Origin of the sequence: Acinetobacter sp. COS3 (assembly GCF_000475335.1) — a bacterium.
Classification (GTDB): domain Bacteria; phylum Pseudomonadota; class Gammaproteobacteria; order Pseudomonadales; family Moraxellaceae; genus Acinetobacter; species Acinetobacter venetianus.
This window is the reverse complement of record NZ_AXCD01000078.1, coordinates 173,015-229,866: the sequence shown is the minus strand read 5'-3', so window position 1 is coordinate 229,866 and position 56,852 is coordinate 173,015. Positions and strand designations below refer to the sequence as shown.

Annotated in this window: 53 protein-coding genes and 1 pseudogene (1 of these 54 cut by a window edge); 32 read left to right on the top strand and 22 right to left on the bottom strand. The window is 38.2% G+C overall.

The genetic code is table 11. The annotated features are described in order from the left end of the window. The 3 genes and pseudogenes from IO68_RS33765 to IO68_RS33085 form a co-directional block, all read right to left on the bottom strand. Window positions 1–514, bottom strand: a pseudogene (locus IO68_RS33765) (contractile injection system protein, VgrG/Pvc8 family); the annotation flags it as partial. A 136-nt stretch (window positions 515–650) separates the two neighbouring features. Continuing rightward, a complete protein-coding gene (locus IO68_RS33090) occupies window positions 651–1,013 on the bottom strand; it encodes a 5-carboxymethyl-2-hydroxymuconate Delta-isomerase (protein ID WP_023014355.1) in 363 nt (120 codons plus the stop codon). Between the two features lie 9 nt (window positions 1,014–1,022). Next, window positions 1,023–2,735: an AAA family ATPase gene (locus IO68_RS33085; RefSeq protein ID WP_023014354.1), complete on the bottom strand. Its 1,713-nt coding sequence runs from the start codon at window positions 2,733–2,735 to the stop codon at window positions 1,023–1,025. Window positions 2,736–2,895: 160 nt separating this feature from the next. Between IO68_RS33085 and IO68_RS33080 the strand changes: the two genes are divergently transcribed. The 7 genes from IO68_RS33080 (at window position 2,896) to IO68_RS34385 (ending at window position 9,484) form a co-directional block, all read left to right on the top strand. Beyond that, entirely contained in the window at window positions 2,896–3,861 is a 966-nt protein-coding gene (locus IO68_RS33080; RefSeq protein ID WP_023014353.1) for an alpha/beta hydrolase, read from the top strand. Between the two features lie 297 nt (window positions 3,862–4,158). Beyond that, window positions 4,159–5,601: an ethanolamine permease gene (gene eat / locus IO68_RS33075; RefSeq protein WP_023014352.1), complete on the top strand. Its 1,443-nt coding sequence runs from the start codon at window positions 4,159–4,161 to the stop codon at window positions 5,599–5,601. 15 nt (window positions 5,602–5,616) lie between these two features. Continuing rightward, window positions 5,617–7,002 (top strand): ethanolamine ammonia-lyase subunit EutB, encoded by a 1,386-nt coding sequence (locus tag IO68_RS33070; RefSeq protein ID WP_023014351.1) that lies wholly within the window; start codon window positions 5,617–5,619, stop codon window positions 7,000–7,002. Window positions 7,003–7,012: 10 nt separating this feature from the next. Next, on the top strand, window positions 7,013–7,825 hold the full coding sequence (eutC, locus tag IO68_RS33065; RefSeq protein WP_023014350.1) for an ethanolamine ammonia-lyase subunit EutC: 813 nt from the start codon (window positions 7,013–7,015) through the stop codon (window positions 7,823–7,825). 26 nt (window positions 7,826–7,851) lie between these two features. Then, a complete protein-coding gene (locus IO68_RS33060; RefSeq protein WP_023014349.1) occupies window positions 7,852–8,409 on the top strand; it encodes a GNAT family N-acetyltransferase in 558 nt (185 codons plus the stop codon). 48 nt (window positions 8,410–8,457) lie between these two features. Beyond that, window positions 8,458–9,168: a glutamine amidotransferase gene (locus IO68_RS33055; protein WP_023014348.1), complete on the top strand. Its 711-nt coding sequence runs from the start codon at window positions 8,458–8,460 to the stop codon at window positions 9,166–9,168. Window positions 9,169–9,370: 202 nt separating this feature from the next. Then, entirely contained in the window at window positions 9,371–9,484 is a 114-nt protein-coding gene (locus IO68_RS34385) for a hypothetical protein (protein WP_023014347.1), read from the top strand. A gap of 69 nt (window positions 9,485–9,553) precedes the next feature. Here IO68_RS34385 and IO68_RS33050 read toward each other — a convergent pair whose 3' ends face one another. After that, window positions 9,554–11,281: a glutamine--tRNA ligase/YqeY domain fusion protein gene (locus IO68_RS33050; RefSeq protein ID WP_023014346.1), complete on the bottom strand. Its 1,728-nt coding sequence runs from the start codon at window positions 11,279–11,281 to the stop codon at window positions 9,554–9,556. Between the two features lie 166 nt (window positions 11,282–11,447). Between IO68_RS33050 and IO68_RS33045 the strand changes: the two genes are divergently transcribed. From IO68_RS33045 to nfsB, 3 genes are all read left to right on the top strand, one after another. Next, on the top strand, window positions 11,448–11,957 hold the full coding sequence (locus tag IO68_RS33045; RefSeq protein ID WP_004878677.1) for a peptidylprolyl isomerase: 510 nt from the start codon (window positions 11,448–11,450) through the stop codon (window positions 11,955–11,957). An 86-nt stretch (window positions 11,958–12,043) separates the two neighbouring features. Continuing rightward, window positions 12,044–12,760 (top strand): UDP-2,3-diacylglucosamine diphosphatase, encoded by a 717-nt coding sequence (locus tag IO68_RS33040; RefSeq protein WP_023014345.1) that lies wholly within the window; start codon window positions 12,044–12,046, stop codon window positions 12,758–12,760. Window positions 12,761–12,917: 157 nt separating this feature from the next. Then, complete coding sequence (gene nfsB, locus IO68_RS33035) at window positions 12,918–13,571, top strand: oxygen-insensitive NAD(P)H nitroreductase (RefSeq protein WP_023014344.1); 654 nt, start codon at window positions 12,918–12,920, stop codon at window positions 13,569–13,571. 44 nt (window positions 13,572–13,615) lie between these two features. On the opposite strand, the gene IO68_RS33030 is transcribed toward nfsB, so the two are convergent. The 5 genes from IO68_RS33030 to tsaE form a co-directional block, all read right to left on the bottom strand. Continuing rightward, on the bottom strand, window positions 13,616–14,473 hold the full coding sequence (locus IO68_RS33030; protein ID WP_023014343.1) for a DMT family transporter: 858 nt from the start codon (window positions 14,471–14,473) through the stop codon (window positions 13,616–13,618). Window positions 14,474–14,551: 78 nt separating this feature from the next. Further along, the gene (gene hfq, locus IO68_RS33025; protein ID WP_023014342.1) at window positions 14,552–15,067 is read right to left on the bottom strand and encodes an RNA chaperone Hfq; all 516 of its coding nucleotides are present in this window, start codon (window positions 15,065–15,067) and stop codon (window positions 14,552–14,554) included. 91 nt (window positions 15,068–15,158) lie between these two features. Then, complete coding sequence (gene miaA / locus IO68_RS33020) at window positions 15,159–16,103, bottom strand: tRNA (adenosine(37)-N6)-dimethylallyltransferase MiaA (protein ID WP_004878671.1); 945 nt, start codon at window positions 16,101–16,103, stop codon at window positions 15,159–15,161. 6 nt (window positions 16,104–16,109) lie between these two features. Beyond that, a complete protein-coding gene (gene mutL, locus IO68_RS33015) occupies window positions 16,110–18,089 on the bottom strand; it encodes a DNA mismatch repair endonuclease MutL (protein ID WP_023014341.1) in 1,980 nt (659 codons plus the stop codon). Further along, window positions 18,079–18,555 carry a tRNA (adenosine(37)-N6)-threonylcarbamoyltransferase complex ATPase subunit type 1 TsaE gene (tsaE, locus tag IO68_RS33010; RefSeq protein ID WP_023014340.1) on the bottom strand — a complete coding sequence of 159 codons (477 nt, stop codon included), beginning with the start codon at window positions 18,553–18,555 and terminating at the stop codon, window positions 18,079–18,081. Before tsaE ends, mutL begins: the two co-directional genes overlap by 11 nt. Window positions 18,556–18,672: 117 nt before the next feature. Here tsaE and IO68_RS33005 point away from each other — a divergent pair, with 117 nt between their 5' ends. The 3 genes from IO68_RS33005 (at window position 18,673) to IO68_RS32995 (ending at window position 20,540) form a co-directional block, all read left to right on the top strand. Continuing rightward, window positions 18,673–19,629, top strand: coding sequence for a pseudouridine synthase (locus tag IO68_RS33005; RefSeq protein WP_023014339.1), 957 nt, complete (start codon window positions 18,673–18,675; stop codon window positions 19,627–19,629). Window positions 19,630–19,690: 61 nt separating this feature from the next. After that, window positions 19,691–19,999, top strand: a complete 309-nt coding sequence (locus IO68_RS33000; protein WP_004878666.1) for a type II toxin-antitoxin system RelB/DinJ family antitoxin — start codon at window positions 19,691–19,693, stop codon at window positions 19,997–19,999. A 97-nt stretch (window positions 20,000–20,096) separates the two neighbouring features. Continuing rightward, on the top strand, window positions 20,097–20,540 hold the full coding sequence (locus IO68_RS32995; RefSeq protein WP_004878665.1) for a GNAT family N-acetyltransferase: 444 nt from the start codon (window positions 20,097–20,099) through the stop codon (window positions 20,538–20,540). On the opposite strand, the gene IO68_RS32990 is transcribed toward IO68_RS32995, so the two are convergent. Beyond that, a complete protein-coding gene (locus tag IO68_RS32990; RefSeq protein ID WP_023014338.1) occupies window positions 20,532–21,254 on the bottom strand; it encodes a pseudouridine synthase in 723 nt (240 codons plus the stop codon). The genes IO68_RS32995 and IO68_RS32990 overlap by 9 nt on opposite strands. 244 nt (window positions 21,255–21,498) lie before the next feature. Here IO68_RS32990 and IO68_RS32985 point away from each other — a divergent pair, with 244 nt between their 5' ends. After that, a complete protein-coding gene (locus tag IO68_RS32985; RefSeq protein WP_023014337.1) occupies window positions 21,499–22,014 on the top strand; it encodes a glycine zipper 2TM domain-containing protein in 516 nt (171 codons plus the stop codon). A 125-nt stretch (window positions 22,015–22,139) separates the two neighbouring features. Beyond that, the gene (locus IO68_RS32980; RefSeq protein ID WP_023014336.1) at window positions 22,140–23,141 is read left to right on the top strand and encodes an LLM class flavin-dependent oxidoreductase; all 1,002 of its coding nucleotides are present in this window, start codon (window positions 22,140–22,142) and stop codon (window positions 23,139–23,141) included. A gap of 69 nt (window positions 23,142–23,210) precedes the next feature. On the opposite strand, the gene IO68_RS32975 is transcribed toward IO68_RS32980, so the two are convergent. Both IO68_RS32975 and IO68_RS32970 read right to left on the bottom strand, forming a co-directional pair. Continuing rightward, entirely contained in the window at window positions 23,211–25,289 is a 2,079-nt protein-coding gene (locus IO68_RS32975; RefSeq protein WP_023014335.1) for an EAL domain-containing protein, read from the bottom strand. A gap of 331 nt (window positions 25,290–25,620) precedes the next feature. Continuing rightward, complete coding sequence (locus IO68_RS32970; protein ID WP_004878655.1) at window positions 25,621–26,457, bottom strand: pyruvate, water dikinase regulatory protein; 837 nt, start codon at window positions 26,455–26,457, stop codon at window positions 25,621–25,623. Between the two features lie 158 nt (window positions 26,458–26,615). Here IO68_RS32970 and ppsA point away from each other — a divergent pair, with 158 nt between their 5' ends. The 14 genes from ppsA (at window position 26,616) to alr (ending at window position 41,906) form a co-directional block, all read left to right on the top strand. After that, complete coding sequence (gene ppsA, locus IO68_RS32965; protein ID WP_004878653.1) at window positions 26,616–28,994, top strand: phosphoenolpyruvate synthase; 2,379 nt, start codon at window positions 26,616–26,618, stop codon at window positions 28,992–28,994. Between the two features lie 66 nt (window positions 28,995–29,060). Continuing rightward, the gene (locus tag IO68_RS32960; RefSeq protein WP_023014334.1) at window positions 29,061–29,825 is read left to right on the top strand and encodes an RDD family protein; all 765 of its coding nucleotides are present in this window, start codon (window positions 29,061–29,063) and stop codon (window positions 29,823–29,825) included. 297 nt (window positions 29,826–30,122) lie between these two features. Next, window positions 30,123–31,175, top strand: coding sequence for a ubiquinol oxidase subunit II (gene cyoA, locus IO68_RS32955; protein WP_007478838.1), 1,053 nt, complete (start codon window positions 30,123–30,125; stop codon window positions 31,173–31,175). 3 nt (window positions 31,176–31,178) lie between these two features. Next, entirely contained in the window at window positions 31,179–33,170 is a 1,992-nt protein-coding gene (gene cyoB, locus IO68_RS32950) for a cytochrome o ubiquinol oxidase subunit I (RefSeq protein ID WP_004878648.1), read from the top strand. A gap of 4 nt (window positions 33,171–33,174) precedes the next feature. Then, the gene (gene cyoC, locus IO68_RS32945; protein WP_004878646.1) at window positions 33,175–33,795 is read left to right on the top strand and encodes a cytochrome o ubiquinol oxidase subunit III; all 621 of its coding nucleotides are present in this window, start codon (window positions 33,175–33,177) and stop codon (window positions 33,793–33,795) included. Beyond that, the gene (locus tag IO68_RS32940; RefSeq protein ID WP_004878644.1) at window positions 33,795–34,124 is read left to right on the top strand and encodes a cytochrome o ubiquinol oxidase subunit IV; all 330 of its coding nucleotides are present in this window, start codon (window positions 33,795–33,797) and stop codon (window positions 34,122–34,124) included. The genes cyoC and IO68_RS32940 overlap by 1 nt, the downstream gene beginning before the upstream one ends. A 10-nt stretch (window positions 34,125–34,134) precedes the next feature. Then, window positions 34,135–35,013: a heme o synthase gene (gene cyoE / locus IO68_RS32935; RefSeq protein ID WP_023014333.1), complete on the top strand. Its 879-nt coding sequence runs from the start codon at window positions 34,135–34,137 to the stop codon at window positions 35,011–35,013. An 86-nt stretch (window positions 35,014–35,099) separates the two neighbouring features. Then, window positions 35,100–37,211, top strand: a complete 2,112-nt coding sequence (locus IO68_RS32930) for a hypothetical protein (RefSeq protein WP_023014332.1) — start codon at window positions 35,100–35,102, stop codon at window positions 37,209–37,211. Between the two features lie 45 nt (window positions 37,212–37,256). Next, on the top strand, window positions 37,257–37,955 hold the full coding sequence (locus IO68_RS32925; RefSeq protein WP_023014331.1) for a DUF3142 domain-containing protein: 699 nt from the start codon (window positions 37,257–37,259) through the stop codon (window positions 37,953–37,955). A 129-nt stretch (window positions 37,956–38,084) separates the two neighbouring features. Beyond that, window positions 38,085–38,468 (top strand): 30S ribosomal protein S6, encoded by a 384-nt coding sequence (rpsF, locus tag IO68_RS32920; protein ID WP_004878637.1) that lies wholly within the window; start codon window positions 38,085–38,087, stop codon window positions 38,466–38,468. A gap of 11 nt (window positions 38,469–38,479) precedes the next feature. Further along, window positions 38,480–38,707, top strand: a complete 228-nt coding sequence (gene rpsR, locus IO68_RS32915) for a 30S ribosomal protein S18 (protein ID WP_000090661.1) — start codon at window positions 38,480–38,482, stop codon at window positions 38,705–38,707. Between the two features lie 9 nt (window positions 38,708–38,716). Next, window positions 38,717–39,163 (top strand): 50S ribosomal protein L9, encoded by a 447-nt coding sequence (rplI, locus tag IO68_RS32910; protein ID WP_004878635.1) that lies wholly within the window; start codon window positions 38,717–38,719, stop codon window positions 39,161–39,163. A 170-nt stretch (window positions 39,164–39,333) separates the two neighbouring features. Next, complete coding sequence (gene dnaB, locus IO68_RS32905) at window positions 39,334–40,779, top strand: replicative DNA helicase (protein WP_004878633.1); 1,446 nt, start codon at window positions 39,334–39,336, stop codon at window positions 40,777–40,779. 56 nt (window positions 40,780–40,835) lie between these two features. After that, on the top strand, window positions 40,836–41,906 hold the full coding sequence (gene alr, locus IO68_RS32900) for an alanine racemase (RefSeq protein WP_023014330.1): 1,071 nt from the start codon (window positions 40,836–40,838) through the stop codon (window positions 41,904–41,906). A gap of 41 nt (window positions 41,907–41,947) precedes the next feature. Here the strand turns inward: alr and IO68_RS32895 are convergent, their stop codons facing one another. The 4 genes from IO68_RS32895 to IO68_RS32880 all read right to left on the bottom strand — a co-directional run bounded on the left by IO68_RS32895 (window position 41,948) and on the right by IO68_RS32880 (window position 45,718). Then, a complete protein-coding gene (locus IO68_RS32895) occupies window positions 41,948–42,682 on the bottom strand; it encodes a proteasome-type protease (RefSeq protein WP_004878630.1) in 735 nt (244 codons plus the stop codon). Window positions 42,683–42,698: 16 nt separating this feature from the next. After that, window positions 42,699–43,478 carry a transglutaminase family protein gene (locus IO68_RS32890; protein ID WP_023014329.1) on the bottom strand — a complete coding sequence of 260 codons (780 nt, stop codon included), beginning with the start codon at window positions 43,476–43,478 and terminating at the stop codon, window positions 42,699–42,701. After that, window positions 43,475–44,077 carry an alpha-E domain-containing protein gene (locus IO68_RS32885; RefSeq protein ID WP_004878627.1) on the bottom strand — a complete coding sequence of 201 codons (603 nt, stop codon included), beginning with the start codon at window positions 44,075–44,077 and terminating at the stop codon, window positions 43,475–43,477. Before IO68_RS32885 ends, IO68_RS32890 begins: the two co-directional genes overlap by 4 nt. Window positions 44,078–44,164: 87 nt before the next feature. Then, window positions 44,165–45,718, bottom strand: coding sequence for a circularly permuted type 2 ATP-grasp protein (locus IO68_RS32880; RefSeq protein WP_023014328.1), 1,554 nt, complete (start codon window positions 45,716–45,718; stop codon window positions 44,165–44,167). A gap of 213 nt (window positions 45,719–45,931) precedes the next feature. On the opposite strand from IO68_RS32880, the gene IO68_RS34075 reads away from it, so the two are divergent. Further along, window positions 45,932–46,939 carry a helix-turn-helix transcriptional regulator gene (locus IO68_RS34075; RefSeq protein ID WP_007478670.1) on the top strand — a complete coding sequence of 336 codons (1,008 nt, stop codon included), beginning with the start codon at window positions 45,932–45,934 and terminating at the stop codon, window positions 46,937–46,939. A gap of 364 nt (window positions 46,940–47,303) precedes the next feature. On the opposite strand, the gene IO68_RS32870 is transcribed toward IO68_RS34075, so the two are convergent. From IO68_RS32870 to IO68_RS32845, 6 genes are all read right to left on the bottom strand, one after another. Continuing rightward, window positions 47,304–48,623 carry an adenylosuccinate synthase gene (locus IO68_RS32870; protein WP_004878619.1) on the bottom strand — a complete coding sequence of 440 codons (1,320 nt, stop codon included), beginning with the start codon at window positions 48,621–48,623 and terminating at the stop codon, window positions 47,304–47,306. A 61-nt stretch (window positions 48,624–48,684) separates the two neighbouring features. Beyond that, window positions 48,685–49,851 carry an ATP phosphoribosyltransferase regulatory subunit gene (locus IO68_RS32865; protein ID WP_023014327.1) on the bottom strand — a complete coding sequence of 389 codons (1,167 nt, stop codon included), beginning with the start codon at window positions 49,849–49,851 and terminating at the stop codon, window positions 48,685–48,687. A 205-nt stretch (window positions 49,852–50,056) separates the two neighbouring features. After that, window positions 50,057–51,151, bottom strand: coding sequence for a hypothetical protein (locus tag IO68_RS32860; protein ID WP_023014326.1), 1,095 nt, complete (start codon window positions 51,149–51,151; stop codon window positions 50,057–50,059). Window positions 51,152–51,289: 138 nt separating this feature from the next. Then, on the bottom strand, window positions 51,290–51,817 hold the full coding sequence (locus IO68_RS32855; protein WP_023014325.1) for a GNAT family N-acetyltransferase: 528 nt from the start codon (window positions 51,815–51,817) through the stop codon (window positions 51,290–51,292). A gap of 143 nt (window positions 51,818–51,960) precedes the next feature. Then, window positions 51,961–52,272, bottom strand: coding sequence for a hypothetical protein (locus tag IO68_RS32850; RefSeq protein WP_004878612.1), 312 nt, complete (start codon window positions 52,270–52,272; stop codon window positions 51,961–51,963). Between the two features lie 29 nt (window positions 52,273–52,301). Beyond that, window positions 52,302–53,327: a type I glyceraldehyde-3-phosphate dehydrogenase gene (locus IO68_RS32845; protein ID WP_007478659.1), complete on the bottom strand. Its 1,026-nt coding sequence runs from the start codon at window positions 53,325–53,327 to the stop codon at window positions 52,302–52,304. A 255-nt stretch (window positions 53,328–53,582) separates the two neighbouring features. Here IO68_RS32845 and alaS point away from each other — a divergent pair, with 255 nt between their 5' ends. Beyond that, entirely contained in the window at window positions 53,583–56,231 is a 2,649-nt protein-coding gene (gene alaS, locus IO68_RS32840; protein WP_171068590.1) for an alanine--tRNA ligase, read from the top strand. Window positions 56,232–56,294: 63 nt separating this feature from the next. Further along, on the top strand, window positions 56,295–56,852 hold the beginning of the coding sequence (locus IO68_RS32835; protein WP_004878607.1) for an aspartate kinase. Its footprint extends 723 nt past the window's final position; only the first 558 of its 1,281 coding nucleotides appear in the window; it begins with the start codon at window positions 56,295–56,297; its stop codon lies beyond the right edge, outside the window.

Genomic DNA, 56,852 nt, shown 5'->3' with positions numbered 1-56,852 from the left:
TGTTGCATGATAAAGGGACGGGCATCATAGTTCTGACTAAGTCCACTTAAATCAAGGCTTAGGCTCGCAGCGAAGAGTGGGCTTTTTTGTTGCCATTCTTTAAAGACAATCTCGATAACATTAACCACAGTTTTATTCATAAACACTCGGCTATTGCGGCGTTTTTTCCAAAGTGTGGTGGGATCTTCAAGTGTAAGTTTATAGAGGCTTAAACTGCCGTCGGATTGGCCTTGTAGGGCTTGAGTAATAATACCTGTGGTGCGAAACAATTGTCCTGAGTCGGTGACTTGGTCAACTGCGACTTGGCTACCAATGAATTGTTTTAATGGAATCGTAGCATCAGTGGATAAGCAAATCAGTTCTACACGAATGCCTTGATTGATTTCATGTTGCTCGTCTATACGTTGTAAAAAGACCTGAGCATTTAATATGGGATTGGAAAATTGAATATGGATGGCACGTTTTTGTGGGTGATGCCTAATTGATCTAATGCGCGAAATATATTATTCAACATCTCTTGTTATTTAATATTAACTTAAATTTCGCGCATTCTATAAACCATAGACTAATCTGTCTATATTTTTAATGTTACTTTATTGCAACCATTTAACTAATCTGTTGAATTCTCAATATTAATCTCATAATTTCAATCATACTGTAGACTTAAAATAATTTTCTTTAGGCATGTCAATCACCTCAACACAGAGTTGAATTTTTAAATCGTTTTTTGATTTTAAATAATTTTTCTGTTCAAGGATGTTGAGCAGTAATTCACCTAATGATTTTTTTTGAGCGTCAGATCGTCCACTTAATAAATAGAGTTTTAAATGGATATAAGCATCTTGAATTCCATTTACACCAATTAAAAAATTTTGATCTTTAAAAATACGTGACTTGATATCATGCTCACTAAATAGCATCGTATTGAGTAATACAGTATTTACGTCTTTCAAAAGTTGCAACGAATCTAAATTATTCAAATTAGAAGAATAATTCGTAATGATATGAGGCATTTATTGCTCCTATTCAATAAATAATAAAGCTAAACGCACTTGATCATAAGCCATTCTTGGACTTGTTGCTTCAACGATCGGTCTGAGTTTAATTGCGCCATCATCAGTAAAATGTTCAGGGTTTTTACGCTTATGTAAACGTTTATAAATCTTACGAACTTCTTCCACGACGTCATCACCAGGATTAGCCACAGAAATATCTAAACCTTGTTCTTTATGTAAACGAGATAGGTGATTAATGATCGTTGCTGGCGTTAAACCACGCTCATGTGCAATATCTTCTATCTCATAACCTTCTTCAAATAAAGCACGTGTTTCTTCTAAAGTTGCAGCTGCATAATTCTGCTTCGCACCTTTAGCGAGTTTTTTCTCATTACGACTAATTTCCGTCGTATTTAACGTACCACCACAATGACGAATAAAGGCATTATGTTGTGTGGTTAAATCAATATTTTCAAAGTTCGTTTCAGCTTCAGTAGACAACTCCTGAAAACGGCGATCTGCTTTGATTGCCAAACTGTCTAGCTCTAAAGCCTGCTCATTGAAACCTAATAATTTAAGTCCAGTCAGAGACTTCAGGCGAGATAAAGCAACGTAGCCCTGACCTTTCTCAAAAGTATGCGTTAGATTAATTTCTGCGGCTTCTAAGGTCATACCCTGACTCTTATGAATGGTAATCGCCCAAGCCAAACGTAAAGGAATTTGCTGAAAACTCGCAATCACCTTACCTGCTTCATTTTCAATTGACCAAGTTTCTGGCTCAACCAATAAAGTTGTACCATCGGTTAATTTCACTTTAGGCAAAATACCATTTTTATCATCTTCCTCGAATCCAATGACTTCACCCAAGCTGCCATTAATGTAGCCCATATCAAAATTATTTTTTACAAACATAACTTTGGCATGCTTTTTCAAGGTAAGTTCTTCTGGTGCGCGAACTGATGATTTCAAGGTTTCAATCAGCTTTTCATTACCATCTAAAACTGCATTGAATTGGTGGCTTTCATTATCGATTTCATTGAGATGCTGATAGTTAATATTATCAACATCCATATTGTGTGTATAAAGGCGGGTAAATGTCTCACCTATATCGTGCTGACGAGATTGTTGTAAAGCCGAAATATGATTGCCTTGAATATTTTGCGCGCGAATTGCATTTAAAATCTGGTTGAGAATTTCATCATCCTGACGATGTTGCTCCGTTAAGTAACACACACGAAATTTTGCTTCGACCCAAGCATCCGACATAAAACAAAATTTATCTCGATTGGCCTCGCCATTTCGGCCCACAGGAGGTAACTGGAAAAAATCTCCAGCGACAATCACTTGAATACCACCAAACGCTTCGTCACTTTCTTTAAAGTATTTGAGGACTTGATTAACGAGATTGAGCTGTTTGGCGTGCAACATTGAAATTTCATCAATAATTAAAACTTGGGCATTTTCTAAATGCTCTTTTAAATATTTTCGCTCTTTCATCCGCTTGAGATCATCATCACTCAAGCTATCTTTGATTCCAATTCCTGCCCATGTATGAATAGTCATCCCATTCATATGCGTTGCAGCGATACCCGTTGAAGCTGTAATTGCAACAGGTACTTTGCGTGCTTTTAAATAATGAATGTATTGATTTAACGTATAAGTTTTTCCTGCACCGGCTGAGCCCGTTAAAAAAACATTTTCCCCAGCTTTAAGTAACTTGAGTGCAGTCTCTTGTTTCATAATTTCTTCAGTCAAAAACAACAGCACATAGCTTAACGATTTTTTATGGAAAATAAAAATCTATGTCATGGAGAAAACTCATCATGCCTCACTTTTACATTGACATACGAAGGTTTTCATTTAATGTGTTTGTTAATGAATTCAGACTTGATATATAAAAATGAATAGCTCAAATCTCAATACATATCAAACAGATATATTAGGTGAAGATTATCAGCAAATGACCTTAGATTTTGCTGATGATTATGATGGAAAAGTTGTTGCGACTTTGATCCGAAAGAAAGCCGCATTAGCAACGAAAAAAGCCGTTCTCTATATCCATGGTTTTGCCGATTATTTCTTTCAAAAAGAAATGGCTGAGCAATTTAATCAACATGGTTATGATTTCTATGCACTCGATCTAAGAAAATATGGTCGCTCTAAACTCGCTCATCAAAAACTTTACTATGTGCTTGATTTGAGAGAGTACGATGCTGAAATCAGTAAAGCACTCGAAATTATTGGTCAAGAAAATCACAATCAAGTCTTGCTTGCTGGGCATTCAACAGGTGGTCTGATTACAACACTTTATGCAGCACATTACCCTGATCACCGCCTCATTAAAGCAGTTTGGGCAAATAGTCCTTTTTATGATTTTTATAAAAGTGTTATTGAGAAAAAAGTTGGCATTCCTTTACTCAGTGAGGTTGGTAAACGGTTACCGAATGCCAAATTTCCAAGTGGCTTAAATAAATGGTACACACCAAGTTTGCATAAAGATTTTTACGGCGAATGGGATTTCAATCTGGATTGGAAGCCTAAAACCATGCCTTTTGTGGATCTCTGTTTTGTTACAGCAATTCACGAGGCACAAAAAGAAATCCATAAAGGTGTTAGTCTAAAAGTCCCTACACTGATTATGCATTCGCACCAGTCTAAATACCCTCGTAAATGGGGTACGGATGCGCAACAAAGCGACGTTATTCTAGATGTTAAAGACATGACCGATAATGCTAAAAAAATGCAAGGTGATGTGCAGACTTTAGCAATTCATAATGGGCTACATGATCTTGTACTGTCAGCACCCGCTGTTCGAGCGGAAGTATATCAGCAGCTCTTTCAATGGTTAGAGCAAAAGATTAACTAGAATTAATTTTTATGAGGGAACTCCAAAAACCTGTTTTGGAGTTCTTTTTTTAATATTTCGCACCATATTTGAGCACCACAAAGTATATTATTCAAAATTTCCTACTTTTTTTTGCATTTATCCTTTTCTCAAATAAATCTGCCTATTGGTAACTGATATAAACTCTCAAATGAAAAGAGAAAAAACTTTTATTTTTACCATTTGGAATAAAAAAACCTAAAAATAAATCAGCACATCTAAATTTAGGCATTACTTTTGCACTGTTTGATACAAATTCACTCTGAGGAGTAAAGTTGTATGGAACAAGCGAACTCTGTATCTGCCCCTTCTTCGTCAAGCGCAGAAATTTCATCGGCTGAGTATTTTTCTCAACGTCAACTCAAACAAGGTACAGTCGGTTGGCTTCTCCTCATTGGCTTAGGTGTTGCCTATGTCATTTCAGGTGATTTTGCAGGCTGGAATTTTGGGATTGCCCAAGGTGGTTGGGGTGGTATGTTTGTTGCGACCATCCTCGTTGCAATCATGTATCTATGTTTATGTCTATCCATGTCGGAAATGGCGACAATGATGCCAACCGCAGGCGGTGGTTATAGTTTTGCTCGTGCTGCTTTTGGACCATTCGGAGGTTATTTAACAGGAACAGCCATTTTAATTGAGTATGCCATTGCACCCGCTGCGATTGCTGTTTTTATCGGTGGCTATTGTGAATCCCTGTTTGGTCTCAACGGTTGGATAGTGTATTTAAGCTGCTATTTACTCTTTATGGGTATTCATTTAAAAGGTGCTGGTGAAGCACTTAAAATCATGTTTGCAATTACTTTAATCGCGGTCATTGCTCTGGTGGTATTTGTTGCGGCAATGGCACCACATTTTAGCTTACAGAATTTATTTGATATTCCGACCACCACGGCAACAGGTGCAAGCGCATTCCTTCCACAAGGCTATTTAGGTATTTGGGCGGCTGTTCCATTTGCCATTTGGTTTTTTCTTGCAGTCGAAGGTGTTCCATTGGCTGCTGAAGAAGCCAAAGACCCTGCAAAATCTTTACCTAGAGGTCTAATTGGTGCGATGTTGATCTTAACAGCTTTCGCAATCTTGATCTTAGTCTTAGGGGCTGGCGCTGCTGGTGCAAGTACATTACAAAACTCAGGCGCACCTTTAGTTGATGCATTGACCAAAGTCTATGGAACAGAAACATGGTTAGCAACCTTTGTTAATTTCGTGGGTTTGGCTGGTTTAATTGCGAGTTTTTTCTCAATTATATATGCTTATTCTCGTCAAATTTTCGCTCTGTCTCGTGCAGGATATTTACCAACCTCGTTATCACTTACCAATAAAAACAAAGCCCCCTATTTAGCCATTATTATCCCCGGAATTATCGGTTTTTTTCTTTCTCTCACTCGTGAAGGCGACTCTCTTATTTTAATTGCTGTATTTGGTGCAACCATTTCTTATGTGCTGATGTTACTTGCGCATATCAAATTACGCTTATCTAAACCTGATATGCCACGTCCTTACAAAACACCTGGGGGCATTTTTACTTCAATCATTGCCTTAGTGCTTGCCATTGCTGCGGTTGTTGCAGGTTTCGTGGTGAATCCTAAAGTTTGGTTTATCGCAGCTGCAATCTACGCTTGCTTTATTGCTTACTTTTTATTCTATAGCCGCTATCATTTAATTAAAGGTACGCCAGAAGAAGAGTTTGCCAATATCAAGGCAGCAGAACAAGAAGCCAAATAATATAAGGAAATCACAATGAGCTATCGAATTATGGTTGCCAATCAACAATATCATTTCACTGATTTAAAAACATTGATGGCAAAAGCAACACCTTTACGCTCTGGTGATGAATTGGCAGGGGTTGCTGCACTTGATGCAACAGAGCGTGTTGCTGCTCAAATGGCTTTAGCGGATGTACCACTAAAAACCTTTCTCAATGAAACGGTAGTTGGTTACGACATAGATGAAATCACACGCTTGATTATTGATGAGCACAATCAATATGCTTTTGCTGCAATCTCTCATTTCACTGTGGGGGACTTTAGGAATTGGTTGTTGAGCGAACAAGCGACAACTGAAACATTATCTCAGCTTGCTTCAGGACTTACACCAGAAATGGTTGCTGCGGTCAGTAAAATCATGCGCAATCAAGATTTAATTTATGTCGCAAGCAAATGTGAAGTCGTCACTCAGTTCCGCAATACCATTGGGCTAAAAGGTCATTTATCGACTCGGTTACAGCCTAACCATCCAACTGACGATGCACTTGGTATTTCAGCGAGTATTTTAGATGGTTTAATGTATGGTAATGGCGATGCGGTGATAGGAATTAATCCCGCAACAGACAATTTGCATAATATTACAGAGTTGTTAAAACTACTTGATCACGTCATTCAAGAGTATCAAATCCCCACGCAGTCATGTGTTCTGACACATATCAGTTCAGGTATCCAACTGGCTGAAAAGAATGTACCCATTGATCTAATGTTCCAATCTATTGCAGGAACACAACGAGCCAATCAAGGATTTGGGATTTCACTTGATTTATTACAAGAAGGCTATGAGGCAACACTAGCACTGAATCGAGGGACATTAGGGCAAAATGTCATGTATTTTGAAACTGGACAAGGCAGTGCTCTATCCAGTAATGCACATCATGGTGTTGATCAACAAACACTTGAAACACGTGCTTATGCTGTTGCTCGAAAATATAAACCATTGCTGGTTAACACAGTTGTAGGCTTTATCGGCCCCGAGTATCTCTACAATGGTAAACAAATTATCCGTGCAGGTTTAGAAGATCATTTTTGTGGGAAATTACTCGGTTTACCGATGGGCTGTGATATTTGTTATACCAACCACGCAGATGCAGATCAGAACGATATGGATGTACTCCTCACCCTTTTCGGTGCGGCTGGACTTAATTTTATTATGGGTATCCCTGGTTCTGATGACGTAATGCTGAATTATCAAACTACATCATTCCATGATGCGTTGTACTTAAGACAACTTTTGGGCTTAAAACCTGCCCCTGAGTTTTCAGCTTGGTTAGAACAACAAGGCATTTTTAAACAGCAACATGCGCAAATTTGTTGGTCTGATCATATGCCAGAAAAATTTTCACGATTACTGATGAATTAGGAGAATGCCGATGAAACTTGATCGTGATATTCAATATCCTGCACATCTACATCAAGATCAGTGGGAAAAACTGAAACAATTTACGGATGCTCGAATTGCGCTTGGTCGTGCAGGTTGCAGCATCCCAACTCAAGCGCTACTTGAGTTTCAACTTTCGCATGCGCAAGCTCAAGATGCAGTTTATCAGAACCTGAATACAGCCTATTTAACTGAGCAATTAAAAGATCATTCACTACAAAGCTATCATGTAAACAGCAATGCAGAAAATAAAGAAACATATCTAAAACGACCAGACTTAGGACGACAGCTTTCAGAGCACTCAAAACAAATACTTATTGAGCAATCTATTGATTCACAACCCTATGATGTTTGTATTGTTGTCGGTGATGGACTCTCTGCACGTGCGATTGAAGCAAATGCGATCCCCTTTATTTTGTCTCTAAACAAATATATTCAGCAAGAAGGTTGGAGTGTTGCACCAATTGTTTTAGCAACAGGTAGCCGAGTTGCATTAGGTGATGATGTTGCTCAGATTTTCAAAGCATCCATGTTGGTTATGCTAATTGGAGAACGCCCGGGTCTAAGCTCGCCAGATAGCATGGGAATTTACTATACATGGCATGCCCGCACAGGATGTCTCGATTCAGCACGCAATTGTATTTCAAATGTTCGTCCAGCAGGCTTGAGCATTCCAATCGCTACGCAAAGGCTGATGAATTTAATGAAAGAATCAAAACGACTTGGCTTATCAGGCGTGGACTTAAAAGATGAGCATCAAGTCCCAGAGTTTCAACATATAGATCAACCTAAGCTCCTTTTCTAATACCATATTTTTAGAAGTAGAATACGATGACACCTTTTCCAATTTTATCTACTGAAAGACTATTACTACGTGAAATTGTGATGGATGATGTTCCTCAACTTTTTGAAATTTATTCAAATGCCGAGGCAATGCGTTGGTTTGGTGCAGACCCTATTCGATCCATATCAGAAGCTCAAAAATATGTTCAAATTTTTGCAGACTGGAGAACACACCCGAACCCTGCAACTCGCTGGGGTATACAAACCCAAGAAAGTGATCAATTGATTGGAACCTGTGGCTTATTCAAATGGGAGCCTGATTGGAAGAAATGTAGAATTGGTTATGAACTCTCATCCTCTGCGTGGGGTCATGGATACATGACTGAAGCATTAAAGACCATGATTACTTGGGGTTTTGCACACATGAAACTCAATCGAATTGAAGCATTTATCCATCCTAAGAATTATCCATCACTTCGCTTAGCTGAAAATTTAGCTTTTAAATATGAAGGTCATCACAGAGAAGCAGGTTATTGGTCAAATCAGTTTCATGATTTGCTACACTATGGCTTACTTCGATCTGATTGGAACAGTCATTCAGATTAATTGCCTTACAAGTAGTCCCCAAATACACCTGACATAAGAAATATTTCTATGAACTTGAATACATCATTTCCTAAAACAATCTATGCAATTCAACATCTAGCATTCGAAGACTTAGGTTCATTAGAAGACGTATTTTATCAGCTCGGTTTCCGTGTTCGTTATTTTGAAGCTGGCGTTGATGATCTCGGTCCAGCGCTTAATTATGAAGGTCTCACAATTATTCTAGGTGGTCCAATTGGAGTCTATGAAACAGAAGACTACCCATTCTTAATTGACGAAATCTCTGGTTTGAGACAACGCTTAAAAGACGATAAGCCAACGATTGGTATTTGTCTTGGTGCTCAATTAATTGCACATGCGCTAGGTGCAAACGTTTATGCAGGTGAACAAAAAGAAATAGGATGGAGTGAATTAGAAATCAAAAAGGTAGAACAGAATATTTTATCGCCACTTAAAGATACAAAAGTATTGCATTGGCATGGAGATACTTTTGATTTACCAGAGAATGCGACCTTACTCGCAAGTTCTGCAATGTATCCAAATCAAGCCTTTTCCATTGGAAAAAATATTTTAGCACTACAATTTCATTTAGAAGTTCTTGAAGAAAGCTTCGAAAAATGGCTAATTGGGCATACTTGTGAAATACGTAATGCTCAGCTATCAGTTCAACAATTGAGGAGTGATAATCGAAAATACGCCAAACGGTTAGAGGATATGACTTCTCATATCATGAACAGTTTTATATCGCGTACTATGTAGAAATAGTAATAAATATCTTGTTTTTTTCGAGGTGAATTTACACTTTTATAAATAAGAATAGTTATTAATATTAACAAATTATTTAATGCAATTCTTGAGTTACAATAGTGAGAATATTGCAAAAACAACCAATATTGTTACAATATCTAATGAAATGTAACTAAAATTTTACATTTATCGAATATTTTTTTGTGGTATAGAAATGAACATCTTAAAATTTATCAAAAGTTTCAACACTGTTAATACTTATCTTGGTTTAGCTGTTTTATTATTAGTTACCTTAATTGTTTATTTCTATCATATCAATCCAAGTTAATAATATTCTTTATTATTCAATTAGCTTTGAAATAATAAAAAAGGGAGCATTTAATGCTCCCTTTTTTATTTACTTCTTGTCGATTTTAAAACTATCTTTTAAATCTAAAATACGATTAAACACAGGTTTCTCTGGATTGTGATCATGTTGATCCGCGACAAAATAACCTTCACGTTCAAATTGGAAGCGATCTTCTGGTTTTGCTTGTGCCAAAGCAGGTTCAATCACCGCTTGAACCACTTTTAATGATTCAGGATTTAGGTGCGCTAAGAAATCATCATCTGCATCTGGCGCAGCTTCAGTAAATAAACGATCATAAATGCGCACCTCAGCAGGTACACCTTTGCTCGCAGATACCCAATGAATCACCCCTTTCACCTTACGTCCTTCAGGATTTTTACCTAAAGTTTCAGGATCAATTGAACATTTTAGTTCAATGATTTCACCACTTGCATCTTTAATCACTTCATCACATTTGATCACATAAGCATGGCGTAAACGCACCTCACCTTCTGGTATTAAACGCTTAAAGCCTTTTGGCGGTACTTCTTCAAAATCTTTACGATCAATATAAATTTCTCGTGTTAATGGAATAACACGCTCGCCCATATCTACATTCGGATGACGTTTATGCGTTAAATCTAATTCTTCTGGCAAATTAGTTAACGTTACTTTCAATGGATCAAGCACCGCCATACCACGAGCTGCTGCATTTTCTAAAGACTGACGAATACAGAACTCAAGCATCGCTACATCAACAATACCATCCGTTTTTGATACGCCAACACGCTTACAGAAATCACGTAAACCTTCAGGTGTGAAACCACGACGTCGCATCCCAACGACAGTTGGCATACGTGGGTCATCCCACCCTTGTACATAATTGCCTTCAACTAGTTTACGCAATTTACGTTTAGAGGTGATCGTATAATCCACATTTAAACGAGAAGATTCATACTGACGCGGTACAGCCTGAGAATGAACTTTTTCTACAATCCAATCATAGAATGGACGGTGGTCTTGGAATTCTAAAGTACAGAGTGAATGAGTAATACCCTCAATCGCGTCAGATAATGGATGAGCATAGTCATACATTGGATAAATTTTCCATTTATCGCCTGTTTGGTGATGTTCTGAATGAAGCACACGATAAAGAATCGGGTCACGCATGTGTACATTCGGACTCGCCATATCAATCTTGGCACGTAGTACAGCACCGCCTTCTTTGATTTCACCATTACGCATTTGTTCAAAGCGCGCAAGATTCTCTTCAACAGAAGCATCGCGATAAGGTGAGTTTTTACCCGGCTCAACGAAATTACCGCGATTCAGCTTAATTTCTTCTGGAGTTTGCAAATCAACATAAGCATCACCTTGTTCAATCAACTGAACAGCCCATGCATACAGTTGATCAAAATAACCTGAGGCATAGCGAGGCTCGCCATTCCAGTTAAAACCTAACCATTTCACATCGTTGGCGATACCATCAACATATTCTTGTTCTTCAGCATCTGGGTTAGTATCGTCAAAACGTAAGTTACATAACCCATCAAATTCCTCAGCAATACCAAAGTTCAAACAAATTGCTTTGACATGACCAATATGTAAATAACCATTTGGCTCAGGAGGGAAACGTGTAACAACTTTTTGCGTACGTCCATCTTTTAAATCATCAGTAATGACTTGACGTACAAAATCTAAGCCTACCTGTTGTTCTTGCTGCTCAGCATCGACAATGGCTTGGGTGTTCGGTGTCGGGGTTTTTGGCAGTTCTGAAACAACATCATTTGGCTTCATAGGGAGTAAATCACTTCTTACTGTTAAAAATAGGACATAAAAACGCAATCTTTGCTTTTTCTCAAAGATTTTAACGTTTTTTACTTGCCTTGTAGTTTACAGTTTGCTTATGCTTCTCTCAACCAAAAACCCATGGTCACAAGACCATGTTTAGGAGATTAATGTAATGAGTTTTCCTCAAGTCGAATTAAATACCAACAAAGGTCGTATTGTTCTTGAGCTTAACGCTGAAAAAGCACCAAAAACGGTTGCAAATTTCTTAGAATATGTACGTGACGGTTTCTATGACGGCGTAATTTTCCACCGTGTGATTGATGGTTTTATGATCCAAGGCGGTGGCATGGATGAAAACTTTAAAGAAAAAGCAACGCGTGACTCAATCGAAAACGAAGCTGACAATGGCTTAAGCAACGATGAAGGTACAATCGCAATGGCGCGCACACAAGCACCTCACTCTGCTTCTGCTCAGTTCTTTATTAACGTGAAAAACAACTCTTTCTTAAACCACACTGGTAAAACAGCTCAAGGCTGGGGTTATGCAGTATTTGGTAAAGTTGTTGAAGGTATGGACATTGTAGGCGAGATTAAAGGCGTTCGTACTGGTAACCGCGGTTATCACGCTGATGTTCCTTTAGAAAACGTTGTGATTGAATCTGCTAAAATTATCTCTGAATAATAATCCCTCCTAACCTCCCTTTATAAAGGGAGGAAAGTCTCTCTTTAAGAAAGAGGGATTTAGGGAGATTTAAAAAGGATAAAAGTGTGACCTACCTGTTTATTTCAGATTTACACTTGTCACCTGATCACCCTCGACTCGCTCGAGGGTTTTTGGCTTTATTGCAACAATATCAAGATAAAAACACCCAACTTTATATTTTAGGTGATTGGTTTAATGCATGGATTGGTGATGACTACACAGCTCCATGGTTAGATGAAATCATTCAAGCATTACAAAGTTTCACCAATGACGGAAATCAAGTGTACTTCCAAGTTGGTAATCGTGATTTCGCTTTGGGACAAAAATTCTTAAATAAATTTAATGGTATTCTATTACCAGACGTTTATACACTTGACATTCACCATAAAAAATTTCGTCTTGAACATGGCGATGCGCTCTGTACTGATGATGTGGCATATCAGCGTTTCCGTAAAGTGATTCGTAATCCAGTTTTGTTGGGTTTCATAAAGCGCACACCACTTAGTTTTCGACAAAAACTAGCCAATGGTTTTCGCAAAAAAAGTAGCCAAACCAAGCAGCTGAAAAGTTATGACATCATGGATGTGAATGCTCATGCAGTAGAGTGCTTGATCGATCAAGTTGATTATTTAATTCACGGTCATACTCACCGTCCAGAAATCCACCAAGTTGATAATAAGCAACGTATTGTCTTAGGAGATTGGCGTGCTGATTCAGCGTGGATTTTAGAAATCAATCCACTAGAAAATTATCATTTAGATTTTAAACAGTGGCACTATTAAGAAAATTTTATTCTGCAATTTAATACATCACTTTTATTCAAGTCAGCTAAAACTTTGCACATACGACTTAAATCTATATAGAAATCACATTTCACTACTTTCAGTGAAATATAGATCAAGTAAAATAAATTAAATTTTTAAATTGAGTTAATTTCTGATGGATACTTTAGCTACAGCAAAAACACGTTATGCGACAAAAGCTTATGACACAGAGAAAAAGATTCCAAAAGAACAATTTGAAAAGCTACTTGAAATTTTGCGCTTTAGCCCTTCTTCGGTAAATATTCAACCATGGCATTTTTTAGTTGCAGAATCTGATGAAGCCAAACAGCGCATTGCTTCAGGACTCACGGGTAAATATATTTACAATGCAGCCAAAGTCTTGAACTCATCACACACCATCATCTTTTGTACTCGTACAGATATTACACCTGAATATTTAGAACAATTATTACAACAAGATGATGCAAGTGGACGATTTAAAGATGAAACAGCTAAACAAGGTCAACAAGATACTCGTTCTGGCTATGTCGAATTCTATCGCAATGAACTCAAAAATCTTTCAGCATGGATGGAAAACCAAACCTATCTTGCACTTGGTCAATTGCTTTTTGCGGCAGGATTAGAAAGTATTGATGCGACACCAATGGAAGGTTTTGATCGCGATACAATCAATAAAGAATTTGGATTGACAGAAAAAGGTTTAAAAGCCTCAGTGATTGTTGCATTAGGCTATCACAGTGATAGCGATTTTAATGCCAAACTACCTAAATCACGCTTAGCAGATGACGTAGTGTTTACTCGTTTATAATGAATCAGAACAAGGGAGTTATTCATTTTACTCCCTTATTTTTATTACATCATAGCTTTGGCTAAACATAATACTGCAATCACGCCACAAACTAATCCAATCCATGTATATGCTTTTATTCGCTCTTTGAACAATACAACTCCACTCAATACACCTAAAACAACAACGAGAATATTCATTCCAGCAAAGACAATCGCAGGCGTTTCTTTAAAAATCATATGTGCTTTAACATATAAAGCGATATTGGCAAAATTTAATATTCCCAAAAATAAACCTGTAAAAATGTTTTTAGGCTGCCAGTTCGCTTGTGTAATCGCAATATAAGCAATCGATAAAATGAAGGCAGCAATAAATGTTAAATTCAACGTGACTGCAAACTGCAAACCCAGACTACTACTATATTTAAGTAGTACATCTACTGCCGCATAACCCGCCCATACACTGAATAGAAACAAAGCTGACTTTAAGCTTAATCCTTTATTGGCCTGTTCTGTTGCCTGCCCAACAATAATTGCCAATATTGCAAGCACACCAAGAACAACACCTATTAATTTTAATTGGCTAAATTGTTCACCAAAAATAAAATACGCTGCTAATAAGGAAAGAATAACCGCTAGACGTTGAGCAATTTCTGTTTTAAGAATACCCGCGAATTGTAATGATTTGGCTAAACATAGAAAAATACTTGGCAGCAATATTGCCAAAGTGAATATGAGCCACCACGGTGTATTTTGAATTGAAACATGTGTGAGATCTGTCTTAAACCAGTAAAAACATAAAATACTTGCGCTTAGATAATTCCAAGCAATCATTTGAAAGACATCAAACCCTTTGGTCTTTAGATATTTCAATAAAATTGAGACTAGAACGCTACAACATGCTGCCGCAATAATCATTTCCATAGTATTTATTCTTACTTTTTAAACATAAAAAAATGCCAGTCTATAATTAGACTGGCATTTTTAAAGATCATCAATCAATTAACGATTATTTTCGTCTTCTTGACCATCTTCAAATTTAGTTTCGCCGTCGAAGCCGCCTTGACCACCAAAGCCGCCTTGACCACCAAAGCCGCCTTGACCACCGAAGCCACCTTGACCACCGAAGCCACCTTGACCACCGAAGCCACCTTGACCACCGAAGCCACCTTGACCACCGAAGCCGCTGCCTTGACCGCCACCAAAGCCACCGCCTTGACCGCCACCGAAGCCGCCGCCTTGACCGCCACCGAAGCCACCTGTAGCACCACCTTGAGCAGGGAAGCCACCAGTACCTTGAGCACCAGCTGGACGTGGGTTACGTGCTGGAACGACTGTAGAAATCGCGTGTTTATAAACCATTTGACTTACAGTGTTTTTTAATAAAACAACATATTGATCGAAAGACTCAATATGCCCCTGCAATTTAATACCGTTCACAAGGAAAATAGAAACTGGAATACGTTCTTTACGGAGAGAATTTAAGAACGGATCTTGTAAAGTTTGACCTTTAGACATTTTTAACTCCAAAAAATTTTTAAATCAGCGCAAAAAAACTATCTTTATTTTTCAACTAAAAATTATAAAAAGACAGCCTGCGAATTTTGCTTTATCCAAAGAAGTTTCGCAAGTCTTCTTTCGCCTGCTTTATCGTCACGTAAGTTTTAAAATCGTGTATTTCTTGCAAAGAACGTAACCAAGTGTATTGACGTTTGGCCAGTTGCCGTGTTGCAAACAGCGCCTTGTTCTCCATTTCTACTTTATTTTCGAGACTTAAGTCACTTTTTAGTAAAAAATCTAAAGCTTGACGATAACCAACAGACCGCATAGACGGTAAATTATCATTTAAATCGTATTTTACAATTAGGCCCTCCACTTCATTTAAAAAACCGATTTCCCACATTTTGCTCAATCTTTGCTCAATGCGTTTATGTAATTCTAACCGATCAGGCATCAAAGCGTAGTTATGAAAAGTGTAACGGTAAGGTTGATTTTTAGGTTGTTCAGCCTGTAACTTTGTTATTGGCTCACCTGTAATTCGATATACTTCAAGTGCGCGAATAATTCTTTGCTTATCAGAGACTTTAAATTTTTGACCAGCGATTGGATCTACTGCAACCAATTCATCATAGACAGCCTGCCACCCTTCCTGCTCCGCTTTTTCCGTAATTGCATCACGAACATTTTGGTCAGCATTTGGTAAATTATCAGCAAGCCCCTCTAACAGTGCTTTGAAATATAACATTGTCCCACCAACGAGAACGGGAGTTTTCCCACGCTCATGCATATCATCAATCAAAGGACAAACATCCTCGACAAATTGTGCTGCAGAATACACTTCCAACGGTGTAATAATATCAATCAAATGATGTGGATAAAGTGCTTGTTCTTCCTTGGTTGGTTTCGCTGTACCAATATCCATATCTTTATAAACTAAGGCTGAATCAACAGAAATTAGTTCAAAATTACCACGCTCATAGAGTTCACATGCCAATGCAGTTTTACCACTTGCGGTAGGCCCCATTAAATTGATGACGGGCAATTGATTTGACATGTACAACTACTCTCCTCGAGCAAATAATTTATCTAATTGATGCAGTGGAAATGCACGCCAAGTCGGACGGCCATGATTACATTGGCTAGCAAATTCAGTTTGTTCCATTTGACGCAATAAGGCATTCATTTCAGAAAGGCTTAACTGCCGATGAGCACGCACAGCGCCATGACATGCCATACCAGCGAGTAATTCATCACGTTTTTGCAATAAACCTCTTGCTTCATCATTTGGATCAAGATCATTGAGCAATTCTGGAATCAATTTCTCAAAATCTGCTTTATGTAAAATGGCAGGCACACCACGTACGATCACTTGATCATCCCCATACTGATCGACTTCCAAACCGAGTCGTTGTAATTGGGGTTGTAAATCTTCGATGCGAGTGGCTTGCATACGCGTAATTGAAACAATTTTTGGAATCAATAATTGCTGCGATGTCCAAAATTCAGGTTTATCCCATGCTGACTTCATTTGTTGTAATAAGATGCGTTCGTGTGCTGCATGCATATCAACAATAATCAAGCCTTCGGTATTTTGCGCAAGAATATAAATGCCATGAAGTTGTGCTATTGCAATACCTAATGGAAATTCATCCACACGTGATGGAACCGTTTGATTACTTTCAACTTCCCCGTGATCAAAGGTGGTAGGAGTTTCTCCACCACGCAATGGCGCCAAATATGTTTTAAGCGCATTATTTAATTGTGCAGAACCATTATAACGAGGTTCTTGTGATCCAGAATTATAATTTACGGCTTGAGGACGACTTTGATTAAATTCAGTCAATAAATCAGTTGAAACAGCTACATGTTGATTGGCTGATGAATCTGCTTCAACCGCAGCACGATGTAAATTAAATTGTTCTTGGTATTTGGGCTGAGGCTGATAATCAAAGTTTTCTGTTGTACTTTCATCTGTTTTCATTGCCTGTGCTAAATCTGCACTAGCTGTTTGAAATTGCGATAAAGTTGATTTAGCATAATGACGTACAAACTCATGCACTTCACGTTGATTTAGAAAGCGAATTTCATGCTTGGTTGGATGTACATTGACATCAATATTTTCAGGATCTACTTCTAAAAACAACAAATAAGAAGAATGCTGATGACCATGCAAAATACCTTCATATGCCATACGCAGCGCATGTGAAATGGTTTTGTCTTTAACAATACGACCATTTACATAAACATATTGCAAATCTGCTTGTGCACGCGCATCAGAAGGATGCCCCAACCATCCAGATAAGCGCATATTGATACTTTCAGCATCAACCCAGTAGGCATTTTGAATAAATTGTTGACCAAGTAACTGTTGAACACGTTGGTAACGTAACTCACCACTATCAGCCACAGGTAGGTTTAAACGGATATTATCGTTGTGCTCAAGCACAAAACGAATATCGAAATGTGTTAAAGCCAAACGGCGAACAATTTCTTCAATATGGTTAAATTCTGTTGTTGGCTTTTTTAGAAATTTACGACGTGCAGGAACATTAAAAAATAAATCCTGAACACGAATATGTGTGCCTTTTTGTGCAGCAACTGCTTGAACTTGCTGATGATCGAAAGCGGTGCCATTGACTTCTACTTGATAACCCACGCCTTGTTCATCTTGACTGCTGGTCAAAGTTAAACGAGACACTGCAGCGATGGATGCCAATGCTTCCCCACGAAAGCCCAAGCTGACAATCGCATGTAAGTCTTCAGAAGTTTGAATTTTACTAGTCGCATGTCGCATCACTGCCAAAGGTAAATCTTCTGGGTGAATGCCATTACCATTATCAATGATTTCAATTAAAGTCGAACCGCCCTGAGCCACACGAATGATCAACTCAGTCGCACCAGCATCAATTGAGTTTTCTAACAATTCTTTTACGACGGATGACGGGCGTTCGATCACCTCACCCGCAGCAATTTGGTTGGCTAATGCGGCATTAAGGGTATGGATACGGCGAGTTGTACGATCTATTAAATCATGCGCCATGCAATTGTTCCTGCAATGTTTGAGACAGTGCTTGAGAATCTACAGTTAAAGTCACAAATCGAGTGAGCTCATCTTCTGACTTTTGAATGTCGATGACCACATCGGCTTTTGGAATTTCCTCACCGCCTTTAGATGGCCATTCAAATAAAAATAAAGCATCAGGTGTTTCCAAATAGTCACGAATTCCCATGAGCTCCAACTCATAAGGATCATCCAAACGATATAAATCGAAATGAAAAATGTCTCGACCATTAATATTATAAGGCTCAACCAAGGTATATGTAGGGCTTTTTACTGAACCGTTATGACCTAAATTTTGGAGGAAATAGCGTGTAAATGTAGTTTTTCCAGCGCCCAAATCACCAATTAAGTAAACAATGCCAGCATGCACATGCTGAGAGAGTACTTGTGCAAAACGCTGAGTGTCTTGTTCATGATTTAAAGTAAATTTCACTGAATACGACATGGCAAATAGAACAAAATTGGGATGGTCGTTATAATAACATTGCACTGCCACAAAGCCTAATCATGTGCTTTTAAACTGGCTTTTTTTACATCGTTTATACTGAGTCGAATGTACTGTATGTCATCTATTCTAGAATTTACCCCACCACTTATTAATGGCGTCAGTGCAAGCAAAGTCTTTTTACCAAGAGAAGTTATCGCAAATACGATTTTTGATTACCTCTGCCAACATTTTCCACATATTCATGCAAGTGAATGGCAACAACGTTTTGATGATGGGCTTATTTATGCTGCTGATGGCTCACAACTACAATTAAATAGCACCTATACACCCAATACCCATATTTTTTATTATCGCTTTCTTGCGCATGAAATCCATGTACCTTTTCAACATGAAATATTATTTGAAAATGATGATCTGATCGTGGTCGATAAACCTCATTTTTTAACCATGAGTCCAACAGGACAATACGTTCAAGAAACGCTTTTGGTACGATTAAAAAAACAAACAGGCTATGTAGATTTAACCCCAATCCATCGCTTAGATAGAGAAACGGCTGGCATCGTATTATTTAGTAAAAGACCTGCCTCTCGTGGTGTTTATCAACAGTTATTTGCAGAACGAAAAGTACAAAAAACCTACCATGCAATTGCAGCTTATCGCTCTGAACTCACATTTCCACAAACAGTAAACTTGCATTTAGAAAAAGGACATCCTTTTTACACGATGCAAATTAATAATGAAAAGGAAAGTAATAGTGAAACTTATATTGAACTGTTAGAGCATGATCTACAACTCGCGAAATACCTTTTAAAACCGAAAACAGGGAAACAACATCAACTGCGTGTACACCTGAATTCACTTGGTATTCCTATACTTAATGACTCATTTTATCCAGTGATTCAACATAGAGATGATGATGATTTTACTACCCCACTTCAATTACTTGCAAAGGCAATTAATTTCATAGATCCCATCACAAACCAAGAAATGCAGTTCAGTTCTCACCACGAACTCACATTGCAAACACAACGTAATGACAAAAATTCTATATTTTCAGCTCAAAAATATTGAAATTACATTGCGATGGTTTAAAATACATGACGATAACTAAAAATATTTGGTCTTATTCTTCATGCGAAAAACAGAAGTTTATCAGGTTCGACTTGATTCTCAGGAAAAAAAACAAGCTTTTGCTGTCTTTAAACAACTAGGGATCTCCCCTGCTCAAGCCGTTCGTCTTTTCTTTAAGCAGGTGGTTCTGACAAAATCAATTCCTTTTGCAATTGAAAATCAAAATATAAATATGGAACAGTTGCTCAAATTGCGAAAATCTAAGAATGCCGCAAATGCTGAAAATCCATCTTCAATCGATGTTGAAGACGACCACGAAGATTTATTTGAAGAGTTGAATGCACTTTTAGGTGAAAGTGACAAAACTTAACAATGTTGCATTTATACACAAGTTTCTATTTTTTAAGCTGAATTTTTTCGCTATCCTGTCAGTCCAAATAAAATTATAAGTGTAAGGATGACTTAGGATGATTGTTAAAAGGGCAACTCAAGAAGATCTTCACCAACTTGCGACCTTATTTGATGAATACCGCCAATTCTACGGCGCATCTTCAAATATCAAACAATCTTATCAGTTTTTAAAACATCGTTATGACAATAAAGACAGTGTTATTTTTATTCACGTAAAAGATGATGTCTTCACAGGTTTTGTACTTCTATATCTCGCATTCTCTTCAGTCGCATGTGAAACCTATTATGTCTTAGATGATGTATACGTTACGCCTTTTTACAGACAACAAGGTTCAGCAAAACAATTAATTGATACTGCTATTCTTTTTGCTCGCCATGAAAATGCGCTTCGAATTAGTTTAGAAACTCAACGCAATAATCTTGAATCTCATCGCCTTTATGAGCAAATGGGTTTCATCCGTGATGATGAGTTCAACACCTTTCACTGCTTTTTAAAGTAAAGCGTCTTCTTTAGAAATATTTTGGCTCAATAGCTTCTGTGATGGTGTTAAATACATCCATTCACCTTCCTCTAAGTCAGGGAGAATAAGTGAGCCAACTTGATTTCGATGTAGCTTTTCTACTTTATTTCCCACCGCAGCCAACATCCGTTTAACTTGATGGTAAACACCTTGATGAATAGTCATCGACAACTGATATTCTGAAAATAGCTCAACATCAGTTGCTGCAAACACTCCTTTTTCATTACGTAACTCTACGCCCTGCTCTAATTGTTCTCTCTGCTCTGAGGAAACTGGATCTGCTGTAGTCACATGATAGACCTTAGGTACATGTTTACGCGGATGTGTTAAAGCTTGAAGATATTGACCATCATCCGTTAAAAGTAGCAACCCTGTCGTATCCTGATCCAAACGGCCTACGCATTGAATACCACGATGAATCAAAATCTCGGGAAACAAGCTAAAAACACTCTTATGATGTGTTGCTTGATGCGAACACTCATAACCACTCGGTTTATTTAAAACAATATAAACGTGTTCTCTGAATTGATATTGCTCACCAAAGACCTGAAAACTGAGCTGTTCCGTATTAAAATTCTGTTTTGGATTCTCACAGACTTGCTCTTCAACCATTACAGAACCATTTTTGATCAGTTGCTGGCAGTATTTTCTCGAACCAAAACCTTGAGACTGTAAAATTTTTTCCAGCAACATATGAAGAACCTAAATCAAACTTAATTTATTGTACTCGATTCACTTTAGTTTCGTTGCCTGCTTTCTATTCATTCTTTTTTTATAATTTCTTCACAATTTCTTCACTTGTAATAGAACATATACAAAAGCATCGTCAAACTATCTCATTCCAGATATTGCACTCCATATTTTCACTAAAAAGTATTGTTACATTTGCATCAAGTTAAAAAAATGCTGTCCAGAACAATGGATAAGGAGTTTCACAATGAAATCGAATATTTGGTTATGTGGTGCAATTTTAGCAACTGCCTCAATGATGAATGTTGTCCATGCTGATAACTCTACACGCGTTGCAGCGACTTCAGCTTTAGGTAGTGTGGTTGGCACAGCAATTGGTCAGCAGCTTGGCGGTCAAACAGGCGCTATGCTTGGTTCTGCAATTGGTGGTGCTGGTGGTGCAGCCGCATCAAGTAATAAACGAGATCGTACTGAAGCAGCCATCGGTGGTGGTTTAGGTGGTGTAGGCGGATATACCGTTGGTCGTAACATGGGTGGCACAAATGGTGGTTATATTGGTGCTGCGATTGGTGCTGCTGGTGGAGCTGCATTAGGTCAAAAAGTTGGTCAAGATCGTGATGCTGATCGTCGTTATAATGATCGTTATGACCGTCGCTATGACAATCGTCGTTCTTACGATGATCGTCGCTACTATAATTCGAACTCTCGTCATAAATACCGTCATGACAATGGCTTGCACCGCGGTTGGTATAAAAACCGTTAATCTGTTTTTTCTCAAAGCACCTACGGGTGCTTTTTTTATTACTTCAAAATAAATATCGATAAATAACGATATACAAAATCTCGAATATATCGTATTATTACGATATAAAGTATTGAGTATTTATTATGAAATCACTGCAAGATTTAAAGTTCTCTATTTTAGAATTAGCTCCCGTTAGAGATGACAAAAGTATCGAGTTTTCTCTAAGACATGCACTTGAATTAGCGCAACATGCTGAAAAACTAGGTTATGAGCGCTTTTGGTTAGCAGAACATCATAATATGGATGGTATTGCCAGCTCTGCTACAGCAGTTTTATTAGGCTTTATCGCTGCACATACTCAAAATATTCGCTTAGGTTCGGGCGGCATTATGCTACCTAATCATGCTCCACTCGTTGTTGCAGAACAGTTTGGAACCTTAGCCACACTTTATCCTAATCGATTTGAACTTGGTTTGGGTCGTGCTCCTGGAACAGATCCGTTAACAATGAGAGCCTTACGTCGAGGAAGACAAGAAACTGAAGATCAATTCCCTCAAGACGTTATAGAGATTTTGCAGTATTTTAAAGCACCTCAAGCAAACCAAAGAATCATTGCTACGCCTGGGCAAAATACTCACGTTCCAGTTTGGTTATTGGGTTCTAGTCTGTTTAGTGCACAACTCGCAGCTAAACTAGGATTACCTTACTCATTTGCATCACATTTCGCTCCTAGAATGCTAGGTCAAGCGATTCAACTATATCGCGAAAATTTCCAAGCCTCTGAATATCTAGATAAACCTTATGTTTCAATGGGAATCCCCTCTGTTGTAGCTAAAACTGATGAAGAAGCTCAATACCTAGCGACCAGCTCGTATCAACGTATTTTAAATTTAATTCGTGGCCATAGTTTAAAGTTAAAACCACCTATTGAATCGACTGAGGGTTTAGCAACAAGTGCTGAACAAATGGCGATTCAAAACTTCTATTCAATGGCTCAAATTGGATCACAACAAACAGTCAAAACAAGTCTAGAAAAGATCGCTGCGCAATACGATGTTGATGAATTTATCTTTACTTGTGATATTTACGATACGGATAAGCGCTTAGAAAACTTTAGCTTACTAATGGATATTAAAAACACATAAACTCAAATCATGAATAAGGCTTATTGATCAATAATAAGCCTTATTCATAACAAAACTAACTGTCTTCATTTAAATAGCCTGCGTAAGCATTTGTTTTGCACGTTGCATATTAACGGCTTGACTAAACAAATACCCCTGTCCCATAGTACATCCAGAACGTTTTAATAATTCTAATTGTTCTGTATTTTCAATTCCTTCTGCCACAATATCTAAAGAAAGTTTTGGTCCTAAAGCTACGATTGCCTGCACAATTGCTAAGATAGCTTCATCCTGATTCATTCTTCGAATGAAATCACAATCAATTTTTAAGCAATCTACAGGATAATCTCTCAATCTTGTTAAAGAAGAATGCCCTGTTCCAAAATCATCCAGTGCGATACGTACACCATGTTGTTTTAATAGGTTTAACGCTCTAACAACATAGTCTGAACCACGATCATCCAATATATGCTCTGTAATTTCGATCTCAATTAAATGATGTGGAATCTTATATAAATTTAATCGATGCAATAAACGTTCAGCATAATTATCTTTTAGAAACTCTACTGGTGCTGCATTAATCGAAATAGGCACGATCTCAAGCCCTTGCTCCATCCAAATAGACATATCTTTAAAGACTTTATTTTGGATTGCATCACTGATTTTTGTAGCGAGTGCATAATCTTGAAATGCTTGTTCAACATTACTTGGAGAATGCACTTGATGATCTGAAGTTTGCCATCTAAGTAAAGCTTCAAAACCAACGACTTTGCCATCACTCAAACTAACTTTAGGCTGATAAAATGGAATAATCAGATCATCTCGAATAATATGACGGGCTTCATTCAATTGAATTGCGATGTTTTGAGCTGCAATCTGCATATATTGATCAAACATTCTAAAACCGCCACGCCCTGTCGCTTTTAAATCATTTAAAGCTGTATCAGCACATTTCATCAAATTAACAGAGTCTTTAGAGTCTCGTGGGTAAATTGCACAACCAATACTCATGCTACCATTAATTAGATTTCCCGCATAAGTAATAGGTGCATCCAACTGTTTACCAACCTCAAGCGCAATACGCTCAAGCTCGCTTTCTGAATCAATACCATTCACAACGACAGCAAACTCATCCCCACCTAAACGTGCGACAAAAGTATTATCAGGGAGAATATTTTCAATACGTTTGGATAAAACTCGCAATAAATGATCACCAGCTGCATGACCCAATGTGTCGTTGACGTGTTTGAAATAGTCCAAATCCAACAACATCAAGCCCATTAATTTTTTATTGGCTTTATGCTTATGTAATGAACGTTTAAGTTGTAATTTAAAGAAACGTCGATTATATAAACCCGTTAGCTCATCTAACTCGCTAGCTATACGTAAGCGCATCTCGGTTTCTCTTTGTGTTGTCACATCACGAGACATACACAATACACATTCCGTTTGGCCTTGATCATTTAAAATCGGTGTGAGTAAATTATCCCAATATTGTATTTTTTGCCCATTTTCACTCATACCACGGAAACGAGCAGTTTTACCTTGCAATGCAATCTTAAGTGCACGAGTTGCTTTTGTTCGAATTTCTGATGGTAAAAGTTCGATCCATTTCATTCCAAAAGTATGATGACTTTCGGGAATATTCAACGCAGCGCAACCTGACTTATTGACATGTAATAAATATCCATCCGCTTCTAAAAGTTTTATACAGTCAACACTGGTATCCAACATATTAGTTTGGGCATGAATATATTTTACGAGGTTTTGCTGAAATTGTTTTGTCTCATGAATATCAACACTATTCACAAACCAATAACCTGCTTGATCTGAGCATTGTTCTACAAATTTTGCAGAAACTAAAAACCAGCGATACGCGCCAGTGTGATGTTTAAGTCGACATTCAACCTGAATTTGAGATTTTAATGGTAGGGCTTGAGACCACTCACTTTGGAAGACATCTAAATCATCGAGATGAATCAACTCCATCCATTCTTTTACAAGAGATTCAGATTCATGAAAACCAAGATATTCCTGACTAATCTTATTAAAGAAATATGCATCGCCTTGCTCTGTAAGTAACCAGACTAAGCTTGGAATACTATTGAAGACTTTTTGTTGAGTTTCATTCATTTGATGAATAAATTGTAAAGATGAAGCTAGATTCATATGTTGCTCATTCAACTCCGCAAGTTTAGGTTCCTGATGGAATGCCCCCACTGAAAAGACGACGAGCCAGAAATATTATTTATATACTGGCAATTTCACAACAAGATTTAAATCACGCTTATTATACAAAAATGTGATGAATTTATCACTATTTTTAAAATTCTTATACCAAAACAAAATCATTTAATTTTTCGATTAAATTTCAAATAACTATAAAATTTCACTATCTCATTCGATGATGAATGCTAAGTTTTATAACGAATCATTTACGTATTCAACACAAACAAAGAAGCGCTAACCAAGTGATTAAAATTGATTAGCGTATTATTCATTAACCTATACGACGTTTTAAGCCAGTCATTTGCAGCACACGAGTTGAAATTTCCTCAATCGACATTTCAGTAACATTCAAGTATTTAATGCCTTCAGAAATATAAATTCCCTCAATTGCTCGCAATTCCATTTGGCATTGACTAAAACTTGCATAACGGCTATTTGCCTTACGCTCATTGCGGATTGCAACTAAACGTTCTGCATCAATCATCAGACCAAAGAGTTTATGTTTATGCTCTTTCAAAACTTTAGGTAGACGGTTGTCATCTAAGTCTTCTTCCGTCAAAGGATAGTTTGCTACACGAATTCCGAATTGCAATGACAGATAAATAGAAGTTGGAGTTTTACCTGAACGAGACACACCAATTAAAATAATATCAGCTTTATCATAATGACGTGTTCTAGCACCATCATCGTTATCTAATGCAAAATGAACCGCATCAATACGCGCTTTATAATATTCTGAATCGGTTACCGCATGAGTTTGCCCAACCAAAGTTGTTGGCGGAATTCCAAGTTCTTGTTCAAGCTTACTAATTAATCCCTCGAAGACATCCAAATTTACGGCTTTAGCTGTATTAATAATTTCACGAACATGAGGATCAACCAAAGTATCAAAAACAAGTGGCAAAGAGCCATCACGATTTTGACAAGTATTAATCTCCGCAACGACGTTCATTGCAGCTTCTTCAGTTGTAATATACGGCATGATATGAATATCAAAATCAACGTTCGGAAACTGTGCAAGTAGTGAATGTCCAAGGGTTTCTGCTGTAATTGCTGTCCCATCTGAAATAAAGAATACGCTCCGTTTAATTTGTTTACTTTCGGGCATCAAAATTCTCCTTAAACATTTGTCTTAGTGCTCTATAATCTTTATAGTAAACTCATCTAACATGACTGTCGCTTAGTAAAACACTAATTCTAAGCACTTTCGTATAATTTCATACCAATGATGGTCATTCATACTGCAAAAAAAGTGGAGTAAATACTTTGGAAGCGCGCGTAATCGGTCTGGAAAAATTAGGAAAACACGATGTCGAACTCGTAGGTGGGAAAAACTCATCTTTGGGTGAAATGATCAGCCATTTATCCAATGCTGGTGTATCGGTACCAGGCGGCTTTGCAACTACTGCTGCTGCCTATCGTGAGTTCTTGGATCAGAGCGGTTTAAACGCTCGCATTCAGGCTGAACTTGCACAACTTAACGTAGATGATGTTATTGCACTTGCTGAAACAGGTGCCAAAATCCGTAAATGGATTGTAGACACGCCGCTTACTAACGCATTAGAAAAAGAAATTCGCGAGGCTTTCGCAGCACTTTCAAACGGCAACCCAGACATTGCTGTTGCAGTACGCTCTTCAGCAACTGCTGAAGATTTACCTGATGCTTCTTTCGCAGGACAACAAGAAACTTTCTTGAATATTCGTGGTATTGATAACATTCTTATCGCGATCAAAGAAGTATTTGCATCTTTATATAATGACCGCGCAATTGCTTATCGTGTACACCAAGGTTTTGAACACAGTGTTGTTGCTCTTTCTGCTGGCGTACAACGTATGGTTCGTTCAGAAACTGGTGCTGCTGGTGTAATGTTTACACTTGATACAGAATCTGGTTTCCGTGATGTGGTATTTATTACTGCATCTTACGGTTTGGGTGAAATGGTTGTACAAGGTGCAGTTAACCCTGACGAATTCTACTTATCAAAACCACTTTTAAATGGTGGTAAGCACGCTGTTTTACGTCGCAACCTCGGTTCTAAACACCAAAAAATGATCTATGGTGAAGAAGGTGCTGCTGGTAAATCAGTTGTTGTTGTTGATGTTGAAAAACCTGAACGTCAACAATTTGCATTAAACGACCATGAATTACATGAACTCGCAAAACAAGCACTGATCATTGAGCAACACTATGGCTCACCGATGGATATCGAGTGGGCAAAAGATGGTGATGATGGCCAAATCTATATCGTTCAAGCACGCCCAGAAACAGTAAAAAGCCGTCAAAATGTTGGCACAATGGAACGTTACCTGTTAAAGCAACGCGGTACGGTTATTTGTGAAGGTCGTTCAATCGGTCAACGTATCGGTTCTGGTAAAGTTCGTGTCGTAACTTCTATTAAAGAAATGGATAAAGTACAAGACGGTGATGTACTTGTATCTGACATGACTGACCCAGACTGGGAACCAGTAATGAAACGCGCAGCTGCGATTGTAACCAACCGTGGTGGTCGCACATGCCACGCAGCGATTATCGCGCGTGAACTTGGTGTACCTGCAATCGTTGGTTGTGGTAACGCAACAGAAGTATTGACTGATGGTCAAGAAGTGACTGTTTCTTGTGCTGAAGGTGATACAGGCTTTATCTATGAAGGCGCATTAGACTTCGAAGTGCAACGTAACTCTATTCACTCAATGCCTCAATTACCGTTCAAAATCATGATGAATGTTGGTAACCCTGACCGTGCATTTGACTTTGCTCAAATTCCAAATGAAGGGATTGGCCTTGCGCGTCTTGAATTCATTATTAATCGTATGATTGGCGTGCATCCAAAAGCATTGTTGAATATCGAAAGTCTTCCTCGTGAAACTCGTGCTGCTGTAATGACACGTACTGCTGGATATTCTTCACCAATCGAATTCTATGTAGAAAAATTGGTTGAAGGTATTTCAACTCTAGCTGCAGCTTTTGCTGAAAAACCAGTCATTGTTCGTATGTCTGATTTCAAATCAAATGAATATGCGAACTTAATCGGCGGTAAGCTTTACGAACCAGAAGAGGAAAACCCAATGTTGGGCTTCCGTGGTGCGAGTCGTTATGTTTCTGATAACTTCCGTGATTGTTTTGAACTTGAATGCCGTGCGTTGAAAAAAGTACGTGATGAAATGGGCTTAACCAATGTTCAAATCATGATTCCATTCGTTCGTACTGTTTCTGAAGCAAAACGTGTTATCGAATTGCTTGCTCAAAATGGTTTAAAACGTGGTGAAAACGGATTAAAAGTTATTATGATGTGTGAATTACCAACCAATGCTTTATTGGCTGAACAATTCCTTGAACATTTTGATGGCTTCTCAATCGGTTCAAATGACTTAACACAATTAACACTTGGTCTAGACCGTGACTCTGGTATCGTTTCTCACTTATTTGATGAGCGTGATGCAGCAGTAAAAGCTCTCCTTTCGATGGCAATTCATGCTTGCCGTAAAGCTGGAAAATATGTGGGCATCTGTGGTCAAGGTCCATCTGATCACCCTGACCTTGCAAAATGGCTCATGGAACAAGGTATTGAATCTGTGTCACTTAACCCTGATTCAGTGCTTGATACTTGGTTCTTCCTTGCAGAAGAGCAAATCAAGAAAGCCTAGTCTTTTTTAAAAAAAGACCCTTTCGTGGGGTCTTTTTTCATCTTTAGTCTTTGAGATTTTTAAATTATGCAAATTTACTTGGCTCGTAACAATCAACAAGCTGGACCTTATAGTTTAGAACAAGTGAACCAAATGCTTTCTAGCCAACAAGTCTTACTCACTGACTTAGTTTGGCATGAAGGTATGACCGAATGGAAAACACTTGGCGAATTAACTCAAGGAAAACTTGTATACGAACCTGTAGGTTATTCACCTTTTAGTACCCAAATTAAAAATGAAACTGAGAATACTGCTTTTAATATTAAAGTTGAGCAGAAAGCACCTGTGCCTGTGTTAGCTTCTTTTGCATCTAGAGCTTTAGCTAAAGTTTTAGATCTTATGCTTTGGTTACCTATGCTTGCAATTCCATCTTTCTTTTTTAATGAAAGCCAGTACAAAGAATTATTCGACATTCAAAAACAATTGCAAGCGACTGAAGTTGCATCAACTAAAGCAGTCGAACTACAGCAACAAGTCATGCACTTGATTCCAAATGAAGCATGGATGAGTATGTTTGCTTATTTGATTATCATGCTTATGATTCAAGCATTCTTTATCGCAAAATCCGGGCAAAGTATTGGCAAAAAATTAGCTAAAGTTAAAATTGTTGATATTGAAACGTCTGCTCCTGTGTCAGTGATTCGTGCTTTCTGGCTGAGAAGCGTTTTATTCATTATTTTAAATATGTTGTTTATGCCATTTATCACGATTATCGATTACGCTTTAGGTTTTAGCAAAAATCGTCAAACATTGCACGATAAATTGGCAAAAACCAAAGTGATTAAGCAGTAATCACAAATTCATAAAAAAAGAGGAATTATTCCTCTTTTTTTATATATTAAATTGATATCTATAGAAAAAAACAAGAGTTACATGACAATCCCTACAATATAAATCGGGTTTTAAAACAAGTATTTCAAGGTACTTTATGAGTAGCTTACTTTTTCAATATGAGGCATAATGCCCAACAACGTAGCGGTGTCGCATGATTGCTAAGCATTTCACAAAAAATTCTTATCAATCATGCGACACTTTAATCGCTATCCCATAATTTAATTAGGGAATGGGACTCTTCACCGAGGTTGTAAAATGAGACAAACGATTTTAGCTGTATTGTCTTTATCAACGATGGCTGCACTCTTAACTGGGTGTGGCGGTGATATGGTACTTCTAAACAATAAAGGTCCAGTTGGTCAAGGTCAAAGTAACCTGATGATGACTGCGATCTATTTAATGCTATTGGTGGTAATTCCATCAATCGTAATGGCATTATGGTTTGGTTGGAAATATCGCGCATCGAATAAAGATGCAGACTATAAACCTACTTGGGCACACTCTACGACAATTGAGATCGTTGTTTGGGGTGTTCCTGTCATTATTATTGGTATTTTAGCTTGGTTAACTTGGTGGGGTTCCCACAAGTACGACCCTTACCGTCCGTTAGAATCAGATAAAGCACCATTGACTATTCAAGCTGTCGCTGAACAGTTTAAATGGATTTTTATCTATCCTGAGCAAAACATTGCAACGGTAAACGAAGTACGCTTCCCAGAACAAACACCAGTAAGCTTTAAGATCACTTCTAACTTTACGATGAACTCGTTCTTCATTCCACAGTTAGGCGGTCAGATCTATGCAATGGCGGGTATGCAAACTCACCTTCACCTATTAGCTGATGAACCAGGTGTATTCCGCGGTTTCTCTGCAAACTATTCAGGTTACGGTTTCTCTCAAATGCGCTTTAAAGCTCATAGTGTGACTGAACCAGAATTTGCACAATGGGTTGAAGCAGTTAAGGCTGGTAATGGCACAAGTATCAATCCTGAAGCAATTCAGAAAGGAATACTTGACCAAGCTGAATTAGCGACACTTAAAGACGGTGATCGTTCTAAACACCAGATTGAGATTTTAGTAAATCGTGCTAAAGCTGCTGGTGATGAAGAAGCTCTTGCTAAAGCCGAAGCTATGAAACCGTTCCCGAACAAGCCACACCCAGTGACTTATTACTCTTCAGTTGAACCAAAATTGTTTGAAACAATTATCAACCACTATATGAGTAATTATCACGGTGCTGATCACTCTGCTGGCCATGCAATGGCAGAAACTCATGCTGCAGCTGAACATGCTGCTCAAGGGGAATAAGACATGGATATGATTTTTGGCAAACTAGGTTGGGACTCTATCCCAACAGAGCCGATTGTACTCGTTACCATGGTCATGATGGCTCTTGGTGGAATTGCAGTGCTAGGCGGTATCACCTATTTTAAAAAATGGGGATATTTGTGGAATGAGTGGTTTACATCTGTAGACCATAAAAAGATCGGTATCATGTATATCATCGTTTCTGTTGTCATGCTTTTGCGTGGTTTCGCAGATGCGATCATGATGCGTCTACAACTTTTCCTCGCGAAAGGCGGCGGCGAAGGTTATCTACATCCTGACCACTACGACCAGATCTTCACCGCGCACGGTGTCATCATGATCTTCTTCGTGGCTATGGGTCTCGTTGTCGGTATGATGAACATTTCTGTTCCATTACAGATTGGTGCTCGTGACGTAGCATTCCCATTATTAAACTCTTTAAGCTTCTGGTTATTCGCAGGCGCTGCTGGCTTAATGATGGTTTCACTTGTATTAGGTGAATTCGCTGCAACAGGTTGGATGGCTTACCCTCCTCTCTCTGGTATTCAGTATTCTCCTGGTGTTGGTGTTGACTACTATATCTGGGCACTACAGGTTTCTGGTCTAGGTACGCTTTTATCTGGTGTTAACTTCTTTGTTACCATCATCAAAATGCGTGCACCTGGCATGAAATTAATGGATATGCCTATTTTCACGTGGACTTCACTTTGTACGGCTGTATTAATCATTGCATCATTCCCTGTATTAACAGGTACACTTGCAATGCTTACTTTAGACCGTTACTTCGGCTTCCATTTCTTCACAAATGAGCTTGGCGGTAGCCCAATGCTTTACGTGAACTTGATCTGGACATGGGGTCACCCAGAAGTATATATCTTAGTATTACCAGCATTTGGTCTTTACTCAGAAATCGTTGCAACCTTCTCTCGTAAAGCGTTGTTCGGTTATAAGTCTATGGTGTATGCAACTATCGCGATTACTGTACTTGCGTTCGTTGTATGGCTTCACCACTTCTTTACTATGGGTGCTGGTGCGAACGTGAACGCGTTCTTCGGTATCATGACCATGGTTATTGCGATTCCTACAGGTGTGAAAATCTTCTCTTGGTTATTCACTATGTATAAGGGTCGTATCACGTATACAACACCTATGCTTTGGACACTTGGCTTCCTTGTGACTTTTGGTATCGGTGGTTTAACTGGTGTACTTATGGCTGTTCCACCTGCGGACTTCCTTGTACACAACTCATTATTCTTGATCGCTCACTTCCATAACGTAATTATCGGTGGTGTGGTGTTCGGTATGTTTGCCGGCATCATCTTCTACTGGCCGAAAATGTTTGGTTGGAAGCTCAACGAAGCATGGGGTAAAGCTGCATTCTGGTTCTGGTTCATCGGTTTCTATTTTGCATTCATGCCACTTTATATCCTTGGTTTCATGGGTATGACTCGTCGTTTGAATACATATGACAACCCTGAGTGGGACCCATACTTAGCAATTGCGTTGTTTGGTGCTGTTCTTATCGCTATTGGTATTGCATGTTTCTTAATGCAAATCATCGTTGGTTTCTTACAACGTAAGGACAACATGGACCATACTGGCGATCCATGGGATAGCCGTACCCTTGAATGGGCGACTTCGTCTCCTGCTCCATTCTATAACTTTGCGCATGTACCAGATGCTAGCGGTGTTGACCGTTTCTGGACTGACAAAGAAAATGGTGTAGCATACGCGCGTAACACTAAATATGAAGATATCCACATGCCGACTGATCGTGCTGCGGGCTTCGTCATTGCAATGTTCATTACTGTTCTTGGTTTTGCATTAATTTGGCATATTTGGTGGCTTGTCGTTGTTTCATTCGTTGCTGCTGTAGTTAGCTTGATCGTAAGCTCATTCACTAAGAATGTTGATTACTACGTTCCTGCTGCTGAAGTTGAGCGCATTGAGAATGAACGCTACGCGTTACTTGAAAAACACTTGAAGAAGGACTAAGGAAATGGCTGAAGTACTTCATCACGACAACCACGGCCATGATGGTCATCATGAACATGATGATACTGACTTAACGGTCTTTGGTTTCTGGACATACTTGATGAGTGACTTGATTCTTTTCGGATCACTCTTCATCGCATTTGCTGTATTAAGCAGTCATATTCCACCGGGCACACCAAGTCCAAAAGAATTATTTGGCGAGTCATTAGGTTTTGTACTTACTGAAACTTTTGCCTTATTGATTTCTTCGGTTACTTTTGGTTTTGCTGTACTTGCATCTTATAAAAAGAATGTAAATCAAGTAATCACTTGGTTATTCATTACATTCCTTTTCGGTGCATCGTTCATTGGTATGGAAGTCTATGAGTTCCATCACCTTGTACACGCAGGTCATGGTCCAACTCACAGTGCATTCTTATCGTCGTTCTTTACTTTGGTTGGTACACACGGTATCCACGTAACTTCTGGTTTAGTGTGGATGTTGGTATTAATGTATCAAATCAAAAAGAATGGTTTGACATTACCGAATACACGTCGTCTTGCTTGCTTAAGCTTGTTCTGGCACTTCCTTGACATCGTTTGGATCTGTGTATTCAGCGTCGTTTACTTACTGGGAGTTGTCTAATGAGTAGTCATGACCATAATGCTGCAGGTGCATCACACGGTAACTTCAAGCAATACACTGTTGGATTTATCCTATCTGTTATCCTCACCATCATCCCTTTCGGGATGGTGATGGCTGGCGGTTTCAGTCGTGGCATTTTAGTTACAGTAATTGCAATCACTGCTGTTGCTCAGGTTCTTGTACAACTTGTGTACTTCTTACACATGAATACATCGTCTGAACAACGCTGGAATCTTATTGCATTTATCTACACAATCTTATGTATCGCTGTACTCTTAGTCGGCTCTGTGTGGATTATGAATTACTTACACTACAACATGATGATCTAAACTGATTGTCATGTGGAAAAAGTATTTATTCCTGACTAAACCAGGAATTCTCTTCGGTAATTTTATTACCACCTTGGGCGGCTTCTTCTTAGCCGCCCAAGGCTCTATAGACTGCCTCTTATTATTACTTACACTGATTGGAACAACTTTTGTAGTTGCCTCTGGTTGTGTCGTAAATAATGTAATTGATCAAGATATCGATCAAAAAATGCAACGCACCATGAACCGTGCACTTGTTAAAAAAACGATTTCCCCTACTGTTGCGATGTTTTATGCATTGGTCTTAGGTATGATTGGATTTAGCATTCTTTGGTTCTATGTGAATGCTTATGCTTTTTTATTCGCTGTGATTGGTTTTGTCGTCTATGTCGGTTTTTATAGTTTGTGGACGAAACGTACTACAATCCATCAAACCGTCATTGGTAGTATTTCTGGAGCGAGTCCTCCTGTTATTGGTTATACAGCTGTAACGCATCAGTTTGATATGGCGGCCTTGTTGATTTTTGTTGCATATGCTTTATGGCAAATGCCACATTCTTGGGCAATCGCGATTTATCGTTTTGATGACTATAAAAATGCAGGTGTACCAATTTTACCCGTAGCACGTTCTATTCTTAGAACAAAAATTGAATCACTGATTTATGTGGTTTTATTTACACTTGCTATGAATGCACTATATTTTTATGGATATACCAATATTATTTTCTTGGTGATCTGTAACTTATTATGCGTATATTGGTTCTATATTGGTGTTTTAGGATTTAAAGCTGAAAATGATCAGCTTTGGGCAAAGCGCTTTTTCTTATTTTCAGTAATTTTAATTACTGTGATCAGTTTGAGTTTTAGCTTTACTTTCAAAAGTCCTGCACCTATGTTCCCTCTTTTCTAAAAAAGATAGAGGATATCTCTATCTTTTTATTCTCTGCTTCTATTGTTATCATTTTGCTGAATAATTAATTAATATTTATCACCATAATGAATCTACATAAAAATCTAATCTCAAAAGCTATCATTTATTCGTGCTTTTCATTCATTGCTTATCATAGCCATATTGCATATGCAGGTGCGGATATCACTTGTGAACCTGATTTCGCTATGAATAGCAATGAATATCAATCTTGCAGCAATTTACCCATTCTCTACCCAGCCAATGATAATCAAACCAATATGTTGTTATTGCTCAGCGATTCAGGCTTAGCAAGGATTGCACCATTATCTGCTGATCCAAATTTATGGGATGCTTTTTATGGCTCAGTTCCATTTGAAGCCTCTTCTTTCCCTTATGTTGTCAGTAATAAAATTCCAAATCAAAGAAAACAACTTGATAGTGACGATACGTTTTTTGATGAACGCTGTGCAACATTGAGTTCAGGTAAACAAGTTTTTAATTCCCAAGTAAAAAAACAAAAATTAATTCCTGAAAATGAAAAACAAATTCTGATTCAAGCTAGAGAAAAAGTAGATCAATGTGGTGACAAAATTGAGCTGATTGCGGTAGACCCAAACTGGTCTGTGACAACTAGACAATATGCATCCTATCTCAATGCAAGCATCTTATTTTATAAAGCGAATTATGCAGCAGCTACGAAAATATATACCGTTCTCGCGACCGTTGAAGATACTTGGCTAAAAGAAACCTCGCAATATATGCTCATTCGTACATCGCTTAATACCGCTTATGCAACTGGCATGAATCAATACGGCGACGTTAATTTAGACAAAATTAACGCCCCTCTTATCAAAGCTTTTTTAGATCACATTAGCACCTATTTAAAGACCTATCCAAATGGGCAATATGTCGCGAGTGCTCGTGGTTTTATGCGTCGTGGTTTTTGGCTTGCTGGACGACAAGATTTACTAATTAATGAAATTGTATGGCAAATCCAAAATCCAAAATCAAAGTTTTACAATCTAACGGTCAATCAACTCCCTGCTGAAGTTAACCGCCGTATTTTTGAAAGTAGGAATTTCGATCCCAAACAGCTCAAAGATCCATTCTTTTTGGCAACCTATGATCTCATGTATATGAGGAAATCATCTTCTGATCAATATCGTCCAATTTCATGGAATCAATTGAACGCTCAAAAACCTTACTTCAAAGATCAGCTAGAGCTGTTTCAATATTTACAAGCGACACATCTATTCTTTATTCAAAATAAAGCCAAAGAAGCACTTAGTTATCTTCCACAAGAAAGTTATACCGCTAAAAACTATTTGCAACTCAGTCAGATCTTTTTGAGAGGTCAAATTTTAGAAAAAACTGGGCAAAAGAATACTGCTGAAGCTTACTGGGGACAATTACTTGCACATGCAAAAGATAACTATCAGAAATCGCTGTTTGAAACCGCTCTCTCAAATCATCTGAATGCAAAACAAGACTATTCTGCATTTATTGGTAAAACTGCAAAAATTAGCCAAGCAAATCTTCAAAGAAACTTTATCACTCAAGTTGCTGACGCAAAAAGCTTACAAGCGATTATCCAGTCCGATAAAAGTACGATTGATCAAAAACAAGCAGCAACTTTTACCCTATTAAGTAAAAGTTTAATCCACCAAAACTATGCATTATTCAAACACACTTATGCTTACATGCCAAAAAATTCAGAGCAATACCAAGGTTATAACAGCTCAAACGAACAATTAAAAAACAAGCCTGAATTTACACAATTTATATGGAATGGAACAACAATTACGCCTCAACTCAAATGTAATCGTCTTGAAACGCTAATTACACAACTCATTTCCTCACCCAAAGATCCATTATTAAATGTATGTTTAGGTGAATATATTCGGAGTGAACAAGGATATTCATTACAGCAACTTACTTACGCCGAAAAGCAACATTCAAGTTTTTCTGGACAGATTTTTTCTCGTGGGCAAGTGTATAAAGACATTATCAAGTCTTCATCAAAAGGTGACTTGCAAGCTTATGCCCTTTATCGTGCTGTACAGTGTTATGCACCAAGCGGAATAAATGATTGCAATGATGCTGAAGTGAGTTCAATAACACGAAAAAATTGGTTTGATCGGATTAAAAAAGAGTATCCAAATACGTCGTGGGCAAAATCACTGAAGTATTATTGGTAAATCAATATGTTGAAGTTAATAAAGCTTGTTGCGTGCTTCTTTCTCATGTTTAGCATAAATGCATGCCAACCCACACAGTCAGCGACTTCAACAATTGATGCAAATAATTTTGACAGTTTCTGGATTTGGGGGGACATTAAAACCGCCCCTTATCTAATCAATGCAAAAGAGCTTTATATCTTACAAGGTGAGATTCGCTACGTTAAACAAAAGCAAAGTTCTATCCTTATTCCACAAGGTATTTCTGTTTTAAAACTCCCCCATCAAAAAATCTGGTTAGTGTTTAGGACTCATCATTTAAATTGGACTGAACAGGACTACCAAAATATTTTTAATCGTCTCGCTCAGTGGAAAAATCAAGGAAACAATGTCATTGGTATTCAAATTGATTTTGATAGTAAAACCAAGAACCTTAGGGATTACGCCTTTTTTCTACAAAAACTAAGACATAAACTTCCACAAAACTATCAATTGAGTATTACTGGCTTGCTTGATTGGACTAATTTTAAAGATCAAACGACCTTAGCTATTTTTAGACAAAATATTAATGAGTTAATTATTCAAACCTATCAAGGCACAACCACGATTCCGAATTATTCACAATACTTAAAGCGAATTTCGACCTTAAAGCTGCCCTATAAAATTGGTTTTGTACAAGGTGGTCGCTATCAAAAAGATGTGAAATACACCAACGATCCCAATTTTAAAGGCTATGTGATCTTTTTGCTTCGATCAAAAACATGAATTAACTTGCGATTTTAGTGAAAGGTGTCTAAAATCGCAGCTTCGCAATTTGCGACATAACTTTTTAGTTATGACTCCTTGCTTCTAATTTTTATATTTAGGGGCTGCTTAAACCGTAAGGAGCTGACAATGCGTCACTACGAAATCGTACTATTGGTACATCCAGACCAAAGCGATCAAGTTGTAGGTATGGTTGAACGCTATATCTCTCAGATCAAAGAAGCTGAAGGTCAAATTCACCGTTTAGAAGATTGGGGCCGTCGCCAATTGGCTTACCCAATTAACAAAATTCACAAAGCACACTACATTCTTATGAATGTTGAATGTGGTCAAACGACTCTTGATGAATTAGAAGAATTATTCCGTTATAACGACGCAATCATTCGTAACATCATCATCCGTCGTGAAAACGCAATTACTGAAGAATCTTTACTTGCTAAGAGTGCTGAAGAAAAACGTGCGCGTAAAGCTCAACGTGAAGAAGCACAACAAGCAGTTCAAGAAGCTGAATAAGGAGAACATCAATGGCACGTTTTTACCGTCGTCGCAAGTTCTGCCGCTTTACAGCTGAGAATGTTGCGTACATCGACTACAAAGATATCGACACTTTGAAACAGTACATCACTGAAAATGGCAAGATTGTTCCTAGCCGTATTACAGGTACTAAAGCTCGTTATCAACGTCAATTAGCGTTAGCAATTAAACAAGCTCGCTATTTGTCTTTGATTCCTTACACTGACAATCATAAGTGAGGTTGAGCCGTGGATATTATCTTATTACAACGCATTAAGAACCTTGGTAAATTAGGCGACAAAGTATCAGTTAAAGCTGGTTACGGTCGTAACTTCTTGATCCCTCAAGGTAAAGCTGTAGCTGCAACTGAAGCAAACACTGCTGCATTTGAAGCTCGTCGTGCTGAACTTGAAAAACAAGAAGCTGAAGTATTAGCTGCTGCGAATGCACGTGCTGAACAATTGAACGAAGTTAACATCGTGATCACTGCTAAAGCTGGTGACGAAGGTAAACTATTCGGTTCTATCGGTACTCGTGACATCGCTGATGCTTTAACTAATGCTGGTCTTGTTGTTGACCGTGCAGAAGTTCGTTTACCAAACGGTGCGCTTCGCCACACTGGTGAATTCAACATCGCAATCCAATTGCATCATGATGTTGTTGCTGAAGTTCTCGTTACTATCGTATCTGAGTAATTTCTGCAAAGAAAAGAGCATGTTTTACATGCTCTTTTTTTATGCCTAAAATTTAGGCTGTACTTTTTCACCAATTAAACAATTTTATTCCAATTAAACCCTCCTGTTTGAATCCATTTGGATTAAGATAGTCATTCATTTACGGTTTCATTTTTTTATTAGGTCTAGTTATGTCACAGGCAAATGCCAATTTTGCAAAAAATACTCCCAACACAGAGAGTAAAGTGAATGACTCAGGTCAACTCAAAGAATTCAGGACTCCCCCTCATAACCTTGCAATTGAACAAGCAGTTTTAGCGGCACTAATGACTGTTGCAGAATCATTTGAGCAAGTGGGTGATTTACTCAAAGAAAATGATTTTTACGCGACGCGCCACAAATATATTTATCGCGCAATTGAAAAGCTTGCTCAAGAAAACTCACCTTATGATGCTGTACTCGTTAATGACTGGTTGCTCAAACAAAATCTATTAGATGCAATTGGTGGTGAAGAATATTTAATGCAACTCATGGCAGACTCCCCTTCAAGTTTTTATAACTTGGAAACCTATGCCAATAAAATTAAAGAATTCTCAACCCTACGCAGCATGATTAAAGTCAGTAGTGATATTTTACAAAATGCTTATGATACGAAAGGTCGACCTGTCAGTGAAATTTTAGATTTAGCTGAAACCAATATTTTTTCGTTAGCAGAACAACACAATAACAATAAAAAGGATGCTGGCCCTAAATCAATTAGCTCAGTTACTGCTGATGTGATTAGCAAGCTGGATGAACTATCCAAAATGGATGGCAATATCACAGGTCTTTCTACAGGTTTCCTTGAGCTAGACAATAAAACCTATGGCATGCAAGCAGGTGACTTAATTATTGTCGCTGCACGTCCTTCTATGGGTAAAACAACCTTTGCAATGAACTTAGTTGAAAGTGTTTTATTTAACTGTAATCTGCCCGCACTTGTTTACTCAATGGAAATGCCAGCCGACTCCATTGCGATGCGTTTAATTTCTTCTTACGGCAAAGTTCACCAAGGACATTTACGTTCAGGGAAACTTGATGGTGATGAGTGGTCAAAAGTTACAGGTACGATTCTTCAACTTCAAGAAAAGCATTTGTACATTGATGATTCCTCAGCACTACCACCGACAGAAGTACGCTCTCGTGCACGTCGAATTGCAAAAATGCATGACGGTAAAATTGGCTGTATCATGGTCGATTATTTACAGTTGATGAAAGTTCCAGGTATGGGCGACAATCGTGTCGGCGAGATTTCTGAAATTTCACGAAGCCTTAAAGCTTTGGCCAAAGAAATGAATTGTCCTGTGATTGCACTTTCACAGCTTAACCGTAGTTTAGAGAACCGACCAAACAAACGCCCCGTTATGTCAGACTTACGTGAATCAGGAGCGATCGAGCAGGATGCCGATTTGATCATGTTCATCTACCGTGATGAAGTCTATAACAAAGAATCAAAAGAAGCTGGTACAGCAGAAATCATTATCGGTAAACAACGTAACGGTCCGATTGGTACTGTTCGTCTTGCCTTTGAAGGTCAATATACGCGTTTTAGTAATCTCTCGCCTGAGTTCTATGCTCAATATGATGACGAGGAATAATTTTTAATTTTTAGCTCTTATATATCTTCCCAAGCCGTCCCAAAGGAGTACTCAGGGTGCGCCAAGCAACAGTTTATATTGATAGTCAGGCACTTCAATATAATTTAAACCGTGTCAAACAACTTGCACCACATTCAAAGATTGTAAGTATGGTAAAAGCCAATGCTTACGGACATGGAGTCAAAAACTGCTTAGCCGCCTTAAATACCACAGATGCCTTTGGTGTCGCCTGCTTAGAGGAAGCTTTAGAAATCAGGCGATTGGGATATCAACAATCCATTACCTTAATTGAAGGCATATTTTCTGAAGATGAAATGACGCAAGTGATTGAGCAGAAACTTGAATGTATCGTTCATCATCGTCAACAAGTTGAATGGCTATTCGCTCACAAACAAGCTTATAACGCTTTAGGCTTAAAGGTTTGGGTCAAACTCAATAGTGGTATGAATCGCCTAGGCTTCAAAATAAATGAAATTATTGATGTTATTCAATGCTTAAAAGCTGAAGGATTCACCTGTGTATTGGCTATGCATTTTGCTAATGCTGATGCAGATCACCCACTCAATCAGCAGCAAATTGAACAGTTTTTATCTGTAAAACAGGCTTGTGAACCCATCCTTGCTTCATGCTGTAATTCTGCTGCAATCTATAAATTTCCAAAGCTACATTTTGATTATGTTCGCCCAGGCATCATGCTTTATGGTGCGAGCCCATTTGCAGATAAAACTGTGCACGACCTAGACTTAAAGCCAGTGATGACTTTTAGTGCAGAAATTATTGCACTGAATCATATCCAAAAAGGCGAATATGTGGGCTATGGTTCTACTTATACTGCTACACAAAATGCTGATATTGCCATAGTTTCAATTGGCTATGGGGATGGCTATCCACGAGCATTTATTCACCCTAACTTTGTTTCGATTCATCAGCAACTTGTTCCTGTTGTAGGGCGAGTAAGCATGGATATGATTGCAATTGATATTAGTCAGGTTAAAGCTGAAATAGGCACTCAAGTCGAACTTTGGGGAAATACTCGCTTAGTGGATGATGTTGCGACTGCAAACGGTACTATTGGTTATGAGCTACTATGCAGACTGAGTAACCGACCAGTACGAAAATTGAAATAAGAATATTAAAAAAATCCAAGCAATTGCTTGGATTTTTGGTTTTACAAACCATAATCCGAAGTTGGCTTTGGCAATTCCTGCAAACCACGTCTTAATGTCTCAGACCATTGCTTGCTAATTTGACTAAAATAAGGATCCTCCTCATTGATCCTTTTACCTTCTGGAATCAAGAAACTATCCTTATGATACACCAAGACATCTAAAGGCAGCCCAACAGAAACATTTGATCGTAGAGTCGAATCAAAAGAAATCAATGTACAGCGCAATGCATCATCTAGAGGCATTGTAAAATGTAAAGCACGATCTAAAATAGGTTTGCCATACTTACTTTCACCGATCTGAAAATATGGTGTATCTGTTGTCGCACAAATAAAATTCCCTTGAGGATAGACATTATAAAGCTCCATGTCCTCCCCTTTAATTTGGCCACCTACCAAAATACTGCAAGAATAATTCATTTGCTCTTGCGTATCCGTCGTGATGTCTTCTAAAACTTTACGTAATGTTTTGCCCACAAGTTCTGCAACTTCAAACATTGTTTTTACGGTATATAAATTAGGCTCTTGATCTAAGGCCAAAGCATTTTGTAAATGCCCAATAACCGCCTGTGTTGTTGCTAGATTACCCGCTGTTTGTAGCGCGATAAATCGTTCACCTTCAACGCCAAAGGTATGTAATTTACGAAAAACAGATATATGATCGACCCCTGCATTAGTCCGAGTATCACTAATCAATACCAAACCTTGCTCTAATCTCAATGCACAACAATAGGTCATCTTTCTCTCTTTACACTCAACAAGCTAAAACCTGAACCACAGACATCATACTTTCTACTCCGCCTTGCTCACGCACACCACGTACTGGTGCGACATCGAGATAATCTCGACCAACCGCAACATAGATATGATTTTGAGGCGTAAATATCTGGTTACTAATATCGAAACAATACCATTCATTTTCAATAAAAGCTTCAGCCCATGCATGACTGGCGAGGTGTGGTTGGTTCTGGTCATATAAATAACCAGAAACATAACGAGCTGGTATCTGTAAGGCACGACACATAGCGATAAACACATGTGCATGGTCTTGGCAGACCCCCTGACCTGCATAAAATGCATCAATCGCCGCGGTAGTCACTGAAGTACTCTCAGGCTGATATGGCATTTGTTGCAATATTTTTTCAGATAAAAGTATCAAGTGCTGACGATCTTTAATTTTGACTATCGATTGCGCAAAATCAAACATCATTAAATCACAATGTGTCATCGCAGTACGCTGTAGAAACAACATAGGCGAAACATCAATTTCAAAAAAACCAAGTTCGGTGTCAAAAAGCTCAACTATTCCCTGCGCCATAATCGTCAGGTAGCGGTAATCATGTCGTTGAGTTGCCGTAATCCATAAATTATTAAAAGCATCTCTTTTACAGGCATATTCTCCAGGAACACTAATATGCCAGTTTTCAATCGTCTGATGCCTCGAACTCTGAGGCATCATCTTAATCGACTGCACACTATTTCGTGCAATCTGAGTATAACGATAATGCGTTTGATGATTCACCATCAGCTTCATGCGTATACCTCAAATTGATTTTCTAGCTGGTATGTAAAGGCATAGAACTGGTTCACATAAGGTTGATTTTTTAGAATCTCCCAAGTGCTTTGCAAGTCTTGCCATCCTAAGTCATATAACTGAACGACAACTGGATCAACCGTTTCTAATACATTGTGAATATTATGTTGGAACCGAAAATAAGTATCTATTTGCTCTATGCTTTGCCCTAAATAAAAAAATAAAAATATATCTGGTTGTTCAGCTTTTAGAATTTCACAGCAATCATCAATTACTGCACGAATATTTTCAGCCTCACACTTCACATTTTTGATTAAATGATTCAACTCTGCATAAGCTTTTGCAGTTAAAAGACCTCTTAGTTCTTGAATATTATCTCTAGCGATCTCAAGCTGACTGATTAACGAATATGGTTGCTGCGGATCAAGCATAAACTGATTCAAATTTTCAGCATCATCAATATGTAAACATAATGCTTGAGCAAATGTCTCGGCTTGCTGGTCATTTGTAAAAGGCAAATGTTGAGCCACATAACCGATGCGAAATAAATAACGTCCTAACCAATAAATATGTTGTGCGCTTGAGCTGAGTAAATGCATAAATGTCCTCCCTTATCGTGAATAAAAGACCTAAACACTCACTCATGTTCAAATAAGTGTTTAAGCTAAAGTTCCATGTGGTAGATTCTAAGATCGTAGTGTTTCAACAACCCATGTATCTTTAATTCCACCACCTTGAGAGGAATTTACAACAAGAGAACCTGCTTGCATTGCAACACGGGTCAATCCACCTGGCACGATTTCAGTACGATAAGGAGAGCTCAATACAAAAGGACGCAAATCAATATGTCTTTCAGCAACACCTTCCGTCGTTAAAGTCGGTGCGACAGAAAGTGCTAATGTCGGCTGAGCAATATAAAGACATGGCGACTCAATAATTTTCTGTCTAAATGCTTCTATTTGCTCTTGGTCTGCTTGAGGGCCAATCAACATGCCATAGCCACCAGATCCCTGAGCTTCTTTAACAACCAACTTTTCTAAGTTATTTAATACATAATCCAAATGCTCAGCATCACGACATTGATAAGTTGGCACATTATTTAGAATTGGACTTTCTCCCAAATAATATTGAATCATTTGATCAACATAAGGATAAATCGACTTATCATCTGCCACACCCGTTCCCGGCGCATTTGCAATCACTACATTATTTTGCAGATAAGCAGACATCAGCCCTGCAACCCCAAGCGTGCTATCTGGTCTAAAAGTTAAAGGGTCTAAGAAATCATCATCTAAACGTCTATAAATCACATCCACTTGCTGACGGCCACGAACTGTTTTCACAAAAACATGATCATTTTCAACAAATAAATCTCGACTTGTCACTAGTGGAACATCCATTTCACGGGCCAGAAATGCATGTTCATAATAAGCACTATTAAAACGTCCCGGTGTTAAGACAACAATCAATGGATTATCGACATGTGCATTCTCTGCTAAAACTTCTCTTAGTAAAGTTGGATATTGCTCAATCCCCTGTAAATTATTACTAGAACATAAATCAGGCATGAGTGTTTGGCTGATTTTGCGGCTTTCGATCATATAAGACACCCCAGATGGTGTTCTCAAATTATCTTCCAGTACAAAAAAATCGCCCTGACCGTCTCGAATAATATCAATGCCACTAATTTGCGAATAAATCTTACCTTTTAGATTATGCCTCAACATATGTGGCTGAAATGCTTCATGCGACATGATTTGAGCTGCTGGAATCAAACCATCTTTTAAAATGTTTTGTTGATGGTAAATATCATCTAAAAATAGATTCAATGCTTTGACACGTTGTGCACAGCCTGTTGAAATTTTTTCCCATTGTTTCTTTTCAATGACTCTTGGAATTAAATCATAAGGAATCGTTCTTTCAGTGCCCTCATGATCACCATAAACGTTGAATGTAATACCTTGATAGAGGAAATGTTGTTTCGCTTGTGTGCCAAGTAATTTAAGATCCTCCAAACTACGCAGACTTAACCATTGTTCAATCTTTTTAGAAGCTTCACCGTTAATACTTTTATCGTCTAACATTTCGTTGAAAAATTGCGATTTGAGTTGCTCAAATAAATTTGGTGTGACATTGAGCTGTTGAATAAATGTAGACGAATGTACTGATACTGCTGCAGCCGTTTGATCTGGCGCATAATAATCTGTGCTGACATGTAGGTTGTGTTCTTGTTCTGACATAGAAACCTCGTCTCATCATTTATTTATATAACTAGCAAAGCAATTTCGATGCCACTTATATCTGATGGATATTTTTTATACAGCCTAAACATACTCCTGCAAAGCTGCCGACGTTTCAGTCGTAAATACGTAATCTCGATATGATGCGCTTGCCAAATGCCAATAGTTTTTTTATTGTGTGTGCTTTAGAGCATTGAATTATTTATTACGCATATGTCATCTGCACAAGAAAAAGAAACATCCAATAGTCTTTATCGCCAATGGCAAATCTTATCTCGTCTCTCGACTGGGAAATGGATGGGAACTCGTGAACTTCAAGAAATATTAGAACGAGAAGGGATCGATATTAGTTTACGCACCATTCAACGTGATCTAAATCAAATTGCACAACGCTTTCCAATTGAAAGCAACAAAACAGTTCCTCAAGGTTGGCGCTGGCGCTCAGATGCACCAATTCAAAGCTTGCCACATATGACTAGCTCTCAAGCTGTTACGTTTATGATGGTTGAGGAACACCTAAGACATTTGCTACCACCAAGTTTACTCGAAGAAATGATGCCTTGGTTCGACCTCGCAAAACGCAGTTTATCGACTCAAAATAACGTTCGACAATGGATCAATCGCGTTCGTATTGTGCCTGCCAATCAACCACTCATTCCACCAATGGTCGATAAACTAGCTCAACAAGCGATCTATGAAGGTCTTTTGCAAGATAAACAAATTGAGTGTATTTATAGCGCACGAACAAACCAAGGCGAAGATAAAACGTATATTTTGAATCCACTCGCTTTGGTTCAAAGAGGTGCTGTTATTTATCTTATTTGCACGAGAAATGATAAAACTGATGTCCAAACTTTTGCGCTGCACCGTTTTAAAGCAGCGACCGTTTTAGAAAGCCGTGCCTTACATCCTGTAAATTTTGACATTGATCATTATATTGACTCTGGTGCATTAGGTTTCCGTGTCGATTACAGTAAACCGACTGAACAAATTCTGCTTAAACTCACAATGACTGAGAATACTGCCAAAAGCTTTTATGAAAGTCAGTTAAGTAAAGACCAGATCATCACGCCATTAGAAGAAAATATTGTTGAAGTCTCAGCAAATGTTCCTTTTACATCTCAGCTCGTTTGGTGGCTAAGAAGTTTTGGCAAAAAGCTATTAAATATCGAACCAATTGCTGTTTATAATGCCGTCAAAGAAATTGAAGACTCTAAATAAAAAAGAGAACCATCTAGGTTCTCTAAAATTTTTATATAATTTATCCTAAATAATCAGTATTTTTTCTTAGATTAATTTGAATTAAGCCAATTTCCCCCACTGTTTAAAATTGGCTTGAACTCTATGATCACGATGAGTTTAATTAAAAACAGCATGCAAGTTCATAACCATTATAACGAATCCGCTTTTTGGTCATTGTTAAAACCCTCTTTATTTGAATGAAGAACCAATATAACAATGATTTTTTAGCTAGAGAAATAACAAAGATTGCAATTAAAAGCTATTTTTCTGCTAGATATACTGAATATATAAATCTATAAAATAGAAAAGCTCCCCAAAGGGAGCTTTAAATCATACCATTAGCTTAAGCTGAAAATGGATGACGTAAAACGATTGTTTCTGCACGGTCAGGACCTGTTGAAACGATATCAATTGGACAACCAATTAAAGCTTCGATACGACGTACATAAGCCAATGCATTTGCAGGAAGTTGCTCAATTTGAGTTAAGCCAACTGTAGATTCGCTCCAACCTGGCATTGTTTCATAGATTGGCTTCAAGCTTTCAAATGAAATCGCATCAGAAGAACCTGCACAACCCGAATCCACATCTTCATAACCGACACAGATTTTAACTTCTTCTAAACCATCTAATACATCAAGTTTAGTTAAGCAAATACCAGATAGTGAGTTCACCTCTACAGAACGACGCAGAATTTCAGCATCGAACCAACCACAACGACGTTGACGACCAGTAGAAGCACCAAATTCATGGCCCACAGTACCTAAATGACGACCAATTGCATCACCTGTATCTGTCGAAGCATCATAGTGCAATTCTGTAGGGAAAGGACCAGCACCTACACGAGTTGTATATGCTTTTGTAATACCCAATACATAATCTAAATGTAATGGCCCCATACCCGAACCAGAGCTTACGCCACCAGCAGTGGTATTTGAACTCGTAACAAATGGATATGTACCATGATCGATATCAAGTAATGAACCTTGAGCACCCTCAAACATGATTGCTTTACCTTCTTTTCGGTAATCATGTAACACTTTAGTGACATCAATCACTAATGGTGCAAGCACTTCACGCCAAGCGTTACAAAGTGCAAGTACGTCTTCAAACTTAACTTCTTCAACGCCATAGAATTGAGAAAGTTGGAAGTTATGAAGCTCAAGCATTTCCTTGAGTTTTTCTTCAAGTAATTCACCACCACGAATCAAGTCAGCAACACGCACAGCGCGGCGAGCGACTTTATCTTCGTAAGCAGGACCAATACCACGACCAGTTGTACCAATCTTCGCATTACCGCGTTTCTTTTCACGTGCTTGGTCAAGTGCAATATGGTTTGGCAAAATTAAAGGACAGTTTGGAGAAATACGTAAACGTTCTTTAACAGGTACGCCTTCTTCTTCCAAAATTGCCATTTCTTTAATTAAAGCTTCAGGTGATAACACCACACCATTACCAATTAAGCACAATACGTTTTCACGTAAAATACCTGATGGAATGAGGTGTAATACAGTTTTCTTACCACCTACGACAAGCGTATGCCCTGCATTGTGACCACCTTGATAACGTACAACCGCAGCCGCTTGATCTGTGAGCAGGTCGACGATTTTACCTTTGCCTTCGTCGCCCCATTGGGTACCAAGTACCACAACATTTTTGCCCATAATAGCCTCATTACATCATGCTGTTAAAATTGGAAACTAAGCTGTAGAGTCAGCTTAGCAATTAAATTTTTTCAATGACCCATTGCCCATTTTGAGACACCATTTGATGTGTCGCATATGGCACTGAGCCTAAATCATCATTACCTAACAACTGCACGACACGTAAACCGTTCAGACGTGCATCTGCAATTGCTTTTAATAAATCTTGTTCACTTCCTTTAGGTGCAACAATCGTTTCAATTTCTACAAATTGAGTTGCGCCTAAAGCGTATAAATCACAACTAAAACCAGTTGCTGGTCGTGCACGTCCAAAGTGCTCACCAATACCATCATAACGGCCGCCTTGTGCAAGTGGCGCAGCACGATTTGGCGCATAAATGGCATACATCAAACCAGTATGATAGTGATAACTACGTAACTCGATAACGTCGATTCCAATATTTAAATTAGACCAACGTGACTGAATTTGAGTAAAAGTAGATTTCAATGCATCAAATGCATTTTTAAAATCAATATCATTTAAAATATCTTGGCTTAGATGCGTTTGTAATGCATCTAGATCACTCGCATAACGACCTAAAGCATAAAAATCAGCACCCATTGCAAGATCTTTAGTAAACTCTTCAAGTTCAGGTAATGCTTTACGCTGATATAAATCAGAGAGCTGATTTTCTGTATTTTTATTTAAACCAGCACGCTTTACTAAACTACGGAATAAACCAACATGACCTAAATCTAAATGAGCGCCATCTAAAGTATGCGTATGCTCAATCAAAGCTAACATTACATCAATCATTTCAACATCAGCTTCAATGCTGTCATGACCATATAACTCTGCACCAAGCTGTAAAGGCGCACGCGTTGCATTAAAATTCTGTGGTTTAGTATGAAGCACAGTACCTGCATAGCAATAGCGAGCCACACCTTCAATTGGTCGTACATGCGCATCTATACGTGCAACTTGTGGCGTCATATCTGCACGCACACCAAGCAAACGACCAGAAAGCTGATCAATGACTTTAAAAGTCACTAAGTCTAAATCTTGATTAGATTCTGATAATGACGACAACGATTCAATGTATTCAATAAATGGTGTGTATACCAATTGATAACCTCGAACTGCAAGGAAATCTAAAGCTGCGCGACGCAAAGTTTCAACGACTTGCGCTTGTTCTGGCAATACATCTGCTACCCCATCTGGTAGCAACCATGTCTCTGAAATGGTCATGTTTCAAACCTAAAATCTGTTCAATGTGGAGGCATCCACATAAAAAGCAACCACATAAAAAAATCGGGTGAATGCCCGATTCAGCGTAGTGTAGCACGAAGATTTATGCGATGCACCTGAGAATTTGAATAATTCGGTATCGTATTGCCTCCAGCACATCAGCACATATTTATGAATTTAATAAATAGATTCAATTAATTAAAAATCACTCATGACTAGCGTCGACTATCGTTCGTGATCCAAAGAACTGTCCAACATCTGAACTATCACCTTGTTTCCAATTGATCAGATTTAATTTTTTGAGTGTTTTAATCGCCTGTAAGTTAAACGCAAAGCAGCCTTTTTCTAAGTTTGCAATTCGCATCTTTTGACCCAATATAATCATTTGACTAATTTGATCATCCCTATCATATTTTTCAAATGAATTTAGCTGATCGCGAGCATAGCTTAAGCTCTGCTCTACCGACCACGGCTGCGATGGCGTATAAATAGCATAAGCAGATTGATCAGTAGCATCACCTATTGTTCCAACTGTTTCTTCTACATCTAAATTATTTAATAAGAATATCCAATCATATCCATGCCAATTTCCCCAAGCCAGTTGATAATCAGATTGATTTGAAATCGGAGGATATTTCAAGCCTTCATATTGGTTAACAATCCGCTCACGTACTTCTGCGAAGGAAGGACTATCGAATGAATCGACTTGAGTAATATGATTCTGGTTCCATTGCGTTTCCTTTAAACGATAGCAAATGCTATTTTTAGGAAAAACAGTATCTTTATAATTTTGATAAAATTTAATTAAATTTTGATTTAATCCATTTGTTTCATTCGAACTTAAATTAATATTTTCACGATATCCTGGCAATACGCGATCAAAAACATTTTGCCCATCTAATTGCACCAACTCAAAACTCAAATCCTGTTGCAACTCAGATGTACGCTCATATCGCCATTGAGTAGGTGTAAGTCTTTTGAAGACATTGCTCTGCGGTGTTCCAATTTCTAAAATTTTAGATTCAGTTAAAATTCTTCTGTCTAAAGGTTGGTTATGTGATTTATTAAAATTAATTTGATTGTCTTGAATCAGATATGTTGTTATCTCAAAAAAATCTGTGCTCAAACCAGATGAGACATTAAATGGTTGATAATATACTTTGTACAGTGCATTTTGTTCTGATGATTCATCATCAGATTTTTTATCATTACTCTGATTCGAGCCACCACCGCAGGCTGTTAAAAGAAGTGTTGAAAATATAATAAGAGTTCCTATTATTTTTTTTGATCCAAGCTTCATAGGTTAACAATCATTTTTAATTTATTTAGGAGCTAAAATAATATCAAAAACAACAAAAAGCTAACAAGAAAAAAATCCTAGAGTTTATTTTTAATTTTTATAAATATCGAAACAGTAAGTTTAATAAAATTCTAATAATTAATCTAAGTCTATACCTTTAATAAAACACTCCATTTTTTGACTTTTTGTATCAGTTGTATCAGAACAAAGAGAGATTCCATCTAAATTAGATATAAATTGAAAACCATGTTTAAGATAAAGATTTTTCGCATGCAGATTATGATCAGAGACGCTTAGTACAATTCGATGATGTCCTTTAGAAATCGCTAACTTCTTAACTGCAACAATCAAATGATCTGCTACACCACTGCCACGAAATAAAGGGTTAACCCACATAACAATCACATTAAACTCTAACTCAGAATTAAGAGTTCCACCAACTATACCCACTGCCCGAGCATTGTGAATCGCGAGAATATATTGATTGTTAGTCCTTTGAGCTGCCCGATTACGCCATTCTTTCTCATCATATTTCTCAGTAGTTGCATAAGTTGCAGTAAATGCATCAGGACGATCAAATAATGACTGCAAACGAATGGCTTTAAGTATCTCCCAATCATCTTCACAAGTAAGACGGAATTCAAAGTTACTTAAATTATAGTTCATTCACATCCTCAAAATTATTATGAATTTTAATAGTTTGAAGTTAAATAAAAATAGTAAGATCATTCCCATGTCTGAAAATAGGTTTATATCATTAAACTAAATGCAATCAATTTGAAATTTTAAACATATAACAACCTAATTTACTATTTCCCTTTACCACTTTTAACTACGATCTCTAAAACATTTACTAGTTCGGCATTTTGTTTTTCTAGTGCGGCAATATTCGCCACTGTTCTATCCAACACCTCTTGTTGAACATGCATTTTCTTTGCCAAATCCTGCATAATTTCTAAGCTTTTTTTAAGGTGTAGCTCTAAGTGAAGCACTTTCTCTTCAAGCTGGAGAACCTCTACATCCTGATTTTTAACTTCTACATTTTTAAATTGAAACCAAAATAAAAAAATAACTGCCAACATTAATAAGATAATGAAACCCCACATCATCATTAATCCCATTTCCCCTCTCCAATTTTTATTTTCTAAAATTATTTATTAAATGATTCGCACAGATCTAGTAAGCGATTCGCATAGCCCCATTCATTATCATACCAAGCAAAAACTTTCGCCTGATGACCAACAACGATTGTTTGTGTTAAATCCACAATCAAAGAATATGGTGAATGATTAAAATCACTTGATACAAGATCCTCATCTGTCACTTGCATAATTTGAGCATAATCAAATTGTGCCGCTTTGACCAACACCTCATTTATTTTATGTACGGTAATTGGTGATTGAGAAATAAAGGTGAGATCAATTGCCGCCACATTTATGGTCGGTACACGTATCGAATATCCATCAATACGATCTTCCATTTTAGGCATAACACGTTTCAATGCACCTAAAGCACTTGATGTCGTTGGAATGATATTTTGTCCAGATGCTCTTGCTCGACGTAAATCTCGATGTGCATGGTCTAAAACAGATTGATCCGCTGTTACCGCATGAATTTCAGTCATCAGTGCTGTTTCAATACCAAAAGCATCATCAATGATTTTAACCAGTGGTACCAATGCTTGCGTTGTACATGAAACACTTGAAATAATTTGATCTGAGGGTTTTACGTCTGCGTGATTTACACCATAAACAATCGCAGCATCAACGGTATCGAAAGGTGCAGCCCCGATAATGACTCTTTTTGCTCCTGCCTCAACATGACGCGTTGCATCAGCTCTGGAGCGGAAAAGACCTGTACACTCAAGCACCACGTCAATATTTAATTTTTCCCATGGTAGACATTCAGGACATTCGTTATTAAACACTTGTAATCTGAGTTGACGTTGATTTGACTGAATGTTCAAAAAAATGTGCTCGCCATCAATTTGAATATCAACTTGTCCAGCAAAACGACCATGCGTCGTATCATATTTAAAAAGATGCACTAAAGTCTGTACATCAGCAATGTCATTAATGGCAACGATTTCAAATTGAAACTTCTTTGAGTTTTCAAACCATGCACGTAACACATTCCGACCAATTCGACCAAATCCATTGATAGCGATACGTTGCATGTAGCATCCTTATTCATCAAAACATCATCTTTTCTATGCTATATGGTAAAACATGAGAAGCATTGTTGAATATAGATTTTTAGCTTAAACACAGTTTTATATGATATTGCTTGTAAAATCGTTGGTTGGGCACACATTTTCCGTTATAATTTAGCACTTTTAAAATCTATGCCATGCAATAGGTTCGATTGTAGAACTTAAAACAACTTTCCTCATTGCATATAGCCAAATTCAAAATTATGGAGTGTCTTGGTTGTGAGTACTCGTTTTATGACATCAGCTGAAATTCGTGAAGCTTTTTTGCGTTATTTTGAATCGCAAGGCCACACACGTGTCGCGTCGAGTTCTCTCGTTCCCGCCAATGACCCAACGTTGCTGTTTACAAATGCTGGAATGAACCAGTTTAAAGATTGTTTCTTAGGCTTAGAAAAGCGCGACTATGTACGCGCAGTATCATCACAAAAATGTGTACGTGCAGGTGGTAAACATAACGACCTTGATAATGTCGGTTATACTGCTCGTCACCATACATTCTTTGAGATGTTAGGTAACTTCTCTTTTGGTGATTATTTCAAACAAAATGCACTTAAATTTGCTTGGGAATTTTTAACCAGCGAACAATGGTTAGGCTTACCAAAAGATCGTCTCTATGTCACGGTTTATCATACTGATGATGAAGCCTTTGACATTTGGAATAAAGAGATCGGCGTAGATGCCGAGCGTATTATCCGTATCGGTGACAACAAAGGCGGTCAATACGCTTCAGATAACTTTTGGGCAATGGGTGATACAGGTCCTTGCGGCCCTTGTTCTGAAATTTTCTATGATCATGGCGACCATATCTGGGGTGGATTACCAGGTACACCAGAAGAAGATGGCGATCGCTTCATCGAAATCTGGAACAACGTTTTCATGCAGTTCAACCGCACTGCGGATGGTGTTATGCACCCTCTTCCAGCACCTTCTGTCGATACAGGTATGGGCTTGGAGCGTATTTCAGCTGTGCTTCAGCATGTCAATTCGAACTACGAAATTGACTTATTCCAACATTTGTTAAAAGCAGCTGCTGACATCATTGGCATTCAAGAAGAAGGTCAACCTTCTTTACGTGTTCTTGCTGACCATGCCCGCTCTTGCTGCTTCTTGATCGCGGATGGCGTGAATCCTTCAAATGAAGGTCGTGGTTATGTGTTACGTCGTATTATCCGTCGTGCAGTACGTCATGGTAATAAACTAGGCGCAACAGGTACATTCTTCTACAAGATGCTACAACCACTCATCGAAGTCATGGGTGAAGCTTATCCTGAATTAGTTACACGTAAAGATGTTATTGAAGCAACTTTAATTCGTGAAGAAGAACAGTTTGCCAAGACACTTGAGCAAGGCTTAAAACTTTTAGAGGGTGAACTCGCTCAACTAAAAGGTAGTGTGATTGCAGGTGAAACTGTATTCAAACTTTATGATACTTATGGCTTCCCAATGGACTTAACTGCTGATATCGCACGTGAACGTGATCTAACGATTGATGAAGCTGGCTTCGAAGTAGAAATGGCTGCTCAACGCCAACGTGCTCGTGATGCTGGTAAATTCGCAGTTGACTATAACAGCATTGTTAAAGTCGAAGGCGAAACACAATTTGATGGCTATGATGCAACTCAGGGTCAAGGTCGAATTGTTGCGATCTATAAAGATGGCGTTCAGGTTGATGAAGTTAACGAAGGTGATGAAGCACTTATCGTATTGAACCAAACCCCTTTCTATGCAGAAAGTGGTGGTCAGATTGGTGACACAGGTATCTTCAAGAACGATACAGGTATCTTTGAAGTTCAAGATACTAAAAAATCTGGTGGAGCATTTGTACACCAAGGTATCGTTACTGTTGGTAGCCTAAAAACTTCACAAAATGTAGAAGCGACAGTTAAAGCAGATCTACGTGATGCAACCGCTCGCAATCACTCTGCGACTCACCTTTTACATGCTGCATTACGTCAGATTTTAGGTGATCACGTTCAACAAAAAGGTTCTTTAGTCGCAAGCGATATTTTACGTTTTGACTTTGCCAATGATCAACCTGTTACGTTTGAACAAATTCAACAGATCGAACGTTTAGTCAATGCTGAAGTGATCGCAAATACTCCAGTAAATACCGAACTTCTCGATATCGAATCTGCAAAAGCGAAAGGCGCAATGATGCTTTTCGGAGAAAAATATGGCGAAGAAGTTCGCGTATTGTCTATGGGTTCTGTGATTGAGGAGAAAAACTTCTCGATCGAACTATGTGGTGGTATTCACGTAAAACGTACAGGTGATATTGGTTTATTCAAGATCACCTCTGAAGGTGGTGTTGCCGCAGGTGTTCGTCGTATCGAGGCGGTAACAGGTACAAAAGCACTCGAAGCTGTTCAAAAAGCCGATCGTGATATTCAGACAATCAATGGTTTACTTAAAGCTCAAAAAGAGCAAACCGTTGAGAAGGTTGAAGCAATTGTTGATACGGCGTCTAGCTTGCAAAAACAGATTGAACAACTTAATCAGAAGTTAGCAAGTTTCCAAGCAGCTGAATTACTCGGCCAAGTAAAAACAATTGCTGGTCGTCAAACACTTATCACGACTGTTCAAGGTCTGGATGCAAAGTCACTACGCAATCTACATGACAGCGTAAAATCAAAATTGGAAGATGCAGTCATTATTTTAGCTGGCGTTGAAGGCGATAAAGTGAGTTTAATCGCGTCCGTCGCTAAACAATATGCTGCAACTCTAAAAGCAGGTGACATCATCAAACACTTAGCTCAAGAGCTTGGTGGTAAAGGTGGTGGTAAACCTGACTTAGCACAAGGTGGCGCGCCACTAAACGAGAAGTTTGATCAAGTGATCGCAGCATTACCTGCATGGCTTGAGCAATAAGAACTTCACTTTTGTGTAACTGACCCTGATGCCTCTCGGGGTCATGGCTTATATGGAACAACTATGGCATTAATCGTTCAAAAATATGGCGGTACTTCTATGGGTACTCCTGAGCGCATTTTAAATGTAGCTCGTCGTGTCAAGCGTTGGCATGATCACGGTCACAAGGTGGTCGTTGTCGTGTCTGCAATGAGTGGTGAAACAAACCGCTTACTTGCGCTTGCTAAAGCCATTACCACCACCCCTGACCCACGTGAATTAGATCAAATGGTATCAACGGGTGAACAAGTAACGATTTCCATGTTAGCTATGGCACTGAACTCAATTGGTGTAGAAGCTAAATCTTATACAGGTCGCCAAGTCGGTATTAAAACGGATAGTGCTTTCACCAAAGCACGTATTGAATCTATTGATACTGATGTGATGACAAAGGACTTAGATGCTGGTCGCGTACTCGTCGTTGCAGGTTTCCAAGGCTTTGACGCTGAAGGTAATACAACAACACTTGGTCGTGGTGGTTCGGATACTTCTGGTGTAGCACTTGCAGCAGCACTTAAAGCAGATGAATGTCAAATTTATACTGATGTTGATGGCGTATACACGACTGATCCGCGTGTTGCA

Bases quoted from the DNA above. Each gene is read 5' to 3' on its own strand.
- IO68_RS33090 (WP_023014355.1), bottom strand. From the start codon at position 1,013: ATGCCTCATATCATTACGAATTATTCTTCTAATTTGAATAATTTAGAT.
- IO68_RS33085 (WP_023014354.1), bottom strand. From the start codon at position 2,735: ATGAAACAAGAGACTGCACTCAAGTTACTTAAAGCTGGGGAAAATGTT.
- IO68_RS33080 (WP_023014353.1), top strand. From the start codon at position 2,896: ATGAATAGCTCAAATCTCAATACATATCAAACAGATATATTAGGTGAA.
- eat (WP_023014352.1), top strand. From the start codon at position 4,159: ATGGAACAAGCGAACTCTGTATCTGCCCCTTCTTCGTCAAGCGCAGAA.
- IO68_RS33070 (WP_023014351.1), top strand. From the start codon at position 5,617: ATGAGCTATCGAATTATGGTTGCCAATCAACAATATCATTTCACTGAT.
- eutC (WP_023014350.1), top strand. From the start codon at position 7,013: ATGAAACTTGATCGTGATATTCAATATCCTGCACATCTACATCAAGAT.
- IO68_RS33060 (WP_023014349.1), top strand. From the start codon at position 7,852: ATGACACCTTTTCCAATTTTATCTACTGAAAGACTATTACTACGTGAA.
- IO68_RS33055 (WP_023014348.1), top strand. From the start codon at position 8,458: ATGAACTTGAATACATCATTTCCTAAAACAATCTATGCAATTCAACAT.
- IO68_RS34385 (WP_023014347.1), top strand. From the start codon at position 9,371: ATGAACATCTTAAAATTTATCAAAAGTTTCAACACTGTTAATACTTAT.
- IO68_RS33050 (WP_023014346.1), bottom strand. From the start codon at position 11,281: ATGAAGCCAAATGATGTTGTTTCAGAACTGCCAAAAACCCCGACACCG.
- IO68_RS33045 (WP_004878677.1), top strand. From the start codon at position 11,448: ATGAGTTTTCCTCAAGTCGAATTAAATACCAACAAAGGTCGTATTGTT.
- nfsB (WP_023014344.1), top strand. From the start codon at position 12,918: ATGGATACTTTAGCTACAGCAAAAACACGTTATGCGACAAAAGCTTAT.
- IO68_RS33030 (WP_023014343.1), bottom strand. From the start codon at position 14,473: ATGGAAATGATTATTGCGGCAGCATGTTGTAGCGTTCTAGTCTCAATT.
- hfq (WP_023014342.1), bottom strand. From the start codon at position 15,067: ATGTCTAAAGGTCAAACTTTACAAGATCCGTTCTTAAATTCTCTCCGT.
- miaA (WP_004878671.1), bottom strand. From the start codon at position 16,103: ATGTCAAATCAATTGCCCGTCATCAATTTAATGGGGCCTACCGCAAGT.
- mutL (WP_023014341.1), bottom strand. From the start codon at position 18,089: ATGGCGCATGATTTAATAGATCGTACAACTCGCCGTATCCATACCCTT.
- tsaE (WP_023014340.1), bottom strand. From the start codon at position 18,555: ATGTCGTATTCAGTGAAATTTACTTTAAATCATGAACAAGACACTCAG.
- IO68_RS33005 (WP_023014339.1), top strand. From the start codon at position 18,673: ATGTCATCTATTCTAGAATTTACCCCACCACTTATTAATGGCGTCAGT.
- IO68_RS33000 (WP_004878666.1), top strand. From the start codon at position 19,691: ATGCGAAAAACAGAAGTTTATCAGGTTCGACTTGATTCTCAGGAAAAA.
- IO68_RS32995 (WP_004878665.1), top strand. From the start codon at position 20,097: ATGATTGTTAAAAGGGCAACTCAAGAAGATCTTCACCAACTTGCGACC.
- IO68_RS32990 (WP_023014338.1), bottom strand. From the start codon at position 21,254: ATGTTGCTGGAAAAAATTTTACAGTCTCAAGGTTTTGGTTCGAGAAAA.
- IO68_RS32985 (WP_023014337.1), top strand. From the start codon at position 21,499: ATGAAATCGAATATTTGGTTATGTGGTGCAATTTTAGCAACTGCCTCA.
- IO68_RS32980 (WP_023014336.1), top strand. From the start codon at position 22,140: ATGAAATCACTGCAAGATTTAAAGTTCTCTATTTTAGAATTAGCTCCC.
- IO68_RS32975 (WP_023014335.1), bottom strand. From the start codon at position 25,289: ATGAATCTAGCTTCATCTTTACAATTTATTCATCAAATGAATGAAACT.
- IO68_RS32970 (WP_004878655.1), bottom strand. From the start codon at position 26,457: ATGCCCGAAAGTAAACAAATTAAACGGAGCGTATTCTTTATTTCAGAT.
- IO68_RS32960 (WP_023014334.1), top strand. From the start codon at position 29,061: ATGCAAATTTACTTGGCTCGTAACAATCAACAAGCTGGACCTTATAGT.
- cyoA (WP_007478838.1), top strand. From the start codon at position 30,123: ATGAGACAAACGATTTTAGCTGTATTGTCTTTATCAACGATGGCTGCA.
- cyoB (WP_004878648.1), top strand. From the start codon at position 31,179: ATGGATATGATTTTTGGCAAACTAGGTTGGGACTCTATCCCAACAGAG.
- cyoC (WP_004878646.1), top strand. From the start codon at position 33,175: ATGGCTGAAGTACTTCATCACGACAACCACGGCCATGATGGTCATCAT.
- IO68_RS32940 (WP_004878644.1), top strand. From the start codon at position 33,795: ATGAGTAGTCATGACCATAATGCTGCAGGTGCATCACACGGTAACTTC.
- cyoE (WP_023014333.1), top strand. From the start codon at position 34,135: ATGTGGAAAAAGTATTTATTCCTGACTAAACCAGGAATTCTCTTCGGT.
- IO68_RS32930 (WP_023014332.1), top strand. From the start codon at position 35,100: ATGAATCTACATAAAAATCTAATCTCAAAAGCTATCATTTATTCGTGC.
- IO68_RS32925 (WP_023014331.1), top strand. From the start codon at position 37,257: ATGTTTAGCATAAATGCATGCCAACCCACACAGTCAGCGACTTCAACA.
- rpsF (WP_004878637.1), top strand. From the start codon at position 38,085: ATGCGTCACTACGAAATCGTACTATTGGTACATCCAGACCAAAGCGAT.
- rpsR (WP_000090661.1), top strand. From the start codon at position 38,480: ATGGCACGTTTTTACCGTCGTCGCAAGTTCTGCCGCTTTACAGCTGAG.
- dnaB (WP_004878633.1), top strand. From the start codon at position 39,334: ATGTCACAGGCAAATGCCAATTTTGCAAAAAATACTCCCAACACAGAG.
- IO68_RS32895 (WP_004878630.1), bottom strand. From the start codon at position 42,682: ATGACCTATTGTTGTGCATTGAGATTAGAGCAAGGTTTGGTATTGATT.
- IO68_RS32890 (WP_023014329.1), bottom strand. From the start codon at position 43,478: ATGAAGCTGATGGTGAATCATCAAACGCATTATCGTTATACTCAGATT.
- IO68_RS32885 (WP_004878627.1), bottom strand. From the start codon at position 44,077: ATGCATTTACTCAGCTCAAGCGCACAACATATTTATTGGTTAGGACGT.
- IO68_RS32880 (WP_023014328.1), bottom strand. From the start codon at position 45,718: ATGTCAGAACAAGAACACAACCTACATGTCAGCACAGATTATTATGCG.
- IO68_RS34075 (WP_007478670.1), top strand. From the start codon at position 45,932: ATGTCATCTGCACAAGAAAAAGAAACATCCAATAGTCTTTATCGCCAA.
- IO68_RS32870 (WP_004878619.1), bottom strand. From the start codon at position 48,623: ATGGGCAAAAATGTTGTGGTACTTGGTACCCAATGGGGCGACGAAGGC.
- IO68_RS32865 (WP_023014327.1), bottom strand. From the start codon at position 49,851: ATGACCATTTCAGAGACATGGTTGCTACCAGATGGGGTAGCAGATGTA.
- IO68_RS32860 (WP_023014326.1), bottom strand. From the start codon at position 51,151: ATGAAGCTTGGATCAAAAAAAATAATAGGAACTCTTATTATATTTTCA.
- IO68_RS32855 (WP_023014325.1), bottom strand. From the start codon at position 51,817: ATGAACTATAATTTAAGTAACTTTGAATTCCGTCTTACTTGTGAAGAT.
- IO68_RS32850 (WP_004878612.1), bottom strand. From the start codon at position 52,272: ATGGGATTAATGATGATGTGGGGTTTCATTATCTTATTAATGTTGGCA.
- IO68_RS32845 (WP_007478659.1), bottom strand. From the start codon at position 53,327: ATGCAACGTATCGCTATCAATGGATTTGGTCGAATTGGTCGGAATGTG.